Source organism: Roseovarius sp. (assembly GCF_048262375.1).
Lineage (GTDB): Bacteria > Pseudomonadota > Alphaproteobacteria > Rhodobacterales > Rhodobacteraceae > Roseovarius.
In genome coordinates, this window is sequence record NZ_JBLXFE010000004.1 from 1 (window position 1) to 55,247 (window position 55,247).

At 61.3% G+C, this 55,247-nt stretch carries 55 protein-coding genes, 1 tRNA gene and 1 other RNA gene (1 of these 57 running past the window's edge); 27 read left to right on the forward strand and 30 right to left on the reverse strand.

Annotation, left to right across the window (positions count from 1 at the left end; translation table 11 throughout):
• The first annotated feature begins 189 nt into the window (after positions 1 to 189).
• The 6 genes from ACN0SW_RS05565 (at position 190) to folP (ending at position 5,276) form a co-directional block, all read left to right on the forward strand.
• The gene (locus tag ACN0SW_RS05565) at positions 190 to 1,476 is read left to right on the forward strand and encodes a lipoprotein-releasing ABC transporter permease subunit (protein WP_417726927.1); all 1,287 of its coding nucleotides are present in this window, start codon (positions 190 to 192) and stop codon (positions 1,474 to 1,476) included.
• A complete protein-coding gene (locus tag ACN0SW_RS05570) occupies positions 1,469 to 2,152 on the forward strand; it encodes an ABC transporter ATP-binding protein (RefSeq protein WP_417726928.1) in 684 nt (227 codons plus the stop codon). The genes ACN0SW_RS05565 and ACN0SW_RS05570 overlap by 8 nt, the downstream gene beginning before the upstream one ends.
• Before the next feature lie 95 nt (positions 2,153 to 2,247).
• A complete protein-coding gene (locus ACN0SW_RS05575) occupies positions 2,248 to 3,225 on the forward strand; it encodes an Ldh family oxidoreductase (protein ID WP_417726929.1) in 978 nt (325 codons plus the stop codon).
• 83 nt (positions 3,226 to 3,308) lie between these two features.
• Positions 3,309 to 3,713: a c-type cytochrome gene (locus tag ACN0SW_RS05580; RefSeq protein WP_417726930.1), complete on the forward strand. Its 405-nt coding sequence runs from the start codon at positions 3,309 to 3,311 to the stop codon at positions 3,711 to 3,713.
• 52 nt (positions 3,714 to 3,765) lie between these two features.
• On the forward strand, positions 3,766 to 4,164 hold the full coding sequence (locus ACN0SW_RS05585) for a DUF4864 domain-containing protein (RefSeq protein ID WP_417726931.1): 399 nt from the start codon (positions 3,766 to 3,768) through the stop codon (positions 4,162 to 4,164).
• A 101-nt stretch (positions 4,165 to 4,265) separates the two neighbouring features.
• Complete coding sequence (gene folP / locus ACN0SW_RS05590; RefSeq protein WP_417726932.1) at positions 4,266 to 5,276, forward strand: dihydropteroate synthase; 1,011 nt, start codon at positions 4,266 to 4,268, stop codon at positions 5,274 to 5,276.
• 131 nt (positions 5,277 to 5,407) lie between these two features.
• Here folP and ACN0SW_RS05595 read toward each other — a convergent pair whose 3' ends face one another.
• Both ACN0SW_RS05595 and ilvC read right to left on the reverse strand, forming a co-directional pair.
• Positions 5,408 to 6,325: a DMT family transporter gene (locus tag ACN0SW_RS05595; protein ID WP_417726933.1), complete on the reverse strand. Its 918-nt coding sequence runs from the start codon at positions 6,323 to 6,325 to the stop codon at positions 5,408 to 5,410.
• A gap of 66 nt (positions 6,326 to 6,391) precedes the next feature.
• Positions 6,392 to 7,414 carry a ketol-acid reductoisomerase gene (ilvC, locus tag ACN0SW_RS05600; protein WP_037269717.1) on the reverse strand — a complete coding sequence of 341 codons (1,023 nt, stop codon included), beginning with the start codon at positions 7,412 to 7,414 and terminating at the stop codon, positions 6,392 to 6,394.
• A gap of 128 nt (positions 7,415 to 7,542) precedes the next feature.
• Between ilvC and ACN0SW_RS05605 the strand changes: the two genes are divergently transcribed.
• Together ACN0SW_RS05605 and ACN0SW_RS05610 are read left to right on the forward strand one after the other, a co-directional pair.
• Positions 7,543 to 7,998: an Lrp/AsnC family transcriptional regulator gene (locus ACN0SW_RS05605; RefSeq protein ID WP_417726934.1), complete on the forward strand. Its 456-nt coding sequence runs from the start codon at positions 7,543 to 7,545 to the stop codon at positions 7,996 to 7,998.
• Positions 7,995 to 8,453 carry an Lrp/AsnC family transcriptional regulator gene (locus ACN0SW_RS05610; protein WP_417726935.1) on the forward strand — a complete coding sequence of 153 codons (459 nt, stop codon included), beginning with the start codon at positions 7,995 to 7,997 and terminating at the stop codon, positions 8,451 to 8,453. Before ACN0SW_RS05605 ends, ACN0SW_RS05610 begins: the two co-directional genes overlap by 4 nt.
• Here the strand turns inward: ACN0SW_RS05610 and ACN0SW_RS05615 are convergent.
• Positions 8,450 to 9,559 (reverse strand): Hint domain-containing protein, encoded by a 1,110-nt coding sequence (locus tag ACN0SW_RS05615; protein ID WP_417726936.1) that lies wholly within the window; start codon positions 9,557 to 9,559, stop codon positions 8,450 to 8,452. The two genes, ACN0SW_RS05610 and ACN0SW_RS05615, sit on opposite strands and share 4 nt — an antisense overlap.
• 173 nt (positions 9,560 to 9,732) lie before the next feature.
• On the opposite strand from ACN0SW_RS05615, the gene ACN0SW_RS05620 reads away from it, so the two are divergent.
• Positions 9,733 to 10,860 carry an aminotransferase class V-fold PLP-dependent enzyme gene (locus ACN0SW_RS05620; RefSeq protein ID WP_417726937.1) on the forward strand — a complete coding sequence of 376 codons (1,128 nt, stop codon included), beginning with the start codon at positions 9,733 to 9,735 and terminating at the stop codon, positions 10,858 to 10,860.
• Between the two features lie 2 nt (positions 10,861 to 10,862).
• Here ACN0SW_RS05620 and ACN0SW_RS05625 read toward each other — a convergent pair whose 3' ends face one another.
• The 3 genes from ACN0SW_RS05625 to ACN0SW_RS05635 all read right to left on the reverse strand — a co-directional run bounded on the left by ACN0SW_RS05625 (position 10,863) and on the right by ACN0SW_RS05635 (position 13,055).
• Positions 10,863 to 12,065: a UbiH/UbiF family hydroxylase gene (locus ACN0SW_RS05625; RefSeq protein WP_417726938.1), complete on the reverse strand. Its 1,203-nt coding sequence runs from the start codon at positions 12,063 to 12,065 to the stop codon at positions 10,863 to 10,865.
• Positions 12,066 to 12,100: 35 nt separating this feature from the next.
• Complete coding sequence (locus ACN0SW_RS05630) at positions 12,101 to 12,316, reverse strand: hypothetical protein (protein ID WP_417726939.1); 216 nt, start codon at positions 12,314 to 12,316, stop codon at positions 12,101 to 12,103.
• Between the two features lie 94 nt (positions 12,317 to 12,410).
• Positions 12,411 to 13,055, reverse strand: a complete 645-nt coding sequence (locus tag ACN0SW_RS05635; protein WP_417727194.1) for a pyrimidine 5'-nucleotidase — start codon at positions 13,053 to 13,055, stop codon at positions 12,411 to 12,413.
• Between the two features lie 102 nt (positions 13,056 to 13,157).
• Between ACN0SW_RS05635 and ACN0SW_RS05640 the strand changes: the two genes are divergently transcribed.
• Positions 13,158 to 13,808: a GntR family transcriptional regulator gene (locus ACN0SW_RS05640; protein ID WP_417726940.1), complete on the forward strand. Its 651-nt coding sequence runs from the start codon at positions 13,158 to 13,160 to the stop codon at positions 13,806 to 13,808.
• On the opposite strand, the gene ACN0SW_RS05645 is transcribed toward ACN0SW_RS05640, so the two are convergent.
• Positions 13,749 to 15,683: a glycosyltransferase family 2 protein gene (locus tag ACN0SW_RS05645; protein ID WP_417726941.1), complete on the reverse strand. Its 1,935-nt coding sequence runs from the start codon at positions 15,681 to 15,683 to the stop codon at positions 13,749 to 13,751. The two genes, ACN0SW_RS05640 and ACN0SW_RS05645, sit on opposite strands and share 60 nt — an antisense overlap.
• 96 nt (positions 15,684 to 15,779) lie before the next feature.
• Entirely contained in the window at positions 15,780 to 16,928 is a 1,149-nt protein-coding gene (gene carA, locus ACN0SW_RS05650; protein WP_417726942.1) for a glutamine-hydrolyzing carbamoyl-phosphate synthase small subunit, read from the reverse strand.
• A 161-nt stretch (positions 16,929 to 17,089) separates the two neighbouring features.
• Between carA and ACN0SW_RS05655 the strand changes: the two genes are divergently transcribed.
• Entirely contained in the window at positions 17,090 to 17,548 is a 459-nt protein-coding gene (locus ACN0SW_RS05655) for a GatB/YqeY domain-containing protein (RefSeq protein ID WP_417726943.1), read from the forward strand.
• A gap of 90 nt (positions 17,549 to 17,638) precedes the next feature.
• On the opposite strand, the gene ACN0SW_RS05660 is transcribed toward ACN0SW_RS05655, so the two are convergent.
• The 6 genes from ACN0SW_RS05660 to gatC all read right to left on the reverse strand — a co-directional run bounded on the left by ACN0SW_RS05660 (position 17,639) and on the right by gatC (position 21,853).
• Positions 17,639 to 18,145, reverse strand: a complete 507-nt coding sequence (locus ACN0SW_RS05660) for a DUF2244 domain-containing protein (protein ID WP_417726944.1) — start codon at positions 18,143 to 18,145, stop codon at positions 17,639 to 17,641.
• A gap of 36 nt (positions 18,146 to 18,181) precedes the next feature.
• An RNA gene (rnpB, locus tag ACN0SW_RS05665) (RNase P RNA component class A) lies at positions 18,182 to 18,603 on the reverse strand.
• Positions 18,604 to 18,615: 12 nt separating this feature from the next.
• Positions 18,616 to 19,323, reverse strand: coding sequence for an N-acetylmuramoyl-L-alanine amidase (locus tag ACN0SW_RS05670; RefSeq protein WP_417727195.1), 708 nt, complete (start codon positions 19,321 to 19,323; stop codon positions 18,616 to 18,618).
• Positions 19,307 to 20,041, reverse strand: coding sequence for a hypothetical protein (locus ACN0SW_RS05675; RefSeq protein ID WP_417726945.1), 735 nt, complete (start codon positions 20,039 to 20,041; stop codon positions 19,307 to 19,309). Before ACN0SW_RS05675 ends, ACN0SW_RS05670 begins: the two co-directional genes overlap by 17 nt.
• 37 nt (positions 20,042 to 20,078) lie before the next feature.
• Positions 20,079 to 21,566 (reverse strand): Asp-tRNA(Asn)/Glu-tRNA(Gln) amidotransferase subunit GatA, encoded by a 1,488-nt coding sequence (gene gatA / locus ACN0SW_RS05680; RefSeq protein WP_417726946.1) that lies wholly within the window; start codon positions 21,564 to 21,566, stop codon positions 20,079 to 20,081.
• The gene (gatC, locus tag ACN0SW_RS05685; RefSeq protein WP_417726947.1) at positions 21,566 to 21,853 is read right to left on the reverse strand and encodes an Asp-tRNA(Asn)/Glu-tRNA(Gln) amidotransferase subunit GatC; all 288 of its coding nucleotides are present in this window, start codon (positions 21,851 to 21,853) and stop codon (positions 21,566 to 21,568) included. Before gatC ends, gatA begins: the two co-directional genes overlap by 1 nt.
• A 148-nt stretch (positions 21,854 to 22,001) precedes the next feature.
• Between gatC and ACN0SW_RS05690 the strand changes: the two genes are divergently transcribed.
• Positions 22,002 to 22,694 carry a metal-dependent hydrolase gene (locus tag ACN0SW_RS05690; protein ID WP_417726948.1) on the forward strand — a complete coding sequence of 231 codons (693 nt, stop codon included), beginning with the start codon at positions 22,002 to 22,004 and terminating at the stop codon, positions 22,692 to 22,694.
• A gap of 97 nt (positions 22,695 to 22,791) precedes the next feature.
• On the opposite strand, the gene ACN0SW_RS05695 is transcribed toward ACN0SW_RS05690, so the two are convergent.
• The 4 genes from ACN0SW_RS05695 to betI all read right to left on the reverse strand — a co-directional run bounded on the left by ACN0SW_RS05695 (position 22,792) and on the right by betI (position 27,360).
• Positions 22,792 to 23,472, reverse strand: coding sequence for a thermonuclease family protein (locus tag ACN0SW_RS05695; protein ID WP_417726949.1), 681 nt, complete (start codon positions 23,470 to 23,472; stop codon positions 22,792 to 22,794).
• A gap of 63 nt (positions 23,473 to 23,535) precedes the next feature.
• Positions 23,536 to 25,194 (reverse strand): choline dehydrogenase, encoded by a 1,659-nt coding sequence (gene betA, locus ACN0SW_RS05700; protein WP_417726950.1) that lies wholly within the window; start codon positions 25,192 to 25,194, stop codon positions 23,536 to 23,538.
• A gap of 73 nt (positions 25,195 to 25,267) precedes the next feature.
• Positions 25,268 to 26,776: a choline-sulfatase gene (betC, locus tag ACN0SW_RS05705; RefSeq protein WP_417726951.1), complete on the reverse strand. Its 1,509-nt coding sequence runs from the start codon at positions 26,774 to 26,776 to the stop codon at positions 25,268 to 25,270.
• Entirely contained in the window at positions 26,773 to 27,360 is a 588-nt protein-coding gene (gene betI / locus ACN0SW_RS05710; protein ID WP_417726952.1) for a transcriptional regulator BetI, read from the reverse strand. Before betI ends, betC begins: the two co-directional genes overlap by 4 nt.
• Before the next feature lie 244 nt (positions 27,361 to 27,604).
• Here betI and ACN0SW_RS05715 point away from each other — a divergent pair, with 244 nt between their 5' ends.
• The 4 genes from ACN0SW_RS05715 (at position 27,605) to choV (ending at position 32,120) form a co-directional block, all read left to right on the forward strand.
• Positions 27,605 to 29,158: an ABC transporter substrate-binding protein gene (locus ACN0SW_RS05715; RefSeq protein ID WP_417726953.1), complete on the forward strand. Its 1,554-nt coding sequence runs from the start codon at positions 27,605 to 27,607 to the stop codon at positions 29,156 to 29,158.
• Between the two features lie 102 nt (positions 29,159 to 29,260).
• Positions 29,261 to 30,190: a choline ABC transporter substrate-binding protein gene (choX, locus tag ACN0SW_RS05720; RefSeq protein WP_417726954.1), complete on the forward strand. Its 930-nt coding sequence runs from the start codon at positions 29,261 to 29,263 to the stop codon at positions 30,188 to 30,190.
• 68 nt (positions 30,191 to 30,258) lie between these two features.
• A complete protein-coding gene (choW, locus tag ACN0SW_RS05725; RefSeq protein ID WP_417726955.1) occupies positions 30,259 to 31,095 on the forward strand; it encodes a choline ABC transporter permease subunit in 837 nt (278 codons plus the stop codon).
• A complete protein-coding gene (gene choV, locus ACN0SW_RS05730; protein ID WP_417726956.1) occupies positions 31,092 to 32,120 on the forward strand; it encodes a choline ABC transporter ATP-binding protein in 1,029 nt (342 codons plus the stop codon). The genes choW and choV overlap by 4 nt, the downstream gene beginning before the upstream one ends.
• Before the next feature lie 12 nt (positions 32,121 to 32,132).
• On the opposite strand, the gene ACN0SW_RS05735 is transcribed toward choV, so the two are convergent.
• Together ACN0SW_RS05735 and ACN0SW_RS05740 are read right to left on the reverse strand one after the other, a co-directional pair.
• Complete coding sequence (locus ACN0SW_RS05735; RefSeq protein ID WP_417726957.1) at positions 32,133 to 33,053, reverse strand: DMT family transporter; 921 nt, start codon at positions 33,051 to 33,053, stop codon at positions 32,133 to 32,135.
• Positions 33,054 to 33,148: 95 nt separating this feature from the next.
• Positions 33,149 to 33,742, reverse strand: coding sequence for a LysE/ArgO family amino acid transporter (locus ACN0SW_RS05740; RefSeq protein WP_417726958.1), 594 nt, complete (start codon positions 33,740 to 33,742; stop codon positions 33,149 to 33,151).
• Positions 33,743 to 33,860: 118 nt separating this feature from the next.
• Between ACN0SW_RS05740 and ACN0SW_RS05745 the strand changes: the two genes are divergently transcribed.
• Positions 33,861 to 34,748, forward strand: a complete 888-nt coding sequence (locus ACN0SW_RS05745; protein WP_417726959.1) for a LysR family transcriptional regulator ArgP — start codon at positions 33,861 to 33,863, stop codon at positions 34,746 to 34,748.
• A 6-nt stretch (positions 34,749 to 34,754) separates the two neighbouring features.
• Here ACN0SW_RS05745 and dusA read toward each other — a convergent pair whose 3' ends face one another.
• The 5 genes from dusA to ACN0SW_RS05770 all read right to left on the reverse strand — a co-directional run bounded on the left by dusA (position 34,755) and on the right by ACN0SW_RS05770 (position 39,353).
• Entirely contained in the window at positions 34,755 to 35,753 is a 999-nt protein-coding gene (dusA, locus tag ACN0SW_RS05750) for a tRNA dihydrouridine(20/20a) synthase DusA (RefSeq protein ID WP_417726960.1), read from the reverse strand.
• A 266-nt stretch (positions 35,754 to 36,019) separates the two neighbouring features.
• Positions 36,020 to 37,402, reverse strand: coding sequence for an inorganic phosphate transporter (locus tag ACN0SW_RS05755; protein WP_417727196.1), 1,383 nt, complete (start codon positions 37,400 to 37,402; stop codon positions 36,020 to 36,022).
• Positions 37,403 to 37,594: 192 nt separating this feature from the next.
• Positions 37,595 to 38,053 (reverse strand): NUDIX hydrolase, encoded by a 459-nt coding sequence (locus ACN0SW_RS05760; RefSeq protein WP_417726961.1) that lies wholly within the window; start codon positions 38,051 to 38,053, stop codon positions 37,595 to 37,597.
• A gap of 509 nt (positions 38,054 to 38,562) precedes the next feature.
• Positions 38,563 to 38,648: transfer RNA gene (locus ACN0SW_RS05765), tRNA-Leu, on the reverse strand.
• A gap of 225 nt (positions 38,649 to 38,873) precedes the next feature.
• Entirely contained in the window at positions 38,874 to 39,353 is a 480-nt protein-coding gene (locus tag ACN0SW_RS05770; protein ID WP_037273900.1) for an Lrp/AsnC family transcriptional regulator, read from the reverse strand.
• Between the two features lie 105 nt (positions 39,354 to 39,458).
• Here ACN0SW_RS05770 and putA point away from each other — a divergent pair, with 105 nt between their 5' ends.
• Positions 39,459 to 42,890, forward strand: coding sequence for a bifunctional proline dehydrogenase/L-glutamate gamma-semialdehyde dehydrogenase PutA (gene putA, locus ACN0SW_RS05775; protein WP_417726962.1), 3,432 nt, complete (start codon positions 39,459 to 39,461; stop codon positions 42,888 to 42,890).
• Positions 42,891 to 42,902: 12 nt separating this feature from the next.
• Here putA and ACN0SW_RS05780 read toward each other — a convergent pair whose 3' ends face one another.
• Positions 42,903 to 43,499 (reverse strand): LysE family translocator, encoded by a 597-nt coding sequence (locus ACN0SW_RS05780; protein ID WP_417726963.1) that lies wholly within the window; start codon positions 43,497 to 43,499, stop codon positions 42,903 to 42,905.
• A gap of 131 nt (positions 43,500 to 43,630) precedes the next feature.
• Here ACN0SW_RS05780 and ACN0SW_RS05785 point away from each other — a divergent pair, with 131 nt between their 5' ends.
• Positions 43,631 to 44,377 (forward strand): rhomboid family intramembrane serine protease, encoded by a 747-nt coding sequence (locus ACN0SW_RS05785; protein WP_417726964.1) that lies wholly within the window; start codon positions 43,631 to 43,633, stop codon positions 44,375 to 44,377.
• Positions 44,374 to 44,742 (forward strand): GFA family protein, encoded by a 369-nt coding sequence (locus tag ACN0SW_RS05790; protein ID WP_417726965.1) that lies wholly within the window; start codon positions 44,374 to 44,376, stop codon positions 44,740 to 44,742. The genes ACN0SW_RS05785 and ACN0SW_RS05790 overlap by 4 nt, the downstream gene beginning before the upstream one ends.
• 77 nt (positions 44,743 to 44,819) lie before the next feature.
• Here ACN0SW_RS05790 and ACN0SW_RS05795 read toward each other — a convergent pair whose 3' ends face one another.
• Positions 44,820 to 45,605: an inositol monophosphatase family protein gene (locus ACN0SW_RS05795; protein ID WP_417726966.1), complete on the reverse strand. Its 786-nt coding sequence runs from the start codon at positions 45,603 to 45,605 to the stop codon at positions 44,820 to 44,822.
• Between the two features lie 65 nt (positions 45,606 to 45,670).
• Positions 45,671 to 47,977 (reverse strand): DNA topoisomerase IV subunit A, encoded by a 2,307-nt coding sequence (parC, locus tag ACN0SW_RS05800; protein ID WP_417726967.1) that lies wholly within the window; start codon positions 47,975 to 47,977, stop codon positions 45,671 to 45,673.
• 157 nt (positions 47,978 to 48,134) lie between these two features.
• On the opposite strand from parC, the gene ACN0SW_RS05805 reads away from it, so the two are divergent.
• The 6 genes from ACN0SW_RS05805 (at position 48,135) to ACN0SW_RS05830 (ending at position 52,347) form a co-directional block, all read left to right on the forward strand.
• On the forward strand, positions 48,135 to 48,755 hold the full coding sequence (locus tag ACN0SW_RS05805) for an SH3 domain-containing protein (protein WP_417726968.1): 621 nt from the start codon (positions 48,135 to 48,137) through the stop codon (positions 48,753 to 48,755).
• A 39-nt stretch (positions 48,756 to 48,794) separates the two neighbouring features.
• The gene (locus tag ACN0SW_RS05810) at positions 48,795 to 49,622 is read left to right on the forward strand and encodes an SDR family NAD(P)-dependent oxidoreductase (protein WP_417726969.1); all 828 of its coding nucleotides are present in this window, start codon (positions 48,795 to 48,797) and stop codon (positions 49,620 to 49,622) included.
• An 89-nt stretch (positions 49,623 to 49,711) separates the two neighbouring features.
• Positions 49,712 to 49,918, forward strand: a complete 207-nt coding sequence (locus ACN0SW_RS05815) for a twin transmembrane helix small protein (protein ID WP_417726970.1) — start codon at positions 49,712 to 49,714, stop codon at positions 49,916 to 49,918.
• Positions 49,919 to 49,922: 4 nt separating this feature from the next.
• Positions 49,923 to 50,495, forward strand: coding sequence for a cob(I)yrinic acid a,c-diamide adenosyltransferase (locus tag ACN0SW_RS05820; RefSeq protein WP_417726971.1), 573 nt, complete (start codon positions 49,923 to 49,925; stop codon positions 50,493 to 50,495).
• A gap of 167 nt (positions 50,496 to 50,662) precedes the next feature.
• Entirely contained in the window at positions 50,663 to 51,421 is a 759-nt protein-coding gene (locus tag ACN0SW_RS05825) for an electron transfer flavoprotein subunit beta/FixA family protein (protein ID WP_417726972.1), read from the forward strand.
• Positions 51,421 to 52,347 (forward strand): electron transfer flavoprotein subunit alpha/FixB family protein, encoded by a 927-nt coding sequence (locus tag ACN0SW_RS05830; RefSeq protein ID WP_417726973.1) that lies wholly within the window; start codon positions 51,421 to 51,423, stop codon positions 52,345 to 52,347. Before ACN0SW_RS05825 ends, ACN0SW_RS05830 begins: the two co-directional genes overlap by 1 nt.
• 48 nt (positions 52,348 to 52,395) lie before the next feature.
• On the opposite strand, the gene ACN0SW_RS05835 is transcribed toward ACN0SW_RS05830, so the two are convergent.
• The gene (locus ACN0SW_RS05835) at positions 52,396 to 53,229 is read right to left on the reverse strand and encodes a DUF6473 family protein (protein ID WP_417726974.1); all 834 of its coding nucleotides are present in this window, start codon (positions 53,227 to 53,229) and stop codon (positions 52,396 to 52,398) included.
• Positions 53,230 to 53,390: 161 nt separating this feature from the next.
• On the opposite strand from ACN0SW_RS05835, the gene ACN0SW_RS05840 reads away from it, so the two are divergent.
• The gene (locus ACN0SW_RS05840) at positions 53,391 to 54,266 is read left to right on the forward strand and encodes a 3-hydroxybutyryl-CoA dehydrogenase (RefSeq protein ID WP_417726975.1); all 876 of its coding nucleotides are present in this window, start codon (positions 53,391 to 53,393) and stop codon (positions 54,264 to 54,266) included.
• A gap of 214 nt (positions 54,267 to 54,480) precedes the next feature.
• On the opposite strand, the gene ACN0SW_RS05845 is transcribed toward ACN0SW_RS05840, so the two are convergent.
• Positions 54,481 to 55,247: the 3' portion of a lysophospholipid acyltransferase family protein gene (locus ACN0SW_RS05845; protein ID WP_417726976.1), read on the reverse strand. The gene runs 112 nt beyond the window's last position; only the last 767 of its 879 coding nucleotides appear in the window; its start codon lies off the right edge, out of view — the gene reads right to left on this strand; its stop codon occupies positions 54,481 to 54,483.

Here is a 55,247-nt window from a genome sequence, read left to right on the forward strand (position 1 = left end):
TGCGAGCCAAACCCGTATGACCCCTCAGCAATGCGCTCCCTCTCAAAATCGCTAGGCCGCGGGACGGCCCAGCGATCCGCGCGGCGGCGCTACGCGCCTTGATTCCGCGCGGAGGAGATCCAATCCCCCCTCCCTTGACGCCCCCACCCGAAACCCCCACTGTCCGCCCACCCCGACCAAGGAGCCGGAATGGCCAGAACGCCCGCCCCCTTTGCCGCCTTCGAATGGATGATCGCCTGGCGCTATCTGCGCGCCAAGCGGGCCGAGGGCGGCGTCAGCGTGATGACCTGGATCAGCCTGATCGGCATCACGCTCGCGGTCTTTGCCCTGATTGCCACGCTGGCCGTGCGCTCAGGCTTTCGCGCCGAATTCGTCGATACAATCCTCGGGGCCAATGCGCATGTGACGGTCTACAATTCTGGCGCGGTCGATGCGGCAGGACGGATTGACCGCAGCCTTGAGGATTACGCCGCCATGGCCGAACGGGTGCGCGCGGTGCCCGGCGTCACGCGCGTCGCCCCCTTGGTCAAGGGTCAGGTCATGGCCAACGCCCGCGACCGCAACGCCGGCGTGCAGATCTTTGGTATTGCGGCGCAGGATCTGGCGACGATCCCGCGCGTGGCCGATCCCGAGACCGCACAGGGCGACATCACGCGCTTTGCCGACGGTATCGCCATCGGCTCTGGCGTGGCGCAGGAATTGGGCGTCACCGTGGGCGACCGGATCAAACTAATTTCCCCCAACGGGGTCAAGACACCGCTCGGCACCAGCCCGCGCGTCAATGCCTATGAGGTGGTCTATATCTTTTCCGCCGGGCGCTATGATATCGACCGGGTGCGCGCCTATCTGCCGTTCGAAGAGGCGCAGAGCTTTTTCAACCGCGACGGGCGCGCCGACGAGCTTGAGGTGATGGTGGCCGAGCCCGAGCGCGTGGACGCGCTCACCCTGCCGCTCCTGCAAGCGGCGGGCGAGCGGGCGATGCTCTGGACGTGGCAAGACGCGAGTGGCGCGTTCCTGCGCGCGCTCGAGGTTGAGGATAACGTGATGTTCGTGATCCTCTCGATCCTCGTGCTGATTGCGGCGATGAACATCACCTCCGGTCTGATCATGCTGGTCAAGAACAAGGGCCGCGACATCGGCATCCTGCGCACCATGGGCCTGACCGAAGGCTCCATCCTGCGGGTGTTCTTTATCTGCGGCGCGTTCACCGGCATGATCGGCACGGCGATGGGTGTAATCTTCGGCTGTCTCTTTGCGCTTTATATCGACCCGATTTTCAGCTTTGTGAACATGGCGATGGGCGGTCAGGTCTGGGATCCGTCCATACGCGGCATTTACCGGCTGCCCGCGCAACTGCGGGCCGAGGATGTGCTGTCGGCAGTGACGCTGTCGCTGGGCCTCAGCTTTGTGGTGACGATCTTTCCGGCGCGGCGTGCGGCGCGGATGAACCCGGTAGAGGCGCTGCGCTATGAGTGAGGCGGTGTTGCGCCTCACAGGCGTCGAGAAAATCTACAACCGTGGTCTTACCAGCGAGGTGCGGGTGCTGAGCGGTGTTGACCTGACCTTGGCGCGCGGCGAGATGGTGGCGCTGGTTGCGCCCTCTGGCGCGGGAAAATCGACGCTGCTGCATATCGCGGGGCTGCTTGATACCCCCGATGCAGGCCGGGTCGAGATCGGGGCCGAGGACATGACCGGCCTCAGCGACCGGCGCCGCACCATGGTGCGGCGGCAAGAGGTGGGGTTTGTCTATCAGTTCCACCACTTGCTGCCCGAATTCACCGCGCTTGAAAACGTGGTGCTGCCGCAACTGGCCAATGGCGTGGCGCGGCGGGACGCAGAGGCGCGCGCGCAGGCGCTGCTGGATCAGGTGGGCGTGGGACCGCGCGCCGGACACCGGCCCTCGGCCATGTCAGGGGGCGAGCAACAGCGCGTGGCCTTCTGCCGGGCGCTGGCCAATTCCCCCCGCGTGCTTTTGGCGGATGAGCCCACCGGCAACCTTGATCCCGGCACCTCGGATCAGGTGTTCGAGGCGCTGGCGGGGCTGGTGCGCGGCACCGGCCTTTCCGCGTTGATTGCCACCCATAACCTTGATCTTGCGGCCCGGATGGACCGTATCTTGCGGCTGGATCAGGGGCGGGTCGTACCGGGCTGAGCTTTGGCAAAACTGAACTCTGCTTCAGAAGGATTGGATTGACCACGCCCCCGCCCCGCGCCCATAGCTGCGGGGCAGTCAAAAGGGGGGGCAAAATGGCCGATATTTCACTGAACGAGATCGAAGAACGCACCGCCAACGCGCTGATACGGCATGGCGCAACTCCTTGGATCGCGGCAGAGGTGGCGCGCGCGGTGCGGGCCGCAGAGAGCGTCGGCAACCGGATTTGCGGACTCTACTATCTCGAAAGCTATTGCCAGCAATTGGTCACGGGCCGGGTCAAGGGCAAGGCAGAGCCAGTGGTGACACAACCACGTCCGGGCGCTGTGATGGTGGATGCACGTTACGGCTTTGCCCAACCCGCCTTTGCACGCGGCATCGCCCCGGCAGCAGAGGCCGCACGCGCCAATGGCGTGGCCAGCCTTGCCATCGGACATGCGCACACCTGCACCTCGCTGGGCTATTTCACCGAACAGATTGCACGGCGCGGCTTGATCGGCCTTGGGATGACCAATGCTTCACCCATCGTGGCCGCTCCGGGTGGCAAGACGCGGGTCATCGGCACCAATCCGATCGCCTTTTCCGTGCCTGATGGTGCGGGCGGCATCGCCATGCAATTCGACCAATCGACCACCGTGGTCGCCTTGGGCAAGATCACCATGGCCAAGGCGGCAGGCACCCGCATCCCCGAGGGCTGGGCCGTCGATGCCGATGGACACCCCACCACAGACCCCGAGGCGGCCCTGGCCGGATCGCTGATCAGCATCGGCGGCTACAAGGGCTGGGGTCTGGGGCTGATGGCGGAACTTCTGGCGGCTGGCATGACCGGCGGGGTGGTCAGCCGCGCGGTCAAACCGCTCAAGGCCCCCGAAGGACCGCCCCATGATCTGGGGCAGTATTACCTGCTGATGGACCCCGACCTGTCGGGCGCGTTCTTTGACCGGCTCGCACAGGTGGCCGAGGCTGCGGCGCAGGATCAGGGCACCCGGATGCCGGGCCAAACCCGCACGGCGCAAGACCCGGTCAACGTGGCTGATCCCCTCTGGGCACAGGTGCAGCAGCTTGCGGGTTGATGTCGATCAAGGTGCAAACGCTTGCCTTGCGGTGATATGATGTGATGTCATCATCACGTGTCACAGCAACAAGGACAGCTCTCATGCGCGCGACATTCCCGACCTTGGCCCTGATCGCTCTCGGCCTGATGCAGCCTGCGCAGGCGCAGGACCTTCGCGCCGGCACGCAGACCTACGAACGGTATTGCGCGGCCTGTCATGGCCGCGACGGCACCGGGCACGGCCCGATGCGGGCGGTGCTGACCCTGCTTCCCGCCGACCTGACCGCGCTTGCGGCCACCAATAACGGGCATTTTCCGGTCGAACGGGTGGTGCGCCGGATCGACGGGCGTGATCCGCTTGTCTCGCATGGCAGCCCGATGCCAATTTATGGCGCGTTCTTTGAGGATCGCGATGTCGGGCTTCGGACCGAGCGGGGCCAGACGATCCTGACCAGCCAGCCGGTGGTCGATCTTGTGACCTATCTGCAAACCCTGCAAAAACCCTGACGCTTGACGCGGGTGGGCGCGGGGCTACCTCAGGATCAAATGGAGGACTGCCATGCGATACCTGATGCTGTGTCTGGCCCTGACCCTTGGTCTGGCCCACCCCCTGCGTGCAAATGAGGCGGCGCGCGCCGTGATCTCTGCACAGCTTGAGGCGTTCTTGGCGCAGGATGTGGCCCGCGCCTACAGCTACGCCAGCGGCTTCATTCAGCAGAAGTTCAGCAGCCCCGAACAATTCGGGGCCATGGTGCGCGACGGTTATCCGATGGTCTGGGCCCCCTCCGATGTGACCTTTCTTGACCCAAAGGAGATTGCCGGAAAACTGTGGCAGAACGTGCGTTTGCGCGATGCGGCGGGCGCGGGCTGGATCGTTGAATATGAAATGATCAAGACGGACGAGGGCTGGCGCATCAACGGCGTGCGGGTGCATGCGGCCCCTGACGCCTCTGTCTGAAACACACCCCGCGGCACGCGAGCCCTCTCACCCCGCCTTGACCCCGCGACCTTGCCCGCTTACCTCACCGCCTCAACACCGCGCGCAATCCCGAGGTCACCATGCCCTATTATCGCCCGATCCCCCGCACTGATCCCGCCCGCCCGACCGGCGCGCTGCCCCTTGCGGGCGGCTGGTGCTGGTTCGATACGGTCGAGGTGCTGGATCGCGATGCCCCGCCGCGCCTGATCCCTGCCACGGACCTGCCAAGCGACGCGCTGCATCGCCTCACCGCCCCCCGCGCGCCCATCGCCACGCTGGATATGGCCACGCCCCAGATCATGGGCATTCTCAACGTCACCCCCGACAGCTTTTCCGACGGCGGTCAGCACTTTGACCCCGAAATCGCCCTTGCCCATGCGCGACAGATGGCAGCCGATGGCGCCACAATCCTCGATGTGGGGGGCGAATCCACCCGACCCGGTGCCGCGCCGGTGCCCATTGAAGATGAGATATCCCGCACCGCGCCCGTCATCGCCGCCCTGCGCGCCGGGATCACCACGCCCATCTCAATCGACACACGCAAAACGCCAGTGGCCAGTGCGGCCCATGCAGCGGGTGCGAACCTGATCAACGATGTGGCGGGCTTCACCTACGATGCCGCCCTCGCCCCCTATGCCGCCAGCCACGCCCTGCCCGTCTGCGTGATGCATGCCCAAGGCACGCCCGAAACCATGCAAGCCGATCCGCGTTACGACAACGTGTTGCTTGATGTCTACGACTGGCTCTCGGACCGGATCGAGGCACTCACAGCCTTGGGAATCCCACGAGAGCGGATCGTCACCGATCCCGGCATCGGCTTTGGCAAAACCATCGCCCATAATCTCACGCTTTTGCAGAACCTCGCGCTCTTTCACAGCCTCGGCTGTCCTATCCTGCTTGGGGCCTCGCGCAAACGCTTCATCGGCGAAATAAGCAACACGCCCCATGCCGCCGACCGTATGCCCGGCTCGCTCGCCGTGGCCTTGGGCGGCGTGGCGCAGGGAGTGCAGATCCTGCGGGTGCATGACGTAGCCGAAACCCGCGCCGCGCGCGACCTGTGGCGCGCGACCCTCGCGGCTCCTCGGTTTTAGGCTTGTCCAAAGCGAACCTTTTAGCTCCAGACAAGCACAGCTATCTGCTAAAAAGTTACCAGAACCTTACATCACCGGCCAATGGGGGCGGAGCTTACATTTCTCCGCAGATCTTGTAAGTTTTGTAAGGCTCACCGTCGGCCAAAAACCCGCCGCAACGCCCCCCATTGGCTCAACCCGACACCGCCCAGAATGAGCGTCATCGCCGCCAGCAAACTTGGCGGCAACGCCTCGCTGAGCACGACCGCCCCGAGGATCACCGACCATACCGGCACCATGTAATTGACAAGGCTGAAAAAACTCGGCCCCGCCTCGCGGTTGACCTGCACCAGCAACAGTTGCGCCAGACCGGTCGGCAGGATTCCGAGGTAGAGCATTGCCAATAAACTGTTCACATTCAATGCATTAGGCAGACCCTCAACAATCAAGGCCACCGGCGCAATGATCCCCGCGGCCAGCGTCAGCACCAAGGCCGACAGCGACAATCGGTCCACCTCCGGCGAAAGCCGCGTGGCAATAGAGCCGATCGCATACCCCCCTGCCGCGACAAGAAGCGCCAATCTTGCCAAGGATTCCATATCCTTACCGGTCGAAGTGAAGGCATCCGGCCCAATCAGCACCACAACCCCAACCGAGCCAAGAACAAAGCCCACCAGCCTGCGCAGGCTCATCCGCTCTCCCGGCACCAAAAAATGCGCCAAGGGCAGGATCAAAAGCGGCACAGCCGCCATGCAAACCCCGGCAAACCCAGAGGCCACCGATTGCAGCGCCCAAGCCAAGAGAATAAAGGGAAAAACATTTGAAAACAACGCCATAATTAGGGCAAAGGCCCAGATCTTCGGGCCATCCTTGCCCCGAAAATGCGGCAATTTCCGTCCCTTGATCCGCAACAGGCACAGCAAGAACGCCGCCCCCAACACGATCCGAACCGCCGCCACAAAGAACGGCCCCGCACCGGTCAGAGCCACCGACGCGAACAAAAACGAGGCACCCCAGATTATGCCCAAGACCCCGATCTTCACCCAATTCTTCGTGGAAATTTCTTGCATGGTTCGGCCCTCAGACACAAAAGGGCACCCCAAAGGGATGCCCTTTCCCATTATATTTCAATGGGTTCAGTTCTTCTCTTGATCCACCAGCTTGCCTGCGGAAATCCACGGCATCATCGCGCGCAGCTTCTGGCCGACTTCTTCGATCTGATGCGCGTCGTTCATCCGGCGCGTGCCTTTGAAGAACGGCTGACCCACGGCATTTTCCTGCATGAAATCACGCACGAACTTGCCGGTCTGGATGTCGCGCAGAATGGCCTTCATCTCTTTCTTGGTCTGCTCATAGGGCAGAACCCGCGGACCGCTGACATATTCGCCATATTCGGCCGTGTTCGAGATCGAATAGTTCATGTTGGCGATGCCGCCTTCATAGATCAGATCGACGATCAGCTTCACTTCGTGCAAGCACTCAAAGTAAGCCATTTCAGGGGCATAACCCGCCTCGACCAGCGTCTCAAAGCCCATGCGGATCAGTTCAACCAGACCGCCGCAAAGCACCGCCTGCTCACCGAAGAGGTCGGTTTCGCACTCTTCGCGGAAGTTGGTTTCGATGATCCCCGAACGCCCGCCGCCGATGGCCGAGCAATAGCTGAGGCCGATTTCCAACGCCTTGCCAGACGCATCGTTGTTGACCGCCACGAGGCAGGGCACGCCGCCGCCCTTGACATATTCACCGCGCACGGTGTGACCGGGGCCCTTGGGCGCCATCATGATCACGTCCACGCCTTCTTTCGGCTCGATCAGGCCAAAATGGATGTTCAGGCCGTGGGCAAAAGCGATCGCCGCACCGGGGCGGATGTTGTCATGCACATATTTGCGATAGGTCTCACCCTGCAATTCGTCGGGCATGGTGAACATCATCAGATCGCACCAGGCTGCGGCCTCGGCGATACCCATAACCTTGAGGCCCTCGGCTTCGGCTTTCTTGGCCGATTTCGACCCTTCGCGCAGAGCCACGACAAGATTTTTTGCGCCTGAATCCCGCAGGTTAAGCGCGTGGGCATGGCCCTGGCTGCCGTAACCCAGAATGGCGACTTTCTTGTCCTTGATCAGGTTGATATCGCAGTCACGATCGTAATAGACGCGCATGGCGTTCTCCTCTTTGGTTTGATGGGTGCATCATAGGCATCACGCGCAGAGAGAGACCGGTGATTTTAGTTTATTTTGAGAATATTTCAGAGTAATCATTCGCCAATCAGTGAAAATTGGTGAAATTCATGCTCGACGACACCGACCGCCGCATCCTGCGTCACTATCAGCACGCGCCCACCCTCAGCCCCGCCGATCTGGCAGAGCGCGCGGGCATCACCCCCGCCACCTGTGCGCGGCGGCTGGAGCGGATGCAGCACGAAGGCGTGATCCGTGCCAACCGTGCCGTGATCGACTGGCGCGCGCTTGGCTATGAGGTCGAGGTATCCTTGCGCATCACGCTGGACAAAACGCAGGCCCGCGCCTTTGACGAATTCATCGAGGCCGCGAGAGGCGTGCCAGAGGTCATTGAAATACAAACATTTTTAGGTCGGGTCGACCTGCGCCTCTCGGTCATTGCCCGCGACATGGCGCATTATCAGCAACTCTACCGCAGTGCGATCCTGACCCTGCCCCATATCGCCGATATCGAAGCGCTGATGCATGTGGCGCGGATCAAATCCGACGAGGCTCTACCGCTATGATCGAGTTGGACACAATTGACCGGCTGATCCTGCGCGAACTGGTGCGCGACGCGACCCAATCGGCAAGCGGCATCGGTCGCGCACTTGGCTTATCGCAACCAGCGACGTGGCGGCGCCTCCAACGCCTGCGCGAGACCGGAGTGATCAAGGGCCAACGCCTTGATCTTGATCATGAAAAACTGGGTTTTGGCGTCACGGTATTTCTGGGCGTGAAACTCGCCACCAAGGGCCGGGTCAGTCTGGAGGATTTCGAACGCGCGGTCTCAGCCATCCCCGAAGTGCAGACGGTCGAGCATATTCTGGGGCTTTATGATTATCGCCTGCGCGTCGTGGCGCGTGATATCTCAGATTTCGAACGTGTCTTGCGTCGTCGGATCATGACCCTGCCGGGAGTGGGCGACCTTGAGGCAAATGTCCTTCTGAGCGAGGAACGCCGTCCGGGACCAATTGGCTAGGCATGGAGCCGCAAGGCCTGTGCTTCGAAGGCGCGCAGCGTGTAACGCGAGGTATCAAAGCTGTAATCATCATCCGCAAGCATCGGAAAATACGCTAGAATCTCATCCCTTTCCACCTCTCCAACAGCGTTAAGAGAGTGTTGGCCGGGGAAAAGGCTCTCTGTTGGAGCGGCCTCGGCGAACACCACATGGTGCTGGTCCAGCAGAAAATGCCAATAGACAACCCCTGCGCAGGGCTCCACGCGGATCGTGCGATCATTCACCAGATGCTTGGCGGCGACCAGGACTTGATGCTCGCCAAACAGCAACTCCGCCTGTGGCCCGGTAATCAGCATCCGATGATTTTGTGACACGCGCAGATCTCGCACATTACCCAACGCCCCGCGCATGATCCGGATCGGTGCATTCGCCCCCGTCCCGACAATGGATTGCGCACCGATCCAACGGACCGGTTGCGGCCCATCATCTAGCGTATTGACCAGATCGCCCTCTCGCAGCGTTTCCACCGGTTGCGGTCCCATCGGGGTCTCGATCAGCGTGCCTTCCGCAAAACAGACAATGTTGTTTTCTGTCAGGATGTTGAGAGCGCTTGAAAAACTCGCGTCCGCGGCCTCTTCAGGGGAAATGATGCCATCGCCATTCAGGTCGATATTCTCATTCGTAGGTACGACAAGCGGGCCAGTGGACGTGGCCAGCGTTCCCAGAATATCCACCCCGGCCACCGCCGCGAGAGTCCCCAAGACCGGTGCGCCCTCATCTGCCGACACAAGCGAGGAGGCATCAAGTTCTAGATACCGGTCCCCCATGGTATCGCGGCCAAAGTCGATATCCGCCCCGCCCCCCGGTAGGGCCTCGTAGGTATAAAGCGGGATATCGTTAAAGTAATCCGACGCATTATCATAGACAATGACCCCGACAATGACCGAGTCATCGGTCAAAACACCATTTTCCGTCGCCCCCTCAACAAGGAAGACGACGATATCATTCGCTTCAAATATAGCGTCACCATCATGGATCATCAGATTACCACCCGCGCTTGCGTTGGTGTTGGTCTGAGGGTTTCCAATGATGCTGAAGCCGTTCAACAACAGCTTAGTCTCAGCCATGCCTGCCTCATTATGTTTCGGATCTTACGCCCGAATATCTTTTGCGCTCGTCAAGCCACTCTTTCGATATGCGGCGGAAATGTGGCGTAACTAAGGCATCACAAGGCGGCATTGTTCCTTTGCGATTTCCGCCAAGTCAGGCTAGCAGTTGAGAGAACAGACAGGAGATGCCTATGACTGCCCTTCTTGACCACATCGATCCCGACGGCTTGTTGGAATATTCGGTTGTGTTCACCGACCGCTCACTCAACCATATGTCCGCATCTTTTCAAGAGGTTATGCGTGACATTTCATCCATGCTCAAAGACGTCTACACCGCAGACGCCGTGGCGCTGGTGCCTGGTGGCGGCTCTTATGCGATGGAAGCCGTTGCGCGTCAGTTTGGGCGCGGCGCGCATGCACTGATTGTGCGCAACGGCTGGTTTTCCTTTCGTTGGACACAGATTTTCGATGCGGGACAATTCACCTCAGACACGACGGTCTGCATGGCGCGGCAAACCGGCAATGGGGCTCTGGCACCGTTTGCACCCGCCCCCATCGACGAGGTGACCGCCAAGATCCGCGAAGCCAAGCCCGATGTGGTCTTTGCTCCGCATGTGGAAACCTCTGCTGGCCTCATCCTGCCAGATGACTATATCACAGCACTTTCTGAGGCTGCGCATGAGGTGGGCGCGCTTATGGTGCTCGATTGCATCGCCTCTGGCTGTGCCTGGGTTGATATGCGTGCGACCGGCGTTGACGTGCTGATTTCCGCCCCGCAAAAAGGCTGGTCGGCCTCGCCTTCCGCCGGTCTCGTAATGCTGTCAGAGCGTGCCCTGGCCCGGTTGCCGGAAACAACCTCGGACAGTTTTGCGCTCGACCTCAAGAAATGGCGCGCGATCATGCAGGCTTATGAGGATGGTGGCCATGCCTATCATGCAACCATGCCCACAGACGCGCTGCGCGGCTTTCGCGATACGATGATCGAAACCCGCGACTATGGCTTTGAGAAACTGCGTCAGGCGCAGTGGGAATTGGGCGACGGCGTGCGCGCCATGCTGGCCGCACGCGGCGTGACCTCGGTTGCCGCCGAAGGCTTTGGCGCGCCGGGGGTGGTGGTCAGCTACACGAGCGATCCCGACATCCAGAACGGCAAGAAATTCGCGGCAGAGGGCATGCAGATCGCCGCCGGTGTGCCGCTGCAAGTCGGAGAGCCAGAGGGATTTCGCACCTTCCGCCTGGGGCTTTTTGGATTGGATAAGCTCTACGACGTGCCCGCAGCCCTAAACCGGCTGGAAACGGTGCTGGACCGCGTGCTCTAGCCTTAGCCGCGCGCGCCAAGGCCCATCTGCATCAAGGTCTTGCGCACCGGGGCGAGCGAATAGATCGCGCTCAGCGCCTGTGCGCGCGCATCCCGCAGGGGCTGCGCGCGCAACATTGAGGCGCGGTTGAGCAGGTCAATGCCCGTCACTCGCGCCCGCACCTCCAGATGGCGACGACGGTGATAGGTCTCAAGCATCTGGCGGTCCCCCAATCGCTCTGGCGCGGCCTCGGCCAGTTCCAGCAAAACGCGCATGTCGCCAAGGCTCATGTTCAGCCCTTGTGCCCCGATGGGGGGCACCACATGCGCGGCCTCAGCCACCAGCGCCACCCGCTCGGCAGACATACGCTCAGCCACTTGGCTGATGATCGGCCAGACGCTGCGGCGCGACGCAAGGGTCAGGGGCCCAAAGAGTTGGCAGGATCGCACATTCATTGCCGCCTCAAACTCTGACACCGGCAGCGCGGCAAGGCGTTCCACCTCTGGTCCTTCTTCCATCCAGACGATGGCAGAGGACGGCTGCCCCTCATGGTCGGGCAAAGGTACGAGGGTGAACGGCCCGCCAGAGCGGTGAATTTCGGTCGAGACATTGTCATGCGGGATGGGATGCGTGACAGCAAAGGCAAGCGCCTTTTGCCCATACCGTGTTGTTTTGACCGCAATTCCCGCCGCCTCGCGGATGGGTGAACTGCGCCCGTCGGCGGCGATCACCAAGCGGCAGCGCACACGGCTGCCATTGCTCAACCCCACCCGCGCCTCCGCCTCGCGGGTAAAGAGCGTGGTTGTGCCGGTGCCGGGTTTAAAGGTGACGGACGGCAGACTGTCCAGATGCGCGACCATTTCACGGCGCAAGAGCCAGTTGGGCAGGTTCCAGCCAAACGGAAGCTCGGAAATGTCACTCGCGTTGAATTCGCGCACGACGCGCGGTTCGGCCACTTCTCCGCCCGCATCGACAATCCGCATCACCTGCAGGTCGGTGGCATGCGGTGCCAGACGCGCCCAGAGGCCCGCCCGATCCAACAGCGCCTGCGCCGGCTGCAAGAACGCCGTGGTGCGCAAATCGGACCCTGCGGCGTCGCGCGCGGTCACCGGCGGCGCCGGATCAACGCAGAGTACGGAAAATCCCGCACTGCCAAACACCGCCGCCGCTGTCAGGCCAGCAACACCGCCGCCCGAGACCACGATGTCATATTCTGCCTGCGTCATTCCGAAACCCTCCGATGGGTATCAACCGGGCCGATCTAGCCCCGCGAGATCCAGATCAGCATCACCCACATCACCGGCACGAGCGCCAGTGCCGGGATATAAAGCCCCGGAATACCCCAGAGCGCAATGCTCGTCGCCCATCCCGCCAGAAAAACCGCCACACTCAACAGAATCGGGCCAACGGCGGCCGCATCCGGGTCATGGCTCTTGGCCGGGGCATGGGGGGCGGTAATGGTCGCGGTGGGGGTCATATCGGGTCTCGCTTTCAAAAGGTGATTTTGTAACCCGATAAATATGTGCCATCGCGCGCCTTCAAAGGGACGTATCGCCGCAGCACCGCCAATCTCAGATCAAACGCGCCAGAAATCCGCTCAGATCATCCGTGTGATGGTGGATGTGATCCGCCGCGATCCGTTCAGGTGCCACATGCACGGTACGCATGCCCATGGCATGCGGTGCCGCCAGATTGCGCGGCTCATCCTCAAACATCGCAGCAAAATGCGGCTTACTGCCGTCGCGCGCAAGGATGGCTTGAAATGCCTCGGCTTCAGGTTTCGGCCTGTAACCGGCATGTTCGACGCCATAAACCGCATCAAATGCCCCACTCAGCCCGCGCACCGCGATCACCCGTTCCGCATAAGGGGCAGAGCCATTGGTATAGACGATTTTGCGCCCCGGCAACGCGCAGATCGCCGCCTTCAGGCCCGCGTCCGGCTCCATGTGATCGAGCGAAATATCATGCACCGCCTCAAGATACGGCCCCGGATCAAGGTCATGCATCCGCATCAACCCCGCCAGCGTCGTGCCGTGGTCACGCCAGTATTGATGCCGCAACTGATCCGCCTCAGCATGGGTCACACGCAGCATCTCCATCACAAACCGCGTCATCCGCGCCTCAATCTGATCGAAAAGACGCATCGAGGGTGGATAGAGTGTGTTATCCAGGTCAAAGACCCATGTTTCGACATGAGAGAAATCTGGCTTGGGCATGGCGCAGATATAGGTGGGCGCGACATTGCGCGCAATCGTCCAAGGCTTGATCCCGCGCCCAAAGCGCGTAAGGTTCCCCACCAACATACAGAAAAAACGGAAATGCTGATGAAACCGCCCCCTACCGATGCTTATTCGCTGATTCTTGAGGCGATAGATGTGGGCATTTTCAAGCCCGGAGACCGTCTGGTCGAGAGTGATCTTGCCGAACGGTTCGGAGTTTCGCGCACTCCAATCCGTGAGGCGCTTCAGCGGCTTGAAACGCAATCCATGCTGACACGCGACGGGCGCAGCCTGATCGTGTCGTCACTCGATTACAACCAGTTGGCAGAGCTTTATGTGGTGCGCGCCGAGTTGGAGGGGCTGGCCGCAGAACTGGCCGCGCGCCACGCCACCCCCGAAGAGGTGCGCGTCCTGCGCGACATGGTCGATGATGATCGGGCCCTCATGGGCAAGCCCGTGGAACTGGCCCGCGCCAACCGCCGGTTTCACAAGCAGATTCACCTCGCCTCGCACAACCGCTTTCTGGTGCAGCAGCTTGATCTTGTGCATCGTTCGATGGCGCTTTTGGCGACCACCTCTCTGGCGGCGGTCGGTCGCGATGAGGATGCCCTGCGCGAGCATGACGCAATCGTCGCGGCGATAGAATCGCACGATGGCAAGGGGGCGGCACAGGCCCTGCGCGACCACATCTCAAAGGCTTTTGTGACCCGGCTCAAGCTTGATTCCGGTGAGGTCAAATCCACCGTCTGAGGTGCGCTGCCCTCGAGCAGCGACCGACAGACCGTGCACGGTCTTATCCCAAAAGAACGGCTTGAGAATCAGCTCATAGAGCGCCTTGTAGGCCGCGACCGCCCCAAGCGGCGCGTAGAAATGCATGGTTGGGGCCCATGCCATCAAATGCCTGTGGCGGGCCCCCGCAACAGAGGCCATGTGAATGCAGATATTCAGAACCTCAACCATCAGAAAGAGGCTGCCCAATCCCACCAGCATGGCATGCGGCAAGACAGGGGTGAGCGGGTGCGGCAGACCAAACAGCACCAGCCAGAAGGACCACAAAAACGGCGCCAGCAGGAATTGCGAGAGCGCCGAGACAAAATGCGCCTGAAAGCCCCAGAACTTGCGTGGGCCAAGTTGCGCATAGAGCAGGCCGGGCTGGCGCATATGCACCAGATAGGTTGTCATATACCCCTTGAGCCAGCGTGAGCGCTGCTTGATCCATGGCCAGATCCGGCAATTCGCCTCTTCCTCGGTCACGGTGGCGATCATTTCGGTCCTGTAGCCATGTCGCGCAAGGCGAAAGCCAAGATCGGCGTCCTCGGTCACATTATGTGCGTCCCAGCCGCCCAATTCCTCAAGCACATCACGCCGGAAATAGAGCGTGGTGCCTCCGAGAGGAATAGCCAGCCCCAGCCGCGCCATACCCGGCATCAGGGTGCGGAACCAGGTGGCGTATTCGATGGTGAAACACCGCGCCAACCAGTTCTGCGCAGGATTGTAATAATCCAGTATCCCCTGAAGACAGGCCACCTTGCGGGGCACTTGCTGAAACCGGCGTGCGACAATCGTGATCTGATCAGCTTCGGGCGCGTCCTCGGCATCAAAAATCCCGATGATATCGCCTTCGCAGAAATCCAGCGCATAGTTCATCGCACGGGGTTTGGTCCGGGGTTTGCCATCGGGCACAATGACAGGCCGCACCCAAGTCGGAAGATCAATACCCGCCAGTGTCTGACGGGTCAGGGCATCCTCTTCCTCCAGCACCAAAATGACATCAAGCAGGCATTTCGGGTATGTCAGGCGGCTCAGACGGGCAATCAGCGCATGCGCGATTTCGGTCTCACGAAAAAGAGGAACCAGAATCGAGACCTTGGGCAAGGGCTGCATCGGCCCTGAGACCGGCGATGGAGGGGTGGTTTTAGCCGCGCTCTGCGCGACAAATGCCGCAATCTTGAGTCCCGCCGAGACCACAAGGGTAAAGCAGGCCCAAAAGGCAAGAACGGCAAACACCGCGACCGGAAACGCAAGACTAAGTGCCGCGATCCCGGCCAAAGCCACCACCGTAAGGCGCACTCGACGGCCAAAGCCGCCGCCCCAAGTGCGACAACTTTCAATCTCCGGCACGCGGGCCTCCGCCATCTCGCGCAAGCGGTCACGGTGCTCGAGTGCGATGCGGTCCTGAATGGCATGGCGGGGTGCCACGACCGCAGCTGCGCGCCGGAGCGACTTGGGCAGAGAGGGACGGAGTGCCCACAGGCTTTCTGGTCGGCCGGTCGCCAGCACCACAGCGCCAGAGACAGAGGTCAGAGGCAGGACGCCGTGTTTCACCAGTTTGCGCGGGTCGATTTCGGTTGCCACGGTTTCGGCGGTCGCCAATTCTTCTGCCGTCATTCGATTGCTGGATAGACGGCGGGCATGCGCCGCCAGAAGGTCCTCTTCACTGGCCAGCCCCTCTGCCTGCAGGATCCGGTCGAGGGAGGTATCGCAATGTCGTCGCACCATCTCGGCCAAGGTGGCGTCGGACCGGGTGATCGCACCGGCGCGGATCAACTCCTGGCCCAGTGGATTTATTGGCATCCGGGTGTAAGCTCCGGTCGCCCCCATGTGGCGTAGCTCAGAAATCCCCATATCGCGTTCTTTCCCCTTACGGTTGCAAGAACGCTAGCGCGCTGTTGGTTAACGATGTTTTAACGAGTGGTTAACTCCGCACAGAATTTCTGCGGTTTATACCGCCATCGAGGCCGCAAAGCGCTCGAACAGGTAGAAACTGTCTTGCGGTCCGGGGCTTGCCTCGGGGTGGTGCTGAACCGAAAAAACCGGCCGGTCCTTGACCCGGATACCACAGTTCGACCCGTCAAAGAGCGAAACATGCGTTTCCAGAACCCCAGCCGGAAGCGATTGGCTATCAACGGCGAACCCATGGTTCATCGACGTAATTTCAACCTTGCCGGTTTCCAGATCCTTGACCGGATGGTTGGCGCCGTGATGACCGTGGTTCATCTTGATGGTCTGCCCGCCCAATGCGAGCGCCAGCATTTGATGCCCCAGACAAATACCAAAGAGCGGCAGCCCTGCATCCAGAACGCCTTGGATCATCGGCACGGCATATTTTCCGGTTGCCGCCGGATCGCCCGGACCATTTGACAGGAACACTCCGTCCGGCGCATGCGCCAGAACTTCCTCTGCCGTCGCCGTCGCCGGCAGCACGGTCACATCGCACCCGGCACTGGCCAGACAGCGCAGGATGTTGCGTTTCGCGCCGTAATCAATTGCAACCACCTTATGCCGCGCCTCGGTCTGACGCAGATACCCATCCGGCCATGCCCAGCGCATTTCATCCCAGCGATAGGATTGCGCACAGGTCACATTCTTGGCAAGGTCCACACCCTCCAACCCGGCAAAACCGCGCGCCTGCGCCACAAGGGCCTCGACGTTGAAATTGCCGTCCGGATCATGCGCCAGAGCAACGTGCGGTGCGCCTTGCTGCCGGATGGCGCGGGTCAGGCGACGGGTGTCGACGCCTCCGATGGCGATCCGTCCGCGCCGCGCAAGCCAGCTGGTCAGATGCTCTTGCGCACGCCAATTGCTGGGTTCGGTCGGGTCCCATTTCACCACCATACCCTCGGCGACCGGCTCGGCTGTTTCATCATCCTCGATATTGACACCGGTGTTGCCGATATGCGGAAAGGTAAAGGTCACGATCTGCCCGGCATAGCTGGGGTCGGTCATGATCTCTTGATAACCCGTCATCGCGGTGTTGAAGCAAAGCTCTGCCGTGGTCACGCCCACCGCACCAAACCCGTAACCGTAGAACAACGATCCATCCGCAAGGGCGAGGCAGGCGGTGGGGCGGGGGGATGACGCGTGGGCCATGGGGGCGAGTCTCCGGCTCGTGCAAATTTGCGCATACCTACGGGCGGGCACTGGTCGGGTCAAGGGCCAGATCATGATGTCACAGGTATGCAGGGCAGTTGCCTTCACAGCCGGTTGAGGTTAGGCTCCCTCTCTTGTGAAGGTCATGGGGATGAACTGGAATGGAATTGCGGACCCGGGTCGATCAGGCCCTGAAACAGGCAATGCGGGACAAGGCTGCCAATCGGCTGGCCACGTTGCGCCTGATCAACGCTGCGATCAAGGATCAAGAAATCGCAGGCCGTAGCGCCGATGGCACTACCCCTGTAGGCGACCCGGAAATCATGGCCATTCTCGCCAAGATGACCAAGCAGCGGAACGAAAGCGTGCGCGCCTATGAAGAGGGCGGGCGTCTGGACCTGGCAGAGCGGGAGCGTGACGAAATCAAGGTCATCGAAGAATTCCTGCCGCGACAATTGGCCGAAGACGAGATTGCAGCAGCCATTGACAAGGCGATCAGCGATGTCGGTGCCAGCACGATCCGTGACATGGGCAAGATCATGGGCAAGCTCAAGGAACGGCACGCCGGGCAAATGGACTTTGGCACCGTCGGCCCACAGGTCAAGGCACGATTGGGCTAGGTGCACCGCCGGCGTTATGTGGCCAGCATCGCTCTTATGTCGTGGTTCGATGGCATCGGCCCGCCGCAGTGATCCGCGCCCTGCGCAAACTCACCCCACCCTCGGCGCGGGCAGGTGCAGCGCATCTGCCAATTCGCCAAACAACGCCTTGCGCTCGTCCTCGGATAAAAACGCCCCGATCTCGACTTCGCGACCGCAGCCCTTGAGCGTGAGGTAATACGCGACCGGGCCACCGTTGGGATGCATGCTCACTTGTGCCCAATAGCGGTTGCAGGCCCATTCCTGCACGTCTCCGCGCGGATTGGTCCGCACCAGATGCACCTCTTCGGGGGTAATGGTCAGCACCTCTGTCAGCCGCGCGCTGCGATAACTGTGTTCCAGCGCCCACCACACGCCCCCGAAAGCCAAAAGCAAGAACGGCAACACGCCCCAGAGCACGACCGTGCCCAACAGCGGATATAGCGGCACGGTGATCAGCATGAAGGTCGCCAGCACAAAGGCGGCAAAGCCCCGACGCGGCAAGGACCGGTGCGGCCAGAGGGACAGGGTGGTGTCTGCGTCGGCCCCGGCACGAGGCATGGTCCATTCATAAGGCATGTCAGGGTTTTAGCCTGACTGTCGAAAATGAAAAGAGCGCGCGGAGGGCCTGTAAGCCGGATTCTGTCCAGGGGTTGCCCCCTTGGATGACCATTCCTCTTGAGACGTTGTTGCCAACGCCCCTCTAGCTGCCAACCCGGACCACTGGGCCAAGACGTGCCTGCGGGCGGTATCGGTTGCCCGACCTGCCCCGCGCGCGGTCCCTATTTGGCATTGCTCCCGGTGGGGCTTGCCGTGCCGGTCCGGTTGCCCGTCCCGCGGTGGGCTCTTACCCCACCGTTTCACCCTTACCCGTGCGCAGTCTCCCTTGGCGAACCGCAGGTGCGACGGGCGGTCTCTTCTCTGTGGCGCTTTCCCTTGGGTTACCCCAGCCGGGCATTACCCGGCACCGTTGTCTTGTGGAGTCCGGACTTTCCTCGTCACCCCTTGCGGCGTGCCGCGGCCATCCGGCCCTCCGCGCAAATCCCGATTTAGGCGCTCGGACAGCCGCGGTCAACGGCGAAGCGTGCAGCAAGGTCCGCCATCATGGCGCAATCTTTTGCGGTCAGAGGACCAGAGACACCGGGACGAAATCGCAGGCGAAAGGCGTTCAGGATATCTTGGTCGGTCACGCCTTCGGACTTTCGATAACCAAAGCGCTCTGCCTGAGCCGAAAACTGATCTGGCCGCGCACCGGCCTGCTCCCCCGGCCAGACGGACAGCCCCAAGAACGCCAGCCGACGCCAGTCAAACCGCGCACCGGGGTCAAACTTGCGCGCCGGGGCCATGTCAGAATGGGCAATCACCCGCTCGGGTGGAATACGCCAACGGGACAGCAGTCCCGCCATCAGCCCTTCAAGCGCCAGCATCTGAGGCTCGGAAAACGGATGCGTGCCGCTATTGGCCAATTCGATCCCGATAGAGCGCGAATTGACATCCGTCACGTCGCCCCACTGCCCCGCACCGGCATGCCACGCGCGCTCAGTCTCCTGAACCAGCTGCCAAACCCGACCCTGCTCGCAAATGAGATAATGCGCCGACACCTCGGCGTACGCATCACACAGCCGTTCCAACGCCGCCTCTGCCGTCGCCATCGCCGTGTAATGCAACACGATCATGTCCGGCCGTGCCCCGTCCCGACGCGGACCGAAATTGGGCGAAGGGTGCAGGATCACGTCCCAGTCAGCCGCGCACCGCATTACGGAACGGGCGCGGGTCCCAGCCGCAGGCATAGCCATCACCATCGGGGTCAAGACCCAACCGATCCTTCTCTGGCCCACCCCGACGCAGGAAATCCAACTGCGCCTGATCAGCCGAGGGGTATTGCGCACAATTGCGCTCGAACTTGCTCGCTGCGTTCAGGCCCAGCCTGCGGTAAACCGACGTGCCCACAGGTTGTTTGCTGCTCAAAGCATATTCTACAATATTCGGGCCAACATCATTCGGACGGTTGCCAATCGCCTGCGGCTGGACCACCTGATACTGGGCGCGATTGTTGGCGATCCGTGCGGCGTCCTCTGCGATCGACCGCTCCGCGCCAACAGCCTCAAAGTTGTTTTCTTCGGATATCCCGACTGCATTTTCAATCGCGGGCGCCGGGTTGGACGGGCTCGCCTGAAGCGGTATCACCCCCGAATTCGCCGCAGCCGCGTCAAGGGCTGCGCGCGCCTCTGCGGCGATGGTGGCGGCATCATCCGAGGCAGACGCCGACGCGGCCTGTCCGGTGGCACTCAAGGGCTCGCTTGACACGGCGTCGGGCGGCGGCAAGGCCCCCCGCGCAAGCGCTGCGTCACGCGCCGCCTTTTGCTGCTCATAGGTGCTGTAGTTCTGAAACCCAACTCCTGCACCGCTGTCGGGCACAGCGGGTGCGCAAGCCGCAAGCGCCGCAAGGGCAACCAATCCAAGAGTGAAGCGCATCTGTCTCATCCTGCAAAAACCTGTGTTGCGACGCGCTTTACCACCATTTCGCGGGCTTTGCCACAAACCCTGCGGCCTGTTCCAGCGCATAGGCGGTATTGAGCAGATCCCCCTCTTCCCATGGCCGCCCAATAAGCTGCAGCCCCAAAGGCAGCCCCTGCGCATCCATCCCGGTGGGCACGGCGATCCCCGGCAAACCGGCCAGATTGACCGTCACGGTAAAGACGTCGTTGAGATACATCGCAACCGGATCGGCCTCTGTCATCTCTCCCAACCCAAAGGCGGCGCTTGGCGTGGCAGGGGTCAGGATCGCATCGACACCGGCCGCGAATGCCTCGTCGAAATCGCGCTTGATCAGCGCGCGCACCCGGCGGGCACGGTTGTAATAGGCGTCATAGAACCCCGCCGACAGAACATAGGTGCCCACCATGACGCGGCGCTGCACTTCGGATCCGAACCCCTCAGCGCGGGTTTTCTCATACATCTCGGTGATGCCATCGCCCTGCGCCAGCTTGGCCCGGTGGCCGTACCGCACCCCGTCATAGCGCGCGAGATTGGATGAGGCCTCGGCGGGGGCAATCACATAATAGGCAGGCAGCGCGTATTTGGTATGCGGCAGGGAAATGTCGCGGATCTCTGCGCCCGCATCGCGCAGCATCGCAGCCCCGTCCGACCACAGCTTTTCGATCTCGGCGGGCATGCCATCCATCCGGTATTCCTTGGGAATGCCAATGACCTTGCCACGAATATCACCGGTGAGCAGCGCCTCGAAATCCGGCACAGGAATATCGGCCGAGGTGCTGTCCTTGGGATCATGCCCGCACATCGCCTCCAGCATGATCGCAGCATCCCGCACCGTCTTTGTCATCGGCCCCGCCTGATCGAGGCTCGAGGCAAAGGCCACGACACCCCAACGCGAACACCGCCCATAGGTGGGCTTGATGCCCGTAATGCCGGTAAACGCCGCAGGCTGGCGGATCGAACCGCCAGTATCCGTGCCGGTCGCCCCAAGACACAAATCCGCTGCGACCGCACTGGCCGACCCCCCTGACGAGCCGCCGGGCGTCAGCGCCGCCTCGTCATTGCCACGCCGCCACGGGTTGACGGCATTGCCATAGCAAGAGGTTTCGTTGGACGATCCCATGGCGAACTCGTCCATGTTGAGCTTGCCCAACATGACCGCACCCGCATCAAACAGGTTCTGCGATACGGTCGACTCGTACTCGGGCAGGAAGCCCTGAAGAATCCGGCTCGCGGCTTGGCTTGGCACACCTTTGGTGCAGAAAAGGTCCTTGATGCCCAAGGGAATGCCACACATCGCCGGCGCATCGCCGCCCTGTATCCGGGCATCCGCCGCCTGTGCCTGCTGTCGCGCCAGATCCGGCGTGTGATGCACAAAGGCATTGAGCGCCCCCGCGCTCTCAACGGCCCCAAGACAGGCCTCGGTCAACTCGACGCTGGTCACCTCGCCGTTTCTCAGGGCATCGCGCGCATCGGCAATCGTCAGTCTGTTCAACTCGGTCATCATTCAACCACCTTCGGCACGGCAAAGAACCCCTCGCGCGCATCCGGCGCGTTCGACAGAATTTTATCCTGTTGGTTGCCGTCGTTGACAACATCCTCGCGCCGCCGCAGACGCATTGGCGTAACAGAGGTCATCGGCTCGACGCTGGTCACATCGACCTCGTTCAACTGTTCGATGAAACCAAGGATCGTGTTGAATTCATCGGCAAGCGCCGGAAGCGCCTCGTCCTTGACGGCGATCCGTGCCAGCTTTGCCACCTTGGCGGCAGTTTCTAGATCAATCGACATGAGCCTCTCCCATGATCCGTTTGCCCTGCGTTTAGCGCCGGGGCCGCGCGGGCGCAAGCGGATCGCGGCGCGCAGGGCCATCCGCCCCCTTTCCTTGGGCGGCTGGCCCGCTAAGGTAAACACACCAAGAAACCAAGCGGAGATGACAATGCAAATCACATGGCTCGGCCACAGCTCTTTCCGGATCGAGATCGGCGGGCAAGTTCTGCTGCTCGACCCTTGGCTCAACGGCAATCCGATGCTGGCCGAGGATCAGCACGGCCCCGCCACACAAGGGGCCACCCATATTCTGCTCACCCATGCGCATTTCGACCATGTGGCCGATGTGCTGCCGCTGGCCAGGTCCTTGGGCGTGCCGGTTGTTGGCCAATACGACCTCATGTCTCACTGGGAGGCCAAGGAAAGCATCAGCACACAGGGCTTCAACAAGGGCGGCACGGTGGATCTGGGCGGCGTGCAGGTGACAATGGTGCACGCGACCCATTCCACCTCAATCGCCACCGATGCCGGACCACAGGTCACCGGCAGCGAATGCGGTTACATGATTTCTGGCGAGGGCCATACGATCTATGTCTCGGGCGATACCGATGTGATGGCCGATATGGGGGTGTTCAACGCCCTGCATGCGCCCGATATCGGCATTCTCTGCGCAGGCGGCTATTTCACCATGGACATGCGCCGCGCCGCCTATGCGGCCAAGACGTTCTTTGATTTCAAGACGGTGATCCCGTGCCATTACCGCACCTTTCCGATTCTGGAACAATCCGCCGAGAAACTCGCCGCCGCGCTGCCGGGGGTCGATGTGATCGAGCCGCAAGTGATGCAGCCGATCACGCTCTGACCGCCCCGCCCCTTCCCCCGCCGGGAGGGGGCACCGCCCCCGCCCCTTTCACTGTTCCCAAAATACTCAAATCCTTGTCCCGCCCGTCCGGGCCACCTCAGCGTTTGGCGCGTCGCCATCCTGCCGCGCGGGCCTCGGCCTCGGAACAGAACCAGCGCTCGCCCTTGGCCTCGGTGATAACCGTCGCGTCGTAATCCGCCTGCCCCGGCATGTGATAGATGCGATTACCTGATCCGCTGCGGTTGCCCTTGATCACACAGCCCGCTTGCGGCGCGGGGGCCTCGGTCTTGGCCTTTGCCGCGCGCTCTTCGCGCACTATGCGGCGGTGATCCTCGGGGCGGGTCATCAACACCGCATGCAGGCCACGCCCGGCGATCACGGCGGCCTTTTCCTCCAGATCATAAGCCATGGAATATTTGCGATAGGCCAGCGCCAGACCGTCCGTCACCAGCATCCGGCCCACGTCCTGTCCGGCCACCTCGCAGCGTGCAACGGTGCGGCCATATCTATCGGCTTCCACCGCCTGACAGCGCGCCGCTCGGGTCTCGATCCGGGCGCGGACCTCTTCGGCCACCCATGTGCCGCAATCCCATGTCCCGCCATCGGGGTTGGTGCAGATCTGCCCCAACTCAGGCGCGTCAATGCCATGCAGACGCACGCGGGTCGTTCCAACATCAAGCGTATCGCCGTCAATAACCCGCACAATACCGCCAAATGTCTGCGCGCCCGCAGCAACCGGGACCAGACCGAGAACGATGAGTAAACAAATCCTTAACATGCCCCCTTATGCAAGCGGCCATCCCCGGCCCGCAAGACGAAAGGTGAACAAAAGGTTAATGGCTCAGCGCTGGCTCAGCGCCCAATCGGAATGCATCCACGGCTCGGCATTCTCGGGCGGCAGCGGGTCACGCCCCAGAACGGCATCGGCAATCTTTTCGCCCACCATGATCGAAGGCGCGTTGAGATTGCCATTGGTAATGCGCGGAAACAGGCTCGAATCCGCCACGCGCAGCCCCTCGACGCCAATCACCCGGCCTTGCGGATCAACCACCGCCATCGGATCGTCCGCCCGCCCCATCTTGCAGGTGCCGCAGGGATGATAGGCGCTCTCGGCATGTTCGCGGATGAAATCGTCAAGTTCATCGTCGCTCTGAACGCCCGCGCCGGGCTGAATTTCGTGCCGCACATAAGGCGCAAAGGCGCTTTGGGCGAAAATCTCGCGCGTGAGGCGGATACATTGCCGGAAATCAGCCCAGTCTTTTTCCTCGCTCATATAGTTGAAGCGGATCACCGGATCGTCAGCGGGATCGGCGCTGCGCAGGGTCACTGCGCCGCGGGACGGGCTGCGCATCGGGCCGACATGCGCCTGAAAGCCATGCCCCTCAGCGGCAGCCTTGCCATCATAGCGCACAGCGATGGGTAGGAAATGATATTGGATGTCGGGATAGTCCACCCCGGCGGCTGACCGGATAAAACCACAGCTTTCGAACTGGTTGCTGGCCCCCGGCCCGCTCTTGGACAAGAGCCACTGCGCCCCCACCCACGCTTTGCCAAAGAGGTTCCAGTATTTATAGAGGCTGACCGGCTGGCTTGCGGCCATCTGAATGTAGAGTTCCAGATGATCCTGAAGGTTCTGACCCACGCCGGAGCGGTCCGCCACCACTGCGATGCCATGCTCCGCCAAATGTGACGCCGGACCAATGCCAGACAGCATCAAGAGCTTGGGCGAGTTGATCGACGAGGCGGCAAGGATCACCTCGGCCGTCGCGCGCACCACCTGCCGCTCCCCCTTGACGATCACCTCGACGCCCGTCGCGCGCCCCTCTTCCATCACCACGCGGGTGACAAACCCCCGGACCAGATCGCAATTCGCGCGTTTCAGCGCCGGTTTCAGATAGGCATTGGCCGCTGACCAGCGCTGCCCCTGCCAGACGGTCATCTCAAAGGGGCCAAAGCCCTCTTGCTGATGACCGTTGTAATCGTGGGTCTGAGGATAGCCCGCTTGCACCCCCGCCTCGACAAAGGCGCGCACCAACGGGTTGTCGCGCCGTCCCCGGCTGACATGCAGCGGGCCGTCGCTGCCGCGCCAACCCGCATCGCCGCCATGGCCGCCGTCGTGCCAGTTCTCCATCCGCTTGAAATAGGGCAGCACATCGGCATAGCCCCAACCGTCACAGCCCAGATCGCGCCAGTGGTCATAGTCGCGGGCGTGACCCCGCACATAGACCATGCCATTGATGCTGCTGGAACCGCCAATCACCTTGCCACGCGGACAGGCGAGGCGGCGACCTCCCAAATGCGGCTCGGGCTCGCTCAGATAGCCCCAGTCATAGCGCTTCATGTTCATCGGATAGCTCAGCGCGCCGGGCATCTGAATAAAGGGGCCGGCATCCGTGCCGCCATGCTCGATCACCAGCACGGATTTACCCGCTTCGGCCAGACGGTAGGCCATGGCACATCCCGCGCTTCCTGCGCCTACGATCACATAATCGGCTTGCATCAATGTCTCTTTCCTTACGCACAGTTCCCGCCGAAACCGGCGGAAAATGAGTATTTACAGACCGGTGAACGCCTCATTCCCCCCGTGGGAAACGCTTGCTTTCTTCCAGCACGTTCAGGTCCATGTGGTTGCGCATGTACCGCTCGCTGGCCTTTTGCAGCGGCTGGTAATCCCATGGGTAATAGCCGCCCTTGCGCAGCGCCTCATAGACCACCCAACGGCGCGCCTGGCTCTCGCGCACGGCGGCATCAAACGCCGCCAGATCCCAGCGCGCCTCGGCCTTGGCCTGCAATTGCGCCAGCGTGCCGGCATGGGCGGGGTCATCCGCCAGATTGGTCAATTCCCGCGGATCGGCCTCAAGATCAAAAAGCTGATCAGGGTCGAGCGCGCAGCGGTTGAACTTCCACTTGCCATAGCGCAACGACACCAGCGGCGCGTATGACGCCTCGGCGGCATATTCCATCGCCACCGGCGCTTCGCGTTTGCCGCCCTGCCCGAGATAGACCAGCGATTGCCCCTCGGTCCACGGGGCCACTTCGGACATATCGGCCCCGGCCAGATCGCACAGCGTCGGACAAACGTCGATATTGCTGACCGGATCGGTCACCAGCCCCGGTGCCATGCCGGGGGCGGAAATCATCAGCGGCACGCGGGCCGATCCCTCATAAAAACACATCTTGAACCACAACCCGCGCTCGCCCAGCATATCGCCATGATCCGAGACAAAGAGGATGATTGCCTCTTGCCGGGTGGTTTCCAGCGCCTCTAGGATTTCACCGATCTTGTCGTCGAGATAAGAGATATTGGCGAAATAGGCGCGGCGTGAGCGGCGGATGTCATCTTCGGTGATGTCGAAATTGCGCCAGTCGTTGGCGTCAAAGATACGGCGCGCATGGGCGTCGTGATCCTCGTAGGCCATGGCCGGGATCTCGGGCAACAGATGCGCGCACTCCTCGTAGAGATCCCAGTATTTCTTGCGCGCCACATAGGGGTCATGCGGGTGCGTAAAGCTGACAGTCAGGCACCATGGCCGCGCATCAAGGCCGCGCGCCAGATCATAGACCTTGGCCCGCGCGTTATGCGCGACCTCGTCGTCATATTCCATCTGATTGGAAATCTCAGCGACCCCCGCGCCCGTCACAGACCCCATGTTGTGATACCACCAGTCGATCCGCTCGCCCGGTTTACGGTAATCCGGCGTCCAGCCGAAATCGGCGGGGTAAATATCGGTGGTCAGCCGTTCCTCGAATCCGTGCAGCTGATCGGGGCCGACAAAATGCATCTTGCCGCTCAGGCAAGTCTGATAGCCCGCGCGCCGCAAGTGATGGGCATAGGTGGGAATGTCGGCGGCGAATTCGGCGGCATTGTCGTACACCCGGCTGCGGCTTGGCAACAGACCCGACATGAAGCTGGCACGCCCCGGCGCACAGAGCGGCGAGGCAGTGTAGGCATTGGCAAACCGCGTGGATCGCGCCGCAAGCCGCTTGAGATTGGGCGCGTGCAGCCAATCGGCTGGACCATCGGGAAAGAGCGTTCCATTCAGCTGATCGACCATAAAAATAAGGATGTTTGGGGCGCTCATGTTCTTTCCTCTTGGGGCAGGCTGGTGTCGAGATAATGCAACAAAACATCTATGGCAGTGTCAGGGCGCATCGGACCCTCGCGCAGGGCCTGCCGGATATAGAGCCCGTCGATCATCGCCGCGAGGCCGCGTGTCAGCGTGCGCGCGTCCGAAGGGGCGAGCGCGCGAAAGGCATGGTGCAGATTGGACCGCAGCCGCCGCTGGTAGATGTGCAGCAGACGGCGCGCTTCGTCCGAGCGATGCGCCTGAACATAGAAGTTGAGCCAGGCCGACACCATCTCGGGTCGAAACTGGGCTGGCGTGAAACTGGCGCGAATGATGGCCTCGATCCGCTGGCGCGGGGTCTTGGCCATGATCAGCGCGCCACGCACCTCGGCACTATAGAGCGTCAGGATATGGCGCATCGCGGCCACAAACATCTGCTCCTTAGAACCAAAGTAGTGATGCGCCAGCGCGCTTGACATGCCGGCACGCCGGGCAATCTGCGCTACGGTCACATCGAGACTGCCGCGCGCGCCGATCTCGGAAATCGTGGCCTCGACCAGCGCGTTGCGCCGGATCGGCTCCATCCCAATTTTCGGCATGCTCCCCTCCAAAGACCAGTTGCCAGACTGGCCTAATCGTGTTTAATTGACTCGTCAATCAATAAAAAATCACGAGGGACCGCACCGTAACATCCTGAACCTCTGCCAGAATGGCGTTGTATTTCATGACAGCGTCATATTAGCCTTGGCAGGTATAAACCAACCGCCACGCGGCAAGGGGCCGTGGAGATCTCAAAGAGGCAATGGACGGCTTGGGACAACAAACCAAAGGGAGAAGATCAAAATGACCATTCTAAATTCAGGCCGCCTCAACCGACGCGGTTTTATGGCCACCACCGCAGGTGCGGCGCTCATTGCGGGCCTGCCGCTGCGGGCCAAGGCGGCCCCGTCGCGCGGCGGGCATCTGCGCGCGGCCATCGGCCATGGCCAGACCACTGATGTGCTTGATCCGGGCACCTATTCCAACAGCTTCACCACCTCGCTGGCCTTTGCCATTCACGGGCGCCTGACCGAAGTGGCCGCCGATGGCGCGCTCATCCCCGAGGTTGCCGAAAGCTGGGAAGCCTCGGCCGATGCCTCGGTCTGGCGCTTCAAGTTGCGCTCGGGTCTGACCTTTCATTCCGGCAAGGCTGTTAACGCCACCGATGTTGCCAATTCGATCAACTTCCACCGTGGCGAGAATTCGACCTCGGCGGCAGGTCCGCTCGTGGCTCCAATCACGGATATCGCGACCGAAGGCGATGACACGGTCATCTTTACTCTCGATGGCGGCAACGCGGACTTCCCCTTCTTCCTCAGCGACTATCACCTCGTGATCTGCAAGGCCGACGGAGAAGGCATCGACTGGAAATCGGGCGATGGCTGCGGCAGCTATGTGCTCAAGGATTTCAATCCCGGCGTTTCCTACGCGGTCGAGCGCAACCCGAACCACTGGCGCAGCGATGTGGCCTGGTTCGACAGCGCCGAGGTTCTGGCCATCGTCGACCAGAACGCGCGCACCACGGCGCTTGTCTCGGGCGATGTGGATGTGGCCGACCGTCTTGACCTCAAAACCGTGGGTCTCTTGGCGCGCAACCCGAACATTCAGATCAATTCGGTCGCGGGCACGCAGCATTTCACCTTTGCCATGGACACGCGGGCAGAGCCCTATAACAACCCGCATGTGCGCCTTGCCCTGAAATACGGCATCAACCGGCAGGAATTGGTGGACAAGATCCTGTTCGGCTATGGCTCGATCGGCAACGACCATCCCATCGGTCAGGGTCAGCGCTATTTCAACACGGAGCTGGAGCAAAAGAGCTTCGATCCCGACAAGGCCAAGTTCCACCTCAAACAGGCAGGACTCGACAGCGTGGATGTCAAGCTTTCGGCGGCGGACGCGGCCTTTGGCGGCGCGGTCGATGCAGCGGTGCTCTACCAGAGCTCGGCAGCACAGGCAGGTATCAACCTGACCCCCGTGCGCGAGCCCAACGACGGCTATTGGTCGGACGTCTGGATGAAAAAGCCGTTCTGCGCCGTCTACTGGTCGGGCCGCCCGGTCGAGGATCAGATGTTCGCCACCGCCTATAAATGCGGCGCGGCATGGAACGACAGCTTCTGGTGCAACGAGCGTTTTGACGAGCTGATGGTCAAGGCCCGCTCGGAACTCGACGAGGCCAAACGCCGCGAGATGTATTTCGAGATGCAGGCAATCTGTAGCGACGATGGCGGCGTGATCGTGCCGATGTTCGCCAACTACGTCTTTGGCAACTCGTCCAAAGTGGCGCATTCCGACACCCTCGGCGCCAACTGGGATGTGGACGGCATGCGCTTTGTCGAGCGCTGGTGGATGGCCTGATCCATCCAGCCTGATCTGACTGCATGGCCCGGGGGTTCTTTCCTCGGGCCTTTGCCAAACCGGACACTGCGCCGGAATAACCACTCACGGGAGAGACCTGCCATGACCTTCAAGAAAACCCTGACCGCCATTGCGCTCGCCACCGCCGCCGCCGGACCTGCGATGGCCAATTGCGACAGCGTGACCTTTGCCGATGTGGGCTGGACCGACATCACCGCCACCACAGCCGCAACCTCGGTCGTACTCAATGCTCTGGGCTATGAGACCGAAACCAAAGTGCTGTCGGTGCCCGTGACCTATACCTCGCTGGCCAATGACGACATCGACGTGTTCTTGGGCAACTGGATGCCCACGATGGAGGCCGACATCGCCCCCTACCGCGATGCGGGCACCGTCGATACCGTGCGCGCCAACCTGACCGGCGCGAAATACACGCTCGCCACCAATGCCGCCGGAGCGGCACTTGGCATCACCTCCTTTGGCAGCATCGCCGAGCACGCCGAGGCCCTCGACTCGACCATTTACGGGATCGAGCCGGGCAATGATGGCAACCGGCTGATCCTCGACATGATCGAGGCGGATGCCTTTGGTCTCAAGGGATTTGACATCAAGGAAAGCTCCGAACAAGGCATGCTGGCACAGGTGACACGCGCCGACCGGCGCGAAGAGCCGATCATCTTTCTCGGCTGGGAACCGCACCCGATGAATGCCAATCACGACATGACCTATCTGACAGGCGGCGATGACTGGTTCGGTCCCGATCTGGGCGGCGCCACGGTCTATACCAACACCCGCGCAGGCTATGTCGCAGAATGCCCGAACGTGGGTAAGCTCTTGGAAAATCTCGAATTCACGCTTGCGATGGAAAACGAGATCATGGGTGCGATCCTCAATGACGGGGCCAAGCCTGAAGACGCCGCAGGCACATGGCTCAAGGCCAACCCGGACGCCATCGGCCCCTGGCTCGACGGCGTGACCACCAAGGATGGCGGCGATGCCGTGGCAGCGGTCAAATCGGCGCTCGGACTCTGAGATCGGCGGGGCGGCGCAAAACGCCGCCCTTTTTCTCTCTTCGGACTGATCAGATGTGAGGCATCTCCATGGAATGGCTGAGCGACCACAAGATCCCCGTGGGCAATTGGGCCGAGGGATTTTTTCTCTGGCTTCAGGACAATGCCGCCGCGTTCTTTGACACGCTGGCCGTTCTCATGGAGGGGCTGATCGACGCCTTTCTCTGGGTGCTCCAGACACCGCACCCTCTGGTCATCATCGCGGTGTTCGTGGCCCTGACGTGGGCGCTGCAACGCAGTTGGAAAACCTGCCTCTTCGTGCTCCTCGGCTTTCTCTTCATCCTCAATCAGGGCTATTGGGAGGAAACCACCGAGAGCCTGACATTGGTCATCTCGTCTTGCGTCTTCTGCATGGCACTGGGCGTGCCTCTGGGCATCGCCGCCGCCCACCGCCCCCGGCTTTATGACGGAATGCGGCCGGTGCTCGACCTGATGCAAACCTTGCCACCTTTCGTCTATCTCATTCCAGCGATTGTGTTTTTCGGTATCGGCATGGTGCCGGGGCTGATCGCCACGGTGATCTTTGTCGTGCCCGCCCCCATTCGCCTCACACATCTTGGCATCTCCAACACCCCCCAACCGCTGCTGGAGGCGGCGCAGGCCTTTGGCGCCACCAACCGCCAGACCCTTTGGAAGGTGGAACTGCCCTACGCCCTGCCGCAGATCATGGCGGGGATGAACCAGACCATCATGCTCTCGCTCTCGATGGTGGTGATCGGCGCGCTGGTGGGGGCGGATGGCCTCGGCGTGCCGGTGCTGCGCGCGATCAATACCGTCAATATCGCCCTTGGCTTTGAATCGGGACTGATGATCGTCGTCGTGGCCATCGTGCTTGACCGCATGTTGCGGATGGAGGGGCGCAAGTGACCGACACGATCGTCAATTTCAACAAGGTCTCCATCGTCTTTGGCGACGCACCGGAAACCGCCCTAGCCCTGATGGACAAGGGGCAATCGCGGGCCGAGATTCAGCAAAGCACGGGTCAGGTTCTGGGCGTGCATGACTGCGACCTCTCGGTTGCACCGGGCGAAATCCTCGTGCTGATGGGCCTGTCGGGCTCTGGCAAATCCACACTTCTGAGGGCGGTCAATGGCCTCAACCCGGTGGTGCGCGGCACGGTCGAGATTCACGACGGCACCGGCATGGTGGATGTCACCCACGCCAACCCCGCCACCCTGCGCCGCTTGCGCCAGCACCATATCGCCATGGTGTTCCAGCAATTCGGCCTCCTGCCCTGGCGCTCGGTGCGCGAAAATGTGGGGCTTGGCCTCGAACTCGCAGGGATGCCAAAAGCGGAGCGCGCGGCGCGCGTTGATCGGCAACTGGCGCTCGTCAACCTCTCCGACTGGGCCGAGCGCCGGGTGGGCGAGCTGTCGGGCGGCATGCAGCAGCGCGTGGGCTTGGCGCGCGCCTTTGCCACCGATGCGCCGATTCTTCTGATGGACGAGCCGTTTTCGGCGCTTGATCCGCTGATCCGCAATCACCTTCAGGACGAACTCATCGACCTGCAAAAGACCCTCGGGCGTACCATCATCTTTGTCAGCCATGACCTCGACGAGGCCTTCAAACTGGGCGACCGCATCGCCATCATGGAGGGCGGGCGCATCGTGCAATGCGGCACGCCGCAGGATATCTTCACCAACCCCGCAACCGATTATGTGGCCGAATTCGTGGCCCATATGAACCCGCTGGGCGTGCTCTGCGCCCGCGATGTGATGGAGGCGGCAACCGGCACCCCGGACACCTGCGTCGGCCCGGACGCCAGCATTCAGGATGTGATGGAATGCGCCCAAGGCCATGACCGCCCTGTCGGCGTGACCGAGAATGGTCAACTCTTGGGCCAGATTACCCGCAACCGGATCTTGGCCAAGCTGCTCGACCCGCGCGCCTGAACCCGGGCGCGCTCAGACTTTGGTGGCCGAAACCGTCGGCGTGATTCGCCGTTTGAGCACCGCCTCGCGCCAACTGATGAAACTGACCGCGCCCACGATCACCGTGCCGCCCAGCACCACGAACATATCCACCCCCTCGCCAAAGACCAGCGCCCCCAAGAGCACGGCCCACACCAGTTGCAGGAACGTGACCGGCTGCGTCACCGCCAGAGGCGCCGCGCGGAATCCGAGCGTCATGGTGTAATGCCCCGCCGTCGCCAGCGTGGCCACCGCAAACAGGATCGCCAGTTCCCAAAGGGTCGGCGTGACCCAGACCGCCGCCGCCAATGGGGCAAGGCCAATCGTGACGGTGATCGACAGCATCGCCACCACCACGCCGGGGCTGCTGCGCCCCGACACCACCTTGGCGATCAGGTAGGACGCGCCAAAGAAGATGGCGGTAAAGATCATCGCAAGATGTCCCGGCCCGACCTCGCGAAATCCGGGCCGCAGAATGATCAGCGCCCCGATCAGCGCCACCCCCACCGCCAGCACCCGCCGCAGCGCCAAACGCTCCCCGAGAAAGAGACCCGCACCCAGCGTCACATAAATCGGGGCGAGATAGTTCATCGCGGTCACATCCGCGATGGGAATGCGCGCCATGGCAAAAAACCACAGCGCCACCCCAATGGTATGCACCGCACCGCGCACCGCAAAGAGACCCCAAGTGCCGCGCCCCAGCCGCAGTTGCCACAACGGCCGCAGCATCGGCACCAAAAAGACCAACCCCATTGCATAGCGCAAAAAGGCCGCCTGCGGCGCGGGCACCCGCGTGCCCAAGATCTTGACCAGCGCCGTCACCCCCACAAAGAGGATACCCGTCACCACCATCCAGAAGATGCCCCAGCCCGGTCGTGCCGTGACTTCTGCCTTGCTTGCCTGCTCTGCGCTCATGGACGTATTAGGTCACGCCTCTCGCCGCCTGTCGAGGCAGGCTTGGCGGTTTTTCATGCGCCAGGCGCAATTCACCGTCCCCCCTGACGCATAGCTCATCCCAGAATCAGCCCCGCGGCGATAGACCACATCACCCCCCCCACACCCGCATCGAGCCCCCGCCAACTGGCAGGGCGACGAAAGAGCGGCGCCAACAGACGCGCGCCATAACCCAGCGCAAAGAAAAAGATGAAACTGGCACAGACCGCCCCCAATCCAAAGGCGAACCGATCCGCATATTGCGCCGACACCGAGCCAAGCAAAACCACCGTATCAAGATAGACATGCGGATTGAGCCAGGTCAGCGCCAGACAGGTCAGCACTGCCCGCCGCAGGTTGCCCGCGCCCGCGCCTGCCTCCAGCGCCGCACCGCCGCGCCACGCGGCAAGGAAACTGCGCGCACCGTAGATCACCAGAAATGCAGCCCCGCCATAGCGCATGATCCGCTCCAACCCCGGCACCGCCTCGGCCAATGCGCCAAAGCCCATGACCCCCGCCGCAACCAGAACCGCATCCGAACAGGCACAGACCAGCACCACGGCCAGCACATGCTCACGCCTCAGGCCTTGCCGCAGCACAAAGGCGTTCTGCGCCCCGATCGCCAGAATCAAACTCAGCCCCAACGCAAATCCCGCCAGCCCCGCCTGCATACGCCTGCCCCTTCATCGTTCTGCAAATACTCAAATCCAACTGCGTCACCGGGGCTTGCCTATCGTTCGGCGCGACATTACTCAAATTTTATATACTTATTTGGAATTAGAATTTCTAATGATACTGCCACCCGATCATCTCACCACCCTGACCGCCATTCTGCAAACCGGCAGCTTCGAGGGCGCGGCCCAGAAACTTGGCTTGACACAATCGGCCATTTCCCAGCGGCTCAAGGCGCTGGAAACCCGTGTCGGCGCGCAACTCATCCACCGCAGCAGCCCCTGCACGGCCACGCCCGTCGGTCAGCGCCTTGCCGCCCATGCCGACCAGATCACCCTGCTTGAGGCCCGGCTTGGTGGTGATCTCGCCGGGCTGAGCCCAACAGCCCGCACGCCTCTGCGTCTCGCCGTCAATGCCGACAGCCTCGCCACATGGCTGCCCGACGCACTGGCCAGCCTGCCCGACCACCTTTTTGACCTCGTGATTGACGATCAGGATGTCTCTCACGACCGGCTGATGCGCGGCGAAGTTCTGGGCGCGATCACAACCCGCGCCAGCCCCCTGCCCGGCTGCGATGTCATACCCCTCGGACGGCTGCGCTATCTTGCGATTGCCAGCCCGGGATTCCTCTCCCGTCATTTTGCCGACGGGATTACCCCCGCCACACTCGCCACGGCACCGATGCTGCAATTCAACAGTCATGACCGGCTGCAACATCGCTGGATCACCGAGGCAACCGGCGCGACGCTTGCACCGCCCTGCCACCGGCTGCCCTCATCCGAGGGGTTCGTGACCGCCGCCCGCCTCGGCCTTGGCTGGGGCATGGCCCCCGAGACCCTCGTTCAGCCAGACATCGCGCGCGGCACCCTCAACCCTTTGCGCCCCGATTGCCCTCTCGACACGCCGCTCTATTGGCAATGGGGACGGCTGCTTGGCGCAGCCCTCGCGCCGCTGACCCGCGCCCTGAAGCGCAGCGCGCGGCGCAGCCTCCTGCAGGGTACATAATCCGGCTTATTTTGTAAGGTCCGTAAGGTCTGCAATGTCGGCAAGCGCCTGCTCGATCAACTCCGGCCCGGCCCCGGGCTGCGCCACACCCTCGGATAACTGCCGCCGCCACCCCCGCGCGCCGGGCCGCCCGGCAAATAGGCCCAACATGTGGCGGGTGATCTGATTCAACCGTCCACCGCTTGCCAGATGCGCCTCGATATAGGGGAGCATGGCACGCACGGCCCCTTCTGCGGTGCTGTCCGGGCCCGTCCCGCCAAATACCCTCCGATCCGCCGCGCAAAGAATATCTGCCGGTTGATGATAGGCCGCGCGCCCGATCATCACCCCGTCCAGGCCTTGATCCAGCAGCGTAACCGCTTGATCCAAAGATGTAATTCCGCCGTTGATCGAGATATGCAGGTTGGGAAACAGCATCTTCATCCGCTGCACCAGATCATAATCCAAGGGCGGAATTGCACGGTTTTCCTTGGGGCTCAACCCCTGCAGCCACGCCTTGCGCGCATGGATCGTCACCCGCTGAACACCGGCGGCAATAACACGCGCCAAAAACTCGGGCAGCACCTCCTCGGGGTTCTGATCATCCACGCCGATGCGACATTTCACAGTGACTTCAACAGGTTGCTCAGAAATCATCGCGGCGCAACACTCTGCCACCAGAGCGGGCTCAGTCATCAAAACCGCACCAAAACTACCCGATTGCACCCGGTCTGAGGGACAGCCGCAATTAAGGTTGATCTCCGCATATCCCGCCTCGGCCCCCATACGCGCCGCCTGCGCCAACTCCTTGGGATCCGACCCACCCAATTGCAGCGCAACCGGATGCTCTGCCAAATCATGCGCCAATAGATGCATAGCCCCTCCACGCACCAAGGCCGGGGCTGTCACCATCTCAGTGTACAGCAACGCCTCACGACTGAGCAGCCGGTGCAGATACCGGCAATGCCGGTCTGTCCAATCCATCATCGGGGCAATGGAAAGTTTGGCGTGTTGATTTAATTGCATTTTTTGCACATTCAGACTGTTACGGGGCGTGTTCCTTACATGGGAATACCTTCGGACATCCCCCGATTTGCCCTTTTTCAACGACTCATTGCACAGGCAGCGCACACGATATGGCCACGAATAGCAAGCGGCCCTCCGGTGGATGACCCAAATCCAGATCGGACGCAAGGATGGCGCATGCCGGAGAAACCTACCACCTCCGCAATGCCGCACCGTCGACGCAGAGAAACAAGCGTCGCGCCTGCATTACTCCGCCAGAGGCCTCGTTACACCGGCAGATTGTTCAACACCAAAAACACCAGCCCTGAAATCAGCGCCGTCGCAGGCACCGTGATCACCCAAGCGGCAATGATGGTCATGAAATGGGATCTGCGCACCAGTTTGCGCCGCCGGCGTTCTTCGGGTGCGATGCGCAATTCAGGTTCGCTCATCACCTTGTTGTTGCGCAGGCGGCGTTCCGCATCCCATTCGCGAAAGAATCCAACGCCAAACACACCGCCGACAGCGATATGAGTCGAAGATACCGGCAGACCAAGCCAGCTGGCCACGATAACTGTGAACGCCGCCGACAGCGCTACACAATAGGCGCGCATCGGGTTCAGTTTCGTGATCTGTGACCCGACCATGCGGATGAGCTTGGGCCCGAACAAGAACAGACCAAACGAAATTCCGAACGCGCCGACGATCATCACCCAAAGCGGGATCGAGACCTTCGCCGTGACAGTGCCAAATTCCGCGGCATGGACAATGGCCGCCAGCGGACCCACCGCATTCGCCACGTCATTGGCGCCATGCGCAAAGCTCAGAAGTGCCGCAGAAATCACGAGTGGCGCACCGAACAGCACCTTGAGAGATTTGTTGCGGTTTTCCAGCCCCTGCGCCTGCCGTTTGATCAGCGGGATTGTCACGATCCATGCGATAACACCCAACACCAAACCGACCATAACGGCGGTGTCGAGCTCGATCTTGATGACCCGCTTCAGCCCTTTTAGCGCCAGATAGGCCGCAAAAGTCCCAACCATGATCCCAACTAGGATCGGTACCCAGCGACGCGCAGCGGCAATTTTATCGTCGCGGTAGATGATCCGCGATTTGATCAGCGCAAGGAAAAGCGCCGCGATGACACCGCCCAACACGGGAGAGATCACCCATGACGCCGCTATCGCGCTCATCGTGGCCCAGTTGACGGCGGCCAACCCGGCGGCGGCAATTCCGGCGCCCATCACACCGCCAACTACGGAATGCGTGGTCGAGACAGGTGCCCCGATCCATGTGGCAAGATTGATCCACAGGGCGGCTGAAATCAGCGCCGCCATCATCGCCCAGATAAAGACCTGCGTATCGGCGACGGTCACAGGGTCGATGATGCCACTGGATATGGTTGAAACCACGTCCCCGCCTGCGATAAGCGCACCAAGGGTTTCAAAGATCGCCGCAATCGCAATCGCACCGCTAAGGGTCAGCGCGTTGGCCCCCACGGCAGGGCCCATGTTGTTGGCCACGTCATTGGCCCCGATGTTCAACGCCATATAGGCCCCGAACACCGCCGCCGCGATCACCACAAAATTGATCGGAAACTCACCAAAAAAGATCGCCGCCGCAAGGCCCGTTACAACAATAAAGGCCAGTGCGATGCCGGGTGCCACCATCGGGCGGGCGACATATTGCGTTGCAGCTTCCAGATGGGAAAACCGCTGAAGATCCCGGTCAAGGGTTTCAAGATGATTGGCGTCGTTTTGCGTATCGCTCACAGCGTGGCCCCCTGTGCATCGCTCGCAGCGGGCATAAGGAACCTAACCCGTAGCATCAACCGATTCCGTCATAAAACTGAAACAATTTTATTACATATCGCGCAGGATTTGCTGTAATTCCGGTTCTTGCACCATATTCGCGGCGGCGGCAGGGGTGACCCATTTCCGGCGGCGTTCGCCGACTTCGGGATACTCCGCTTCCATTTTGTCCACCTCGACCGCAAACACCAGCGTTTCCACCGGCACCGGCAATCCTGTGGATAGTTCCTTTTCATAGCAATAGATACCAACCGCCTCGCTCGTCACGCGGCCCGAACGCACGCCAGCCTCTTCCCACGCTTCTTGCATTGCCGCACCCGGCGCATCCTTGCCGTCGATGGGCCATCCTTTGGGAATGATCCAGCGCCCCGTGCCACGTGACGTGATCAGCAACACCTCTTTGCAGCCATCATCCTCGCGATAGCACAGCGCCGCGATTTGAAGCCGTCGAGGTCGCCTAAATAAGGGGCGCACCAGTTCTCTCCATGCCCTACGCATAGGTGATGTCATTAGAAGATCTCCGACCCTGCTCAATTTTTTATATTTATTCAGATAGTTGTACAGAAATCTTGAGGTAAATGCAAATGGCGCACAAGACAGGCGCAAATGCTGCCGTTCGGGACACGCCCAGCCCAAGACATAGGCATTTTGCGGGGTGATTGGAGATGAGCGTTACGGGACAATATGCCCATTCGCAGAATTAGACGGCGGACGAGTATATCTGGGAACACGACCAGGCCGATAAGAGAAAGCTCCGGGGAGGCTCCGAACCTGCACGGATGCCGCACCCACAATGTCTGACGCACTTATCCGTGCGGGACAGCGCGTCAGACGCTCTTTCGTCGGCAAACTGACGCTGCGGCTCTGGGATGTCGCTCGACCACTCCAGATCACTCGGGGAAGGACATCTCAGCGCAGATCAGACCAGCAAACCGACCCATGGGTAAAAATGACCGAAAAAACAACGCCTCGAGCCTCTCGGTAGGGTCATCCATACGCTCGTGACCCAGAGCAGTGGTTGGTGCGGGCGGTGGGACTCGAACCCACACGGGCATACGCCCCTCAGATTTTAAGTCTGGTCTGTCTACCATTCCAGCACGCCCGCACAGAGCGTAGTCGTCGAACTCCAATATCGGGCCCGTGTGTGGCCGTCAACAATCAAACGTGCAACAAGACTTTGTAATCTTTATACTTTTCCGCCAGAAAAGCCGGACTTCAAGCCTCATGTGCCGACCATTCCACCACATGGGTAGGGGGATGCGCGCGGGGGACAATATCCACTTTGGCGGGGGTGTAAAGCCAAAGGCAGCACCGCCGGGTCTCCGTCGGTTCAGATCACATCCGACAGTGCGTTTTCTTTGACCGCCTGCATCGCTACATATGTCGACGTATTGGCCAGATGCGGCAAGGTCGAGATATGTTCCGCCAGAACCCGCCGATAATCGGCCATGCTCTGAGTTCGGATTTTCATCAGGTAATCGAAATTCCCGGCAATCAGATGCACCTGTTCAATCTCTGGGATCTTCGACACCGCAGCGTTGAATTCCGCCAAGGCGGCCTCGCGCGTGTCATGCAACCGCACCTCGACAAAACTGACATGATCGAGCCCAAGACGAATAGGATCAAAGAGCGCCCGATATCCGGTAATCACACCGTCACGCTCCAACCGGCGCAGCCGCGCCTGAGTGGGTGATTTGGACAATCCGATCTCACGCGCCAATTCGGTCACACTTATCCGACCATCCCCCGCCAGAACCCGCAGAATCGCCCGATCGAAGCGATCCAGATCGAGCTGTTCGTTTTGATCCATTTTCAACTCCAAATTCAAACCAACTGGCCTGAATTTCGACTCTAATCAGGAAAAGTCACTTGTTCAATGATGCTATTATGAACCATCCAACCATTGGGGACCTCCATGCCATACGACACCGAAATTCGCCGCACCATCGACTTTGCCACCTATGCGGACGAGGCCGAGACGCTGGCGCGCCTGACTGCCGCCGCCGCCCTCTCGGACGAGGATCGCGCGCGGATCTGCGCGCGCGGCGCGGATCTGGTGCGCGCTATTCGCGGCCAATCCAGCCCCGGGTTGATGGAGGTGTTTCTGGCTGAATATGGTCTTTCGACCGATGAAGGCATTGCCCTCATGTGTCTGGCAGAGGCGTTGTTGCGCGTGCCCGATGCTGACACGATTGACGCCCTGATCGAGGATAAGATCGCGCCCTCGGACTGGGGCAAGCATATGGGCCATTCCACCTCACCGCTCGTCAACGCCTCGACTTGGGCGCTCATGCTGACCGGCAAGGTGCTCAAGGATGAAAAACCCGGCCCCGTGGGCCATCTGCGCAGCGCCATCAAACGATTGGGCGAGCCGGTGATCCGGACCGCCGTGGGGCGCGCAATGAAAGAAATGGGCCGCCAGTTCGTGCTCGGCGAGACCATTCAGGGCGCCATGGACCGCGCGGCGGGGATGGAGAAAAAAGGTTACAGCTATTCCTATGACATGCTGGGCGAGGCGGCGCGCACCGATGCGGACGCGACCCGCTATCATCTCAGCTATTCCCGCGCCATTACCGCAATCGCCAATGCCTGCACCAATGCGGATATCCGCAGCAATCCCGGCATTTCTGTCAAGCTTTCGGCGCTGCATCCCCGCTATGAGGTGGCGCAGCGCGATCAGGTAATGGCGGTGCTGGTGCCACGCCTGCGCAGCCTCGCACTCTTGGCGAAATCCGCCAAGATGGGCCTCAACATCGACGCCGAAGAGGCGGATCGCCTGTCGCTCTCGCTTGATGTGATCGAGACGGTTTTAGAAGAGCCCGCGCTGGCCGGTTGGGACGGCTTTGGCGTGGTGGTACAGGCCTATGGCCAACGCGCCAGCCATGTTCTTGATTTCCTCTATGATCTCGCCACCCGGCTGGATCGCCGGATCATGGTCCGTCTGGTCAAGGGCGCCTATTGGGACACCGAGATCAAGCGCGCACAGGTTGCAGGGATCGACGGTTTTCCGGTCTTTACCTCCAAGGCTGCGACCGATGTGAGCTACATCGCCAATGCGCGTAAATTGCTGTCGATGACCGACCGTATCTATCCGCAATTCGCCACCCATAACGCCCATACCGCCGCCGCCATCCTTGATATGGCCAGCGACAAGGGCGCGTTTGAATTCCAGCGCCTGCACGGCATGGGCGAGGCCCTGCACGACATCGTGCTGAAAGCCGAAGGCACCCGCTGCCGCATCTATGCCCCTGTGGGCGCGCATCGTGATCTCTTGGCCTATCTGGTACGGCGCCTGCTGGAAAACGGCGCGAATTCGAGCTTTGTCAACCAGATCGTGGATGAAGAGGTCACCCCCGAAGAGGTCGCCCGCGATCCGTTCATTGCCGTGACCGAGCCGCAACCGCATCTGCCCAAAGGCCCAGATCTATTCCAGCCCGAACGCCCCAATTCGCGCGGTTTTGACCTGCGCCACCAACCGACCCTCGACGCCCTCGAAGCGGCGCGCGCGCCCTTTGCCAATCAGGCCTGGCAGGCGGTGCCGCTTCTGGCTGGCAAGGCCAACCCCGAGCCGCCGACCCGCGTCGATAACCCTGCCGATCCCGCTGACAGCCCCGGCACCGTGGCGTGGGCCAGCAAAGCCGATATCGAAACCGCCCTCGCCGCCGCCAAACCTTGGGGCGCACCCGCTGCAGAGCGGGGCGTGATCCTCAATCGCGCGGCCGATCTTTACGAAGAGAACTACGGAGAGATTTTCGCTATTCTCACCCGCGAGGCCGGAAAATCCATCCCCGACGCGGTGGCCGAATTGCGCGAGGCTGTGGATTTTCTGCGCTACTACGCCGCCCATGCGCCTGAATCCGGCGCGGTAGGCGCGTTCACCTGCATCAGCCCGTGGAACTTTCCTCTGGCGATCTTCACTGGCCAGATTGCAGCAGCCTTGGCCGCAGGCAATGCCGTACTCTCGAAACCGGCAGAGCAAACGCCGCTCATCGCCCATGTCGCCGTCAGCCTCATGCTGCGCGCAGGGGTCCCTGCCGCCGCACTCCAACTTCTGCCCGGTGCCGGGGATGTCGGCGCGGCCCTCACCTCTGATCCCCGCGTCGGCGGTGTGGCCTTCACCGGCTCGACGGAAACCGCCCTGAAAATCCGTACAGCCATGGCGACAAACCTTGCCCCCGGCGCGCCGCTGATCGCGGAAACCGGTGGCATGAATGCGATGATCGTAGACAGCACCGCGCTTCCTGAACAGGCGGTGCAGGCAATTGTTGAATCCGCATTTCAATCCGCCGGTCAGCGCTGTTCCGCACTGCGCTGCCTCTATGTGCAAGAAGACATCGCACCGCATTTCACCGAAATGCTCACCGGGGCGATGGATGCGCTCTGCGTCAGCAACCCTTGGCACCTCTCGACCGATTGTGGCCCGGTGATCGACGAAGAGGCACGCGCTGGCATCGCGGCCCATATCCAACAGGCCCGCGCCGAGGGGCGGCTGTTGCATGAGTTGAAGACGCCAAATGCGGGCACCTATATCGCACCCAGCCTGATCAAGATCAGCGGCATCGGCGATCTGGAGCGTGAAATATTTGGCCCGGTTTTGCATATTGCTACGTTCAAATCAGGTGATCTCGACCGCGTCATTGATGCGATCAACGCCACCGGCTATGGGCTGACCTTTGGTCTGATGACACGGATCGACGACCGCGTGCAGCACGTGACCGAGGCGGTCCATGCTGGCAACATTTATGTGAACCGCAACCAGATCGGCGCCATCGTGGGCAGCCAACCCTTTGGCGGTGAAGGCATGTCCGGCACGGGACCAAAGGCGGGTGGTCCACATTATCTGACCCGCTTTACCGCCCGCCCGGCCGCGCAAAAGGGCCATAAATGGACCGAAGCCATGTCAGTCCATGCTGCGCAAAAGGCGCTGGACGCCGCCAATGCCGCAGCCCAAAGCCCACGAGCGGCCCTCGTCCTGCCCGGGCCCACGGGCGAGTCGAACCGGTTGACCACACATGTCCGCCCTGCCCTGCTCTGCATGGGACCGGGGGCGGATCTGTCGGCGGCACAGGCACGCGCGGTCGAGGGGTTGGGCGGTGTGGCCGTCACCGTCACGGGCCGGATCGACCCCGAAGCGCTTGTAACTATGGGCGGGCTCTCGGGCGTGCTCTGGTGGGGCTGCGAGAGCGAGGCACGTGCCTACGCGCAGGCCATGGCGCGCCGCGCCGGTCCGATCCTGCCGCTGATTACCGGCCTCCCCGACACAGGCCACGCCCTGCATGAACGTCACGTCTGTGTCGACACCACGGCGGCAGGCGGCAACGCAGCACTCTTGGGCGGCATGTCCTGATCACGCTGCCTCCTACATCAGCAGCATCCAGACGGCCACGGCCCCGAGGATCAGGCCGAAACCCATGTTCAGTGCCCGCGCGCTCCCCGCGCGGGCAAACACAGCGCCCAACCGTGCGCCCATGAGCGTCCAAACGGTGAATGCCAACAGATTATTGAGTGTGAACAGGGTCGTGATCCCCAGAACCAGCAGAGTCCGGTTCACCCCCGGCACGCTCAGAAATTGCGTGAACATCAGCGCGATGATCACATAGGCCTTGGGGTTTAGCAACAAGAGCATCACACCATCCCGGAACGAAGCCGGGCGCGCTTCTGCATCCATATCCTGCACCCCGGCGCGCAGCAGTCCCGATGCAATCCACAGGACATAGAGCGCTCCGGCCAACTTGAGCATCACAAAGACCACCGGTGCCGACTCAAGCGTGCGCAAAAAGCCAAATCCAATCGCGGCGGTGACCGACCACGTTGCCAAGTGATAGCCTAGACTGGCAGGAAGTGTCGCCCACACCCCAAATCGCGCACCATTGGCAGCAAAGAACAGGTTCCCCGGGCCGGGGCTATAGGCCAGTGGAAAAAGAAACAGCACAAGGGCAATCGCGGTCTCGACCATCGGCATCTCCTGTTGACCTGTGCAGAATGATCACCGGTTGCTGCGCGGCGCGACCCGGTTCTTGCGCAAATCACACCAGTGCGTGCAATCACTGCCTTTCCGTCACCATTGAACCGCGCTAGCTTTCACCCATGTTCCCAATCCGCGATCATAACCCCTCGGGGCGGACGCCCTTTGTCACCTACGCGCTGATAGCCCTCAACGTGGGAATTTTTATCGCGTACTGGCCGCTCTTTGCAGATGAGCGCGCGCTCAACTCCTTCTTTTACAATTGGGCGATGATCCCCGCCAAAGTCACCCAGACAGGGGCCTATTCCGGTCTTTTGACATCGATGTTTCTGCATGGCGGGGTCATGCACCTTGCAGGGAATATGCTGTTTCTCTGGATCTTCGGTGACAATATGGAGGATCGGATGGGCCATCTGCCCTATCTCGCCTTCTATCTCGGAACCGGCATCGCGGCAGGACTGGCCCAAATCTTGGGCGGTCCGGGCTCAATGGTGCCAACCGTCGGGGCCTCCGGTGCGATTGCCGGGGTGATGGGCGGCTATCTCTTGCTTTTCCCCAAGGCTCGCGTCGATATTCTATTGATTTTTTTCGTGTTTTTCCGCGTCATCACGATTCCGGCGGCAATCATGCTCGCGCTTTGGTTTGTCTTTCAGATCGTTGCCGGACTCGGCAGCAATTCCGAAATGGGCGGGATCGCTTATTGGGCGCATGCGGGCGGGTTCGTCGCGGGCGCGATCTTAACTCTGCCAGTCTTTTTGCGCTTGGGCGGGCCGCGCTTTTGGCATGAGACCCACGGCACGCCCCCCCATCCCAAGACCGATTACCGACTACGCCGCAGTTCCATCCCAACCGTTCGGAGACGTCGATGACCCAGCCCCAGATAGCCACATGCCATTGCGGCGCGGTTGAGTTGCATGTCACCCTTACCGACGGGCTCTCGACGGCGCGGCGCTGTGACTGTTCTTTTTGCCGCAGGCGTGGCGCGGCGGCGGTATCTGCACCGCTCGACGGGCTTAAAATCGTCAAAGGCGCCGACAATCTCTCACTCTATCAATGGGGCACGGGCACCGCAAAGCACTATTTCTGCAAGACTTGTGGCATCTACACTCATCATCAGCGGCGATCAGACCCCAATGAATACGGCGTCAACCTTGGCGCGCTTGCGGGCGTCAACCCGCGCGACCTAGACCCGATTGGATGGGTGGACGGGGTCAATCACCCCTCGGACCGCTAGATATTTCATCTGGCCCGCAATACCTCGGGGGAGTCCCGGATGAAATCCGGGGCGGGGGCAGCGCCCCCTAATCGCACTCAGCCCCGGATCACGCCCGCGAACTTGTCGAAAATTGCCTCATTGGCGCAGATCACCTCGCCATCGGCCAAAATATCGCCACCGGGGCGTAGCGGTTCGACAAAGCCGCCCGCCTCGCGCACGATGATCACGCCCGCCGCCAGATCCCAAGCGTTCAACCGCCGCTCCCAGAACCCTTCGTAGCGGCCTGCCGCCACATAGGCCATGTCGAGCGCCGCCGACCCCCACCGCCGCACACCCGCGCAGGTCGGCATCAGCCGCGCCAGATCCTGCAAGGTTTCGGGCAAATCCGCCCGCCCGCCAAACGGCAATCCGGTGGCAAAGATCGACTCGATCATCTTGTGCCGCCCAGAGACGCGCAAACGGCTCTCATTCATCCAGGCGCCCGCGCCTTTCTCGGCAAAAAACGCCTCGTCCTTGCTGGCGTCATAAATCACGCCCGCGACCACCTCGCCTTTGTGTTCCAGCGCGATGGAGACCGCCCAATGCGGCAGGCCATGCAGGAAATTCGTCGTGCCATCCAGCGGATCGACAATCCAGCGGCGGGTTGGGTCCTGTCCCTCTTCTTCACCGCCCTCTTCGGCCAGCCAGCCATAGGTCGGACGCGCGCCCATCAACTCGGTCTTGAGGATCTTTTCCGCAGCGATATCGGCGCGGCTGACGAAATCACCGGCGCCTTTCATGCTGACCTGAAGATTCTCAACCTCGCGGAAATCCTTGGCCAAGGCCCGGCCCGCCTTGCGCGCGGCCTTGAGCATGACATTGAGATTGGCACTACCTACCATGGGACGGACTCCTTTTGGGTCAGGCCGGGGCTATACGCCGCCCGTCCGCAACAGACAAGGCCCGATCAGGTAAAGCGGTTGTCACGGGGAAAGCCGCGTGGCGCCATACGGCCCGTTCCCGCACGTTTGCCCAGCCATTCCTCAAGATTGCTCTCGGTGCGGGTGCGACCTGCCGGATCAAGCCATGTCAGCCCCTCCGCCAGATTAAAGGTGGTGGCATCAGACAGCCCGCCGTCCTTGTATTTCTGGAGCCGCACACCCTTGCCGCGACCCAGCTCCGGCATTTCGTCGAGCGCAAACACCAGCACCTTGCGGTTATCGCCTACGCAGGCGACGTGATCGCCGGTGATCGGGCGACAGACCAGCGCCCGCGCCGGATCTTTGAGGTTCAGCACCTGCTTGCCACTGCGGGTCTGCGCCACAACCTCATCCTCTGGCACGATGAACCCATCCCCGGCAGACGAGGCCACCAGCAGCTTGCGGCCCGGCTTGTGAATCAGCAAATCGACAATGGCCGCCTCGTTAGGCAAATCGACCATCAGGCGCAACGGCTCGCCCATACCGCGCCCACCCGGCAGGTTTGACGCACTCAGCGTATAGAATCGCCCGTTGCTGCCAAAAACCAGAATGCGGTCGGTGGTTTCGGCATGGAACATAAAGCGGGGGCCATCGCCATCTTTGAACTTCAACTCACGGCTCAGATCAAGATGCCCGGTCATCGCCCTGATCCAGCCCATCTGACTGCACACCACCGTAATCGGTTCGCGGTCGATCATCGCCTCTAGCGGCACCTCCTCGACGCTGCCCGCCTCGGCAAACTGCGTGCGGCGCGCGCCGATGGGATGGGACTTGCCAAAGGTCTTCTTGACCTCGCGCAACTGGTCGGCAACGGCAGCCCATTGCAGGCCAACATCGTCGAGCAGATCTTCCAGCCCCGCGCGCTCTGCCATCAGCGCGTCACGTTCGCGCTTCAGCTCCATCTCTTCTAGACGGCGCAAGGACCGCAGGCGCATGTTGAGGATCGCTTCGGCCTGCACCTCGGTCAGCCCCGCCTCATCGGTGGGGGCAGGCGGCACATAATCCGCCTCGGACATGGCACGCACAAATGTACGTCCCCAATCCTCGCGCATCAGCGCCGCCTTGGGGTCCTCGTCATAGCGGATGATGTCGATTACCCGGTCAAGATTGAGAAAGGCGACGATCAGCCCTTCCAGCACCTCAAGCCGATGGTCGATCTTTTCCATCCGGTGCGCCGAGCGACGCAACAGCACCTCTTGGCGGAAATCGAGAAAGGCGCGCAACACTTCCTTGAGCGAGCACACCTTGGGCGTCACCCCGTCAATCAACACATTCATGTTGAGCGAGAACCGCAACTCCAATTCGGAATTGCGATACATCATGCCCATCAACACCTCGGGATCGACATTCTTGGAACGCGGCTCAAGGATCAGGCGCACATCATCGGCGCTCTCGTCGCGGACATCGGCGAGGATCGGCACCTTGCGGGTCTGAATGAGCTCGGCAATCCGCTCGATCAGTTTGGATTTCTGAACCTGATAGGGGATTTCGGTCACGACAATCTGCCATTGACCACGCCCCAGATCCTCAATCTCCCATTTGCAGCGCAGCCGGAACGCACCGCGCCCCGTCAGATAGGCCTGTGCGATGCTCTCGGCGGGCTCGACGATGACACCGCCGGTGGGGAAATCCGGGCCGGGAATGTAATTGAGCAAGGTCTCATCGCGCGCATCGGGCGTCTTGATCAGATGCAGACAGGCATCAATCAACTCGGCAATATTATGCGGCGGAATATTCGTCGCCATGCCCACGGCAATGCCCGACGATCCATTGGCCAGAAGGTTCGGAAAAGACGCAGGCAGCACCACCGGCTCGCGCAGGGTGCCATCGTAATTGTCGCGGAAATCAACCGCATCCTCGGCCAGACCATCGAGCAGCGCCTCGGCAAAGGCGGTCATGCGCGCCTCTGTATAGCGGCTGGCGGCCGGGTTGTCGCCGTCGATATTGCCAAAATTACCTTGCCCATCCACCAGCGGATAACGCACCGCGAAATCCTGCGCGAGACGCGCCATCGCATCATAGATCGCGGCATCACCGTGCGGGTGATAGTTGCCCATCACATCGCCCGAGATCTTGGCGGATTTACGGAACCCCCCGCTGCTGGACAGCCGGAGTTCGCGCATCGCGTAGAGAATCCGCCGATGCACCGGCTTCAACCCGTCACGCGCGTCCGGCAAGGCGCGGTGCATGATCGTGGACAAGGCATAGGTCAGATAGCGCTCGCCAATCGCGCGGCGCAGCGGCTCCGAGACAGCCTCGGGCTGCATATTGGGGTCGTCCAGCAAATCACTCATGGATATGGTGATAGCCGCGCCGTCTTTCGGCGTAAAGCACCCACAGAGCACGGGGTCCAAACTTTTACGATTTCCCCCCGACGCCGGAGGACGAATCGGCTATACTACATTGGCTGCCAAGCATTTTTTGATTGTATGGTTTAGGGGGGGACGCGCGATGTTGCGCTTTATAATCGTGAGCTTTGCATTTTTGGGGTGGTCTTTTTATGTCTTGAGCGGTGGCGCTGATTATCGGCCCTCTGCCAATTCCATTCAGGCACGCGCAATGCTCGACAATCAGCGCCCCAAACCCCGCCCGCTCCGGATCAATGTGATTGAACTGGCCCAAGATGTGTCACCTGATCCTGACGCAAAGGTGACGCGCACCCTCACCTCCCTGCATGATCTGGCTCTCAGCATGGGGCAAAAGGGGATGGTCACCCTCGCCTCCGCCGAGGCCTCCGCTGTGGTCGCACCCAACCACCTGCATCTGCCAACGGTCCAAATTGCCTTACCGCCTCCTGTGCCGACAACGCCTAACGTCGCCGAAATCGCAGGGCGGCCCATCCCAGCCGACGAACAGCTGAACCTGTCCCCCGAGATTGGCCGGGTTTCCGGTCACTCGGTCAATTTGCGCGCCGGACCGGGCATTAGATTTGAACGTGTCACCAACCTCAAGCGCGACACCAAGGTCATTATCCTGAGCAATCCGGGTGAGGGCTGGATCAAACTGCGCGTGGCCGAGACCGGGCATATCGGCTGGATGGCCGAGAATCTAATGACACGGGTCGCCGACTAGCGCTTGCATAGCACCGCGACGCGCGCCACAACGTCGCGCATGACACAACGCTCCATCCTGATCACCGGCTGTTCCTCAGGCATCGGCTATGACGCGGCACATGGCTTGCGCGCGCGCGGCTGGCGGGTGTTTGCGGCCTGCCGCAAGCAAACCGATTGCGACCGGCTGCGCGCCGAAGGCTTCGACAGCCCCCGCATCGACTATGAGGATGAGGCCAGCATCGCGACCGGTTTGGCGGAAGTGCTAGACGCAACCGGCGGGCGGCTGGATGCGCTCTTTAACAATGGGGCCTACGCTATTCCCGGACCGGTCGAGGACGTGCCGACAGAGGCCTTACGCACGATCTTTCAGGCCAATCTCATCGGCTGGCATGATCTGACACGCCGACTGATTCCAGTGATGCGCGCGCAGGGACATGGCCGGATTGTGCAATGTTCCTCTGTATTGGGACTGGTCGCCATGAAATGGCGCGGGGCCTATGTCGCGACCAAATTCGCGCTTGAGGGGCTAAGCGATGCGATGCGGCTAGAACTCTCGGGGACAGGGATTGAGGTCTCGATCCTCGATCCGGGTCCGATCGAGACGCTGTTTCGCAAGAATGCAATCGCCCAATTCGACAAGTGGATCGACTGGGAAAAATCCGTTCGTGTCGACGAATACCGCGAGAGCCTGCTTGACCAACTCTACAAGGGAAGCAGCAAAGGACCGCAATGGCCGGCGTCTGCGGTGACGAAAAAGCTCATTCATGCACTGGAGGCCCCGCGCCCAAAGGCACGGTATTATGTGACAACACCCACATATGCGATGGGGAGCCTGCGCCGATTGCTGCCAACGCGCGCTCTGGATTGGGTGCTGAACAAGGGCTAGCAGCAGTTAACCTGCGTCACATTTTCCCTTTCGCTTTTTCCCCCGCGCCGCCTAGATGTGCCTCAGAACCAATCCCGAAAGGACGCGCCATGTTGCAAGATCCGCTATTCATCCTCGTGGCCGTGGGCTGCCTCACGGTGGCGGTGATCCTGATCCGGGGCATTTCCACCTTTGGCAAGGAAGGGGTGGAAAATGCCAAACGCTCGAACAAATACATGCAGTGGCGGTTGATCGCGCAATTCATAGCGATCATCCTCATTTTGATCTTCGTCTATTTCCGCAGGCAGGGGGGGTAATCCCATGGTCGTTCTCAACAGAATCTACACGCGCACCGGCGATGCGGGCGAGACCGCGCTCGGCAATGGCACCCGTGTCGCGAAACATTCGGCCCGCGTCACCGCCTATGGCACTGTGGACGAGGTGAACGCGACCGTCGGTCTGGCGCGGCTCTATGCCAAGGATGAAACCGATGACGCCTTGGCGCGCATCCAGAATGACCTCTTTGATCTTGGCGCCGATCTCTGCCGCCCCGAAATGGAACGTGACGCGGATGCCGAATACCCGCCACTGCGCATGCTCCCCAGCCAAGTCGACCGGTTGGAGGCTGAAATCGACGCCATGAACAAGCATCTCGAACCCCTTCGCAGCTTTATTCTGCCCGGTGGATCGCCCCTGGCCGCGCATCTGCATCTGTGTCGCACCGTGTCGCGCCGGGCCGAGCGTTTGACCGTGGAACTATCGGCGCTCGAACATGTGAACGCGGCAGGCCTCAAATATCTCAACCGCCTCAGCGATTGGTTTTTTGTCGCCTCGCGTATGGCCAATGACAGCGGCCGGGCCGATGTTCTGTGGGTTCCGGGAGCGAACCGTTGAAATACTCTGGCAACATTGTTGCGTGCAAAACCCAAAACGCGACGTCGCCGGACTCTAACGTGACGATTTTGCCCTGTTTCATCCGCGCCTGACCCGGTATCAACGCGCAGGATAGTTAATCCGAAGAGTCGTAGCAGCTCTTCAACACCATAAGGGAGACCATGCCAATGAAGGTGCTAGTGCCTGTCAAGCGTGTGATCGACTATAACGTGAAGGTTCGCGTGAAGGCGGACGGGAGCGGTGTCGATCTTGCGAATGTGAAGATGTCGATGAACCCGTTTGACGAAATTGCCGTGGAAGAGGCGATCCGTCTGAAGGAAGCGGGCAAGGCCAGCGAGGTGATCGCGGTCTCAATCGGCGTGAAACAGGCGCAGGAAACGCTGCGCACAGCGCTGGCGATGGGTGCGGACCGGGCCATTCTGGTGGTGGCCGCCGAGGATGTGCACACTGATATCGAGCCGCTCAGCGTGGCTAAAATTCTTGCGAAAATCGTCGAAGAAGAGGCCCCGGGCCTCGTGCTCTGCGGCAAGCAGGCGATCGACAATGACATGAACGCCACCGGCCAGATGCTCTCGGCGCTGCTCGGCTGGTCGCAGGCGACCTTTGCCTCTAAGCTCGATCTCGACGGCGACTCCGCGCTTGTCACCCGCGAGGTCGATGGCGGCTTGCAGACCATCAAGGTCAAGACGCCCACCATCGTCACCGTCGATCTGCGTCTCAACGAGCCGCGTTATGCCAGCCTGCCCAATATCATGAAGGCCAAGAAAAAGCCTCTGGATGAGAAAACCGCCGCCGATTACGGCGTTGATGTGACACCCCGGCTGGAAATCACCGGCACCTCCGAGCCCGCAAGCCGCGCGGCCGGTGTGATCCTCGGCTCGGTGGACGAGCTGGTTGCGAAACTCAAGGAAGTGGGAGCCGTATGATGTCTGTTCTTCTTCTCGCCGAAGTCACCGATGGGGAACTGGCGCTCGACGCCACCGCCAAGGCGGTTACCGCTGCGGCCAAACTGGGCGATGTGACCGCGCTTTGCTGTGGCGCTTCGGCTGCTGCGGCTGGGGCCGCTGCGGCCAAGATCGCCGGCGTGAAAAAAGTGCTGGTGGCCGAGGATGCCTCGCTGGGTCACCGTCTGGCCGAACCCACGGCGGCGCTGATCGTGTCGCTTGCGGGCGATTACAGCCATATTGTCGCCCCCGCCACCACCGACGCCAAGAACGTGCTGCCGCGCGTGGCGGCGCTTTTGGATGTGATGGTGATCTCCGACGCCTCGGGCGTGGTGGATGCCGACACGTTTGAGCGTCCGATCTATGCCGGCAATGCGATCCAGACCGTGAAATCGCGTGACGCGAAAAAGGTGATCTCCTTCCGCACCTCGACCTTTGACGCGGCAGGCGAACAGGCGGCAGCGCCCGTTGAGACCATCGCGGCCACCGCCAACCCCGGCCTCTCGGCATGGGTCGAGGACAAGGTCGCGGCCTCGGACCGCCCCGAACTGACCTCGGCCGGGATCGTGGTCTCGGGCGGGCGCGGTGTCGGCTCCAAGGACGATTTCGCGCTGATCGAAAAGCTGGCGGACAAACTTGGCGCCGCTGTCGGGGCCTCCCGCGCCGCAGTCGATTCGGGCTATGCGCCGAACGACTGGCAGGTCGGTCAGACCGGCAAGGTCGTGGCCCCCAACCTCTATGTCGCCGTGGGCATCTCGGGCGCGATCCAGCATCTTGCGGGCATGAAGGACTCCAAGATCATCGTCGCCATCAACAAGGACGAAGAAGCGCCGATCTTTCAGGTCGCCGATTACGGCCTCGTCGCCGATCTCTTCACCGCCCTGCCGGAGCTGGTCGAAAAGCTTTGAGCCAAACCATACCAAGAACCGAAACCCGCGCCCACCGGCGCGGGTTTTTCATTTACCCAACAGCGCCTCCAGCACCGGCGACACCGCCCGCGCCGCCTCAGAATGCGCCAAAAGTCCAGGCAGATCGGCGGCGACGCTTTCCTGCATCGGGTCAAACCGCATGCCGCGCGTGCCCTGCGCACAGGCCTCTTCGCTGATCACCACCTCGACCACTTTGGCCGCACGGCTGCCAATCGCGCGCAGCATGGCGCGGCTGACAAAGGCCGGATCATCCGCCACTCCCGTCGCGTCATGCCCAAGGCCCGGCACATGCCGAGATAGCCACATCAGGACCACCGGGGCCTCGATCTTTTGCAAGAGCTGCTGCATGCGCGTCACCCAAGCCTCTTGCAGGCTCTCACGCAGCACGGCAAACCGGTCATGCGATACATCCGCAAACGCCTGCATCATGTGTCGGGTAAAGTGGAATTCGGTGAAATCGACCTCGGGAAACAAGCGTCGCAAGCGCGGCGTCGCTTCGACAAAGCGGTCATTACGGCGTGGATGCACTTTGTAGAAGGGATTGCTGAAATTCACCGCACCGGGCACTTGTAGCACCACGGCACGCCCTCTGGAAGCAAGCCGCAACAGCCCTTCATCCTTGAGAAACGCGTCCACCCCTGCGTTGGGCCAGCCAAAGTTGACACAAGACATCCCTAGCGACCGCTCCATCAAATCGGGATAGGGCCGATCAATAAAGGTGCCATAGGTTTCCGTTCCCCCAAGACAGGCGATGAAATCCCCCGCCAATGTGCGCTGCGGACCTCGAAACACCAGTTTCGACCCGTCATATTGAACAGGTCTATAGTCGAGGGGCCTATGCCCCATGCGTTCATATGCCATGAAACCCACCTTGAAATACTCACCCGAAGAAAGTGTTGGGCGATTCATCTTGCTAAAAAGCTAAACGGCCAATTCGCCGTTTATTTTACCTGTCTGCGGCCCTTGCGGCCTGCCCCCGCCGAAGCCTATGCTTGCGCAGCAATTGGACGGGGATTGGGCAGATGGAAATCGAGCGAATCGGAGTGGTCGGCGCGGGCCAGATGGGCAACGGCATCGCCCATGTCATGGCCATCGCAGGCTATGACGTGCTGCTCAACGATATCAGTGCCGAGGCGCTAGAGCGCGCCTTGTCCTCGGTTCGCAAGAATATGGAGCGTCAGGTCAGCCGCGGTAAGATCACGCAAGGCGAAATGGATGCGGCCCTCGCCCGTATCATGACCACACAAACCCTTACCGATCTGGGCAAGACCGATCTGGTGATCGAGGCGGCAACGGAACGTGAGGCGGTGAAACAGGCAATTTTCGACGAGCTGTTGCCGCATCTGCACCCCCATACCATCCTGACCTCGAACACCTCGTCGATCTCGATCACGCGCCTTGCGAGCCGCACTGACCGTCCCGAGAAATTCATGGGCTTCCACTTTATGAACCCGGTGCCGGTGATGCAATTGGTAGAGCTGATCCGCGGCATCGCCACCGACAAGGACACCTATAACGCCTGCCTCGCCGTGGTCGAAAAACTGGGAAAAACCGCTGCCAGCGCCGAGGATTTTCCAGCCTTCATCGTCAACCGCATCCTGATGCCGATGATCAATGAGGCGGTCTATACGCTCTATGAAGGGGTCGGAAACGTCAAATCCATCGACGAGTCACTGAAACTCGGGGCCAATCATCCAATGGGACCGCTCGAATTGGCGGATTTCATTGGTCTCGACACCTGCCTTGCGATCATGAACGTGTTGCACGATGGGTTGGCAGATACCAAATACCGCCCCTGCCCGCTGCTGACAAAATATGTCGAGGCAGGCTGGCTGGGGCGCAAGACCGGTCGCGGGTTCTACGATTATCGCGGCGAAGTGCCGGTGCCCACGCGCTAGACCAGATCGCCGCACGGCACCGCCTTGCGACATGATTTCAAACCGGAGACTTTGGTCAGCCTGGGCTGAAGCCGCATGGTAGGGGCGGTGACAACCTCTGATGTTCTGCAACCACTCGCCATTTCGCTGCCGCGACAGACAGCCGTCGATTTCTTCAAAAGAAATCGGCCCGAAATCCTTTCAGGATTTCGGCGCACATGGCAGCAGCCGACCTTCAGTCCCCCAGCGAGAGCGTATGCGCGCGCAGCCATTCCATGAAACCGCGCGGATCACTTTCCAGCATCGCCATCCGCTCGTCGCTGATCGGCGCGCCCACCACCGGCTTTTGGGGACGATTGCAGCTGTGCACGACCTCATGCAGCAGCAATCCCTGCCGCAACGTGGCCGAAATGCAGTTCGCCGCCTGATACCAGCGGGAATTGGCCCCTGGGAAAAAGATCGGCACGACGCGCGCGCCGGACCTACGGATCATCTGCGCGGTAAAGACATTCCATTCCCGCTCTATCGCGGGGCCGAACATCGTATCGCTCGAGGCCACGACCCCCGAGGGAAAGACGCTGATTACCCCGCCGTCCTTGAGATGCGCCATCGCTTTGGCTCGCATTTCAACTGATTTACGCTGTGCGTCGGGTTCGTGCGGAAAGGGCACGGAAATCATGTAAGAGGCCGCCACCTCGTCAATCCCCGTGAGCAGCGCGCGCGTCAGGATCTTGTAGTCACTTCGCCGCCGTCCGATCAGATCCGCGAGGATCATCCCGTCCACCAGCCCATGCGGATGGTTGGCCACCACCACCACAGGCCCCTCCGGTGGGATATGCGCCACCTCTTCATCCGGTGTCAGCAGCGGAATGCCCATGGTATCGAGCGCGGCGCGCCAAAAGGCCTGTCCCGTTGGCGCGCCGCGCTTTTCGAACTTGCGGATCATGCGGACAATAGAAATCTTGCCGGTCATCCACTCCATGGCGCGGATGATCAATGAAG

Excerpts from the sequence above, each read along its gene's own strand:
- parC (WP_417726967.1), bottom strand. The coding sequence starts at position 47,977 with ATGAGTGATTTGCTGGACGACCCCAATATGCAGCCCGAGGCTGTCTCG.
- ACN0SW_RS05615 (WP_417726936.1), bottom strand. The coding sequence starts at position 9,559 with ATGGCTGAGACTAAGCTGTTGTTGAACGGCTTCAGCATCATTGGAAAC.
- ACN0SW_RS05825 (WP_417726972.1), top strand. The coding sequence starts at position 50,663 with ATGAAGGTGCTAGTGCCTGTCAAGCGTGTGATCGACTATAACGTGAAG.
- ACN0SW_RS05565 (WP_417726927.1), top strand. The coding sequence starts at position 190 with ATGGCCAGAACGCCCGCCCCCTTTGCCGCCTTCGAATGGATGATCGCC.
- ACN0SW_RS05785 (WP_417726964.1), top strand. The coding sequence starts at position 43,631 with ATGTTCCCAATCCGCGATCATAACCCCTCGGGGCGGACGCCCTTTGTC.
- ACN0SW_RS05835 (WP_417726974.1), bottom strand. The coding sequence starts at position 53,229 with ATGGCATATGAACGCATGGGGCATAGGCCCCTCGACTATAGACCTGTT.
- gatC (WP_417726947.1), bottom strand. The coding sequence starts at position 21,853 with ATGTCGATTGATCTAGAAACTGCCGCCAAGGTGGCAAAGCTGGCACGG.
- folP (WP_417726932.1), top strand. The coding sequence starts at position 4,266 with ATGCCCTATTATCGCCCGATCCCCCGCACTGATCCCGCCCGCCCGACC.
- gatA (WP_417726946.1), bottom strand. The coding sequence starts at position 21,566 with ATGACCGAGTTGAACAGACTGACGATTGCCGATGCGCGCGATGCCCTG.
- ACN0SW_RS05670 (WP_417727195.1), bottom strand. The coding sequence starts at position 19,323 with ATGCGGTGCGCGGCTGACTGGGACGTGATCCTGCACCCTTCGCCCAAT.
- ACN0SW_RS05660 (WP_417726944.1), bottom strand. The coding sequence starts at position 18,145 with ATGCCTTATGAATGGACCATGCCTCGTGCCGGGGCCGACGCAGACACC.
- ACN0SW_RS05570 (WP_417726928.1), top strand. The coding sequence starts at position 1,469 with ATGAGTGAGGCGGTGTTGCGCCTCACAGGCGTCGAGAAAATCTACAAC.
- ACN0SW_RS05655 (WP_417726943.1), top strand. The coding sequence starts at position 17,090 with ATGGAATTGCGGACCCGGGTCGATCAGGCCCTGAAACAGGCAATGCGG.
- ACN0SW_RS05770 (WP_037273900.1), bottom strand. The coding sequence starts at position 39,353 with ATGGATCAAAACGAACAGCTCGATCTGGATCGCTTCGATCGGGCGATT.
- ACN0SW_RS05585 (WP_417726931.1), top strand. The coding sequence starts at position 3,766 with ATGCGATACCTGATGCTGTGTCTGGCCCTGACCCTTGGTCTGGCCCAC.
- ACN0SW_RS05745 (WP_417726959.1), top strand. The coding sequence starts at position 33,861 with ATGATACTGCCACCCGATCATCTCACCACCCTGACCGCCATTCTGCAA.
- betC (WP_417726951.1), bottom strand. The coding sequence starts at position 26,776 with ATGAGCGCCCCAAACATCCTTATTTTTATGGTCGATCAGCTGAATGGA.
- ACN0SW_RS05790 (WP_417726965.1), top strand. The coding sequence starts at position 44,374 with ATGACCCAGCCCCAGATAGCCACATGCCATTGCGGCGCGGTTGAGTTG.
- ilvC (WP_037269717.1), bottom strand. The coding sequence starts at position 7,414 with ATGCGCGTCTATTACGATCGTGACTGCGATATCAACCTGATCAAGGAC.
- choW (WP_417726955.1), top strand. The coding sequence starts at position 30,259 with ATGGAATGGCTGAGCGACCACAAGATCCCCGTGGGCAATTGGGCCGAG.
- ACN0SW_RS05695 (WP_417726949.1), bottom strand. The coding sequence starts at position 23,472 with ATGTTAAGGATTTGTTTACTCATCGTTCTCGGTCTGGTCCCGGTTGCT.
- choX (WP_417726954.1), top strand. The coding sequence starts at position 29,261 with ATGACCTTCAAGAAAACCCTGACCGCCATTGCGCTCGCCACCGCCGCC.
- ACN0SW_RS05620 (WP_417726937.1), top strand. The coding sequence starts at position 9,733 with ATGACTGCCCTTCTTGACCACATCGATCCCGACGGCTTGTTGGAATAT.
- ACN0SW_RS05635 (WP_417727194.1), bottom strand. The coding sequence starts at position 13,055 with ATGCCCAAGCCAGATTTCTCTCATGTCGAAACATGGGTCTTTGACCTG.
- ACN0SW_RS05640 (WP_417726940.1), top strand. The coding sequence starts at position 13,158 with ATGCTGATGAAACCGCCCCCTACCGATGCTTATTCGCTGATTCTTGAG.
- ACN0SW_RS05610 (WP_417726935.1), top strand. The coding sequence starts at position 7,995 with ATGATCGAGTTGGACACAATTGACCGGCTGATCCTGCGCGAACTGGTG.
- ACN0SW_RS05625 (WP_417726938.1), bottom strand. The coding sequence starts at position 12,065 with ATGACGCAGGCAGAATATGACATCGTGGTCTCGGGCGGCGGTGTTGCT.
- ACN0SW_RS05595 (WP_417726933.1), bottom strand. The coding sequence starts at position 6,325 with ATGCAAGAAATTTCCACGAAGAATTGGGTGAAGATCGGGGTCTTGGGC.
- ACN0SW_RS05580 (WP_417726930.1), top strand. The coding sequence starts at position 3,309 with ATGCGCGCGACATTCCCGACCTTGGCCCTGATCGCTCTCGGCCTGATG.
- ACN0SW_RS05805 (WP_417726968.1), top strand. The coding sequence starts at position 48,135 with ATGTTGCGCTTTATAATCGTGAGCTTTGCATTTTTGGGGTGGTCTTTT.
- ACN0SW_RS05605 (WP_417726934.1), top strand. The coding sequence starts at position 7,543 with ATGCTCGACGACACCGACCGCCGCATCCTGCGTCACTATCAGCACGCG.
- ACN0SW_RS05715 (WP_417726953.1), top strand. The coding sequence starts at position 27,605 with ATGACCATTCTAAATTCAGGCCGCCTCAACCGACGCGGTTTTATGGCC.
- ACN0SW_RS05840 (WP_417726975.1), top strand. The coding sequence starts at position 53,391 with ATGGAAATCGAGCGAATCGGAGTGGTCGGCGCGGGCCAGATGGGCAAC.
- dusA (WP_417726960.1), bottom strand. The coding sequence starts at position 35,753 with ATGCAATTAAATCAACACGCCAAACTTTCCATTGCCCCGATGATGGAT.
- ACN0SW_RS05735 (WP_417726957.1), bottom strand. The coding sequence starts at position 33,053 with ATGAGCGCAGAGCAGGCAAGCAAGGCAGAAGTCACGGCACGACCGGGC.
- ACN0SW_RS05630 (WP_417726939.1), bottom strand. The coding sequence starts at position 12,316 with ATGACCCCCACCGCGACCATTACCGCCCCCCATGCCCCGGCCAAGAGC.
- betA (WP_417726950.1), bottom strand. The coding sequence starts at position 25,194 with ATGCAAGCCGATTATGTGATCGTAGGCGCAGGAAGCGCGGGATGTGCC.
- ACN0SW_RS05815 (WP_417726970.1), top strand. The coding sequence starts at position 49,712 with ATGTTGCAAGATCCGCTATTCATCCTCGTGGCCGTGGGCTGCCTCACG.
- ACN0SW_RS05645 (WP_417726941.1), bottom strand. The coding sequence starts at position 15,683 with ATGGGGATTTCTGAGCTACGCCACATGGGGGCGACCGGAGCTTACACC.
- ACN0SW_RS05740 (WP_417726958.1), bottom strand. The coding sequence starts at position 33,742 with ATGCAGGCGGGGCTGGCGGGATTTGCGTTGGGGCTGAGTTTGATTCTG.
- ACN0SW_RS05690 (WP_417726948.1), top strand. The coding sequence starts at position 22,002 with ATGCAAATCACATGGCTCGGCCACAGCTCTTTCCGGATCGAGATCGGC.
- betI (WP_417726952.1), bottom strand. The coding sequence starts at position 27,360 with ATGCCGAAAATTGGGATGGAGCCGATCCGGCGCAACGCGCTGGTCGAG.
- ACN0SW_RS05755 (WP_417727196.1), bottom strand. The coding sequence starts at position 37,402 with ATGGTGGCACCCGGCATCGCACTGGCCTTTATTGTTGTAACGGGCCTT.
- ACN0SW_RS05795 (WP_417726966.1), bottom strand. The coding sequence starts at position 45,605 with ATGGTAGGTAGTGCCAATCTCAATGTCATGCTCAAGGCCGCGCGCAAG.
- carA (WP_417726942.1), bottom strand. The coding sequence starts at position 16,928 with ATGGCCCACGCGTCATCCCCCCGCCCCACCGCCTGCCTCGCCCTTGCG.
- ACN0SW_RS05820 (WP_417726971.1), top strand. The coding sequence starts at position 49,923 with ATGGTCGTTCTCAACAGAATCTACACGCGCACCGGCGATGCGGGCGAG.
- ACN0SW_RS05675 (WP_417726945.1), bottom strand. The coding sequence starts at position 20,041 with ATGCGCTTCACTCTTGGATTGGTTGCCCTTGCGGCGCTTGCGGCTTGC.
- ACN0SW_RS05830 (WP_417726973.1), top strand. The coding sequence starts at position 51,421 with ATGTCTGTTCTTCTTCTCGCCGAAGTCACCGATGGGGAACTGGCGCTC.
- ACN0SW_RS05780 (WP_417726963.1), bottom strand. The coding sequence starts at position 43,499 with ATGGTCGAGACCGCGATTGCCCTTGTGCTGTTTCTTTTTCCACTGGCC.
- ACN0SW_RS05575 (WP_417726929.1), top strand. The coding sequence starts at position 2,248 with ATGGCCGATATTTCACTGAACGAGATCGAAGAACGCACCGCCAACGCG.
- ACN0SW_RS05760 (WP_417726961.1), bottom strand. The coding sequence starts at position 38,053 with ATGACATCACCTATGCGTAGGGCATGGAGAGAACTGGTGCGCCCCTTA.
- putA (WP_417726962.1), top strand. The coding sequence starts at position 39,459 with ATGCCATACGACACCGAAATTCGCCGCACCATCGACTTTGCCACCTAT.
- ACN0SW_RS05810 (WP_417726969.1), top strand. The coding sequence starts at position 48,795 with ATGACACAACGCTCCATCCTGATCACCGGCTGTTCCTCAGGCATCGGC.